This window comes from Clostridium ihumii AP5, assembly GCF_000612845.1.
GTDB classification, from domain to species: Bacteria; Bacillota; Clostridia; order Clostridiales; family Clostridiaceae; genus Clostridium_J; species Clostridium_J ihumii.
Map to the genome: position 1 here is coordinate 57,672 of NZ_CCAT010000004.1, position 57,671 is coordinate 115,342.

Below are 57,671 nucleotides of genomic sequence, written 5' to 3' on the forward strand. Positions count from 1 at the left end.
ATATAATATCTAAAATGAATTTAAACATATATGCCATACCTACATTTATAGTTGAACTTAAAATTGAAATTATTACTGTACACATAAAGAAAAATTTGTTTTTAAATAAATATTTTCTCATAATACCCCCTAATATAAATCTAACTTATTATAAGATGATCATCTAATAACATTATATTCCAATATTAGATTTATGTCTATAATGTTTTTAGATGTTAGTCTTGTAATTATTAAAATTTAGTTCAAAAAAATAAAGGTTACAGAAAACTTAATTTCTACAACCTTCAAATACTTTTTTAATTATTTTATATTGAACTCTTCAATTAAAAAATTTATAAGTTCACTAAATTTATCTCTATTTAACTTGTAATACACTTTAACATCATCTTTGTTTAATGTAACAAGTTCATAAATAAGTAATTGTGACATGTGATGTGAAACTGTTGCTGTAGTTAAATTTAGTCTTTGCGCTATCTCACTCCCATACAATTGCTCATTGTTCAAAAGTCTAACTATATTAAATTTACTTTTATCTCCTAAAATTTTTAATATATTATTATACTTTTCAAGCTCTCCATCACCTTTTCTTTTTTTATAAATAACTTCTTCACTCATAAAACCTATTCCAATTTCCATACAATTTTCATCTATTTTGTATGATATAGAACAATAGTTTATAAACATTGGATAAACTATGACTTTATCAAATTTCTCACAATCTTCAATTATGTTAAAATTATTTATATAATTTATGCCTTGTTTATTTAATTTATCTTCTAATTGATTTTTATATTTTTCTTTTAACTGTTGAACTTTTTTTTCATTACTTTCATAAATGGGAATATATTCTCTTATAATATTACATAATCGTTCTACATATACACTCACAGAGTTTGAAAATAACACCAAATTCCATTTTTGCTCTGATGTACATTCCAAACTTTCTATAAATTTTATTTTAGTTTCACTAGAACTTAATACATCTTCAACTTTTATATTTTTCCCTTGTAACTCTACTAAATCCTTAAACACATTTTCTAATATATTTTCAGTGTTTTTGTTATTTATCTCATCAATTTTTTCTTTCAAACCATTACTTTTAAAATCAATATCTAATATAGCTATCCCTATGGAAAATGGATTCGTTTCATTTTCATACTGCTTAAAAAAGAAATTTAAATCTTCTTCATTTATTTTATGTTGTTTGGATAACTTATCTATAAACCTAAAAACATCTTTATTCTTTTCTATTTGAAAAGTTTTGTTTATATTATTAATTACACTTTCAGTGTTAGCAATTACATGTAAGCTAAACAATAGTTCTCTAAATTCATCATAACTATTATTAAATAATAATTCCATATTTAATCTCCTATAAATACTCTTTTTTATATTATTATAACACCTATAACAGTACTTCTTAACAAGAAAAGCCAAGGATACCCTTGGCTTTAATTTGTTCTATTTCATTTCATATATTTTTTTATGGTTTTGTGTATGAGAAAGTCTATCTTCTCTTTCATGATATTTTCCTGGACCAAATCTCTCATCTAAGCTTAAATATCCTGTTACTCTTGATACACCTTGTATATTAGTGCTGCCACAAGTCGGACATTCAAATTTATCTGGTTTTAAATATGTTCCACATTCTCTACAGTATTTTATATGAAAGTTTATTCCTATATAGCTTATATTACTATTTTCATATGCATATTTTATTATATCTCTAACTATTTCTGGTGATGGATAGTCATCTACTTCTAAATAACTTATATGTCCTGAGTTACATAGTTTATGATATGGTGCTTCTGTTTGTATCTTATCACATATAGATATAGGATATGATACAGGTATATGGAAACTATTAGTGTAGTATTCTTTATCTGTTACACCTTTAATTTCTCCAAACACTTTTTTATCTTGTACTATAAACTTTCCACTTAGTCCTTCAGCTGGAGTTGCATAACATCCCCAGTTTAAACTGGTTTCTTTAGTTAATTTATCTGTAAAGTTTCTTATAAAACCTATTATTTCTATTCCTAACTTTCTTGACTCTTCACACTCACCATGATGTTTTCCAGTAAGTGCTATTAAAGTTTCTGCAAGACCTATAAATCCTATAGCATAACTACCTTGCTTTAGAATCGGCTCTATTGAATCCTCTGGTGATAATCCTTCTGATCCTTTTAATAAACCTTCGCCTGCAACAAAAGGTAAATCTTTTACTCTAAGATGTTTTAATACATTATATCTATGCATTAAAGATTCACTAGCTTGTTCTAACCTTGTTTCAAGTAATGTAAAGAATTTTTTAGTATCTCCTTTTGCAAGTATACCTACTCTTGGAAGATTTATAGTTGTAGGTGCTATATTTCCTCTTCCCTTTGTTCCTGGTTCACCATTGCAATTACTCATAAGATAAGTTCTACACCCCATAGTTGCTGGCATATACCCCTTATCGTAGTATTCCTTATTAAAATCTGCATCTATATTCATAAATGTAGGATTCATTCTTTTACTTGCTACTCTACATGCAAGTTCAAATAAATAATAATATGGATCATTAGGTTCCTTATTTATGCCTTCTTTTACTCTAAATATAATATTAGGGAATATTGGCTGTTCACCTCTACCTAATCCCTTTTCATACTCAATTAAAAACTTTTCACAAATAAGTGCTCCATCTTTATTGTTAGGTATCCCTATATTTATAGAAGAAAATGGAACTTGAGAACCTGCTCTACTATGCATTGTGTTTAAATTATAAACTATTCCTTGCATTGATTGCTCTATAGTTCTATTTAATTTTTTCTCAACGGCATCTTCAATTTTTTCTTCTGCTATTCCTAATTCTCTAAATTCATCTCTTAATTGATTTCTTGTTGGCTCTATAAATACAGCTAAATCGTTGTCAAAATCCGGATGTGACTGTCCACCAAACATATCATTTTGTGTAGACTGAAGTAATATGCATGAAAGCTCTGCTGCTGAATCTATACGCTTCGCTTTTCTTAAATATCCGTATCCAGTGTTGAAACCTCTTTCTAAAACCTCTTTGGTTGGTATATGTAAGCAATTAATTGTAAGGTTGTAGCTATCTAAGTCATGATAATATAAGTCTCCATTTTCATGTGCTTTAGATAAATGTTTAGGCATAGTAGATAAATTAAACCATTTGTTAGATTCACTTGCTATTCTTAATAACTTTGAACTAAAATTATTTCCTACATTGGCATTATCTCTATCTGTTTCTACACCAATTTTTTCTATAGCCTTCATTAAATCTGACTTAATTTCTCTTAGCCTAGTTCTTTCTTTTCTATAATTAGCATAAGCTATACCAATTGGCTTATGACCATTTTCTAATAAAGTTTCCTGTACAATGTTTTGTACTTCTTCTACCGTTATTTCCTCTACATTTAATTTCTCAATTCTTTTTATAATCTTTTGAGTTAGTTCTATTTTTTCACTTTCAAGTAGTTCATATGATATTTCGTCTGCTGATCCTCTAATAGCATTAGTTATTTTTATAGAATCAAACTCAACTTTTCTACCATCTCTTTTAACAACATATAGCATAAACTCCCCCCTAAAAACACGACATATTGCACTCGGTCTATTATACTCTAGGAAAAAAATTATATCAATTAATAAATTATTTCAGAAAGATGATATAAAACTTATTTATCACCTTTTAACATATGATTATTACATTTTTCATTTATTAGCTTAAATTGACACTTCTGCTTTTTTGTATTTCTTAAAAAAATCCAATAAAAATATAGTATATTAAATATTTTAAATTTATACTTTTATAATATTTATATGCGTTTTTCAACTTTTTATTAAAATATATCTTATTCTATTTTGAAAATTTATAGTATAAATTTTTTAAAATAGAAAAAGATATAAATATGACAAATTTTAAATTATATTTTAAGAGGAGGTGAACTGTTGCAACAAATATATAAATTTCTAGTAATTTCTCATACAGGTCTTATTTTGAAAATGTACTACATAGTTTCTATTTAAAGTTTTTAAAGTTTAATAATTTTAAAAATTGGCATAATTCTCTAAGTAGTTTTATAGCAGAAAGCAGATTGAACAAGAAATTAAAAATTTTATAGATTTTTATAGATTTTAGCAACAGAATTTTCATGAAAACAGGTACAGTAAAATGGTTTAATGCAGAAAAAGGATTTGGTTTTTTATCAGTTGAAGGTGAAGAAGATGTTTTTGTACATTTCTCTGCAATTCAAAGTGATGGTTATAAAGCATTGGAAGAAGGTCAAAAAGTAGAATTTGAAGTTGTAGATGGAGAAAGAGGCCCTCAAGCTTCAAATGTTACAAAACTATAATCATTCATAATATGTATTAAATGCAAAATAGGAAGTTTATATTAAACTTCCTATTTTATATTTACTCGTTCTATTTACTATTCTTTTTTGTTTATACATTTCACTATCCGCTTTACTAATTAACACTTCTAAATCTAAATTTTCTTCACTCTTACCTACAATTTCATAAATACCATAACTAAAACTTAAATTATAATTACCTACACATATCTCTCCACATAATACTTCTATCTCTTTTATAATTTCCAAAGTTTTCTTTTTAGAGAACCCATTAAACATTATTAAAAACTCATCACCACCAAGTCTTCCATATATGCTTCTATCATCTAATCTATTCCTTAATATAGCTGCAAATCTTTTTAATATATCATCGCCCACCTTATGCCCATAATTATCATTTATATACTTAAATGAATTAATATCTATAAATACTAACGAACTAATATCATACGTTGTAAATTCATTTTCTAAATAATACTCCATGAGATACTTTAAGTAGCTTCTACTATATATAGACGTCAGACTATCAAATGTAGACTTATTTCTTAACTCGGATTGTATTGTTTGACTTTTTATAACTAACTTAAATTCATTCAATATGTATTTTAATATATGTATATCATCATTTGTAAAGTTTTTATTTGCATTTGTATTATCTAAATTAATAACACCTACTAATTTTTCATCTATATAAATAGGTGCGCACACCACACTAACAATATCACTAGATATTTTATATAGCTCTGAATATTTGTCTCTTATAACCTCTTTTGTCTCTATTATTGCAATATCACTTAATTTATTTTTTCTGTATAAGAATATATTTTCCTTTGGAATTCTCTTTTTTTCTAGTTCCTTACTATAACCACAAACCGAAATAAATTCAAACTCATTTTCATTTTCACAATATTTTAAAAAACTTCCTTTTGATGCTATTGGAACTAAGTTTAAAGCATAATCTAAAATCACTTTAAATGCTTCGCTTTCCTCTTTTACATCTATAATTTTTTCACTTGCTTCATATATAAATTTTCGTACTCTTTTTACTTTCTTTAGTTCTTGTTTAGCTTTTAACACCATGATTAATTGTATTATTATAATAGCTATTAAAATTTCTATTATAAATATTTCTACTTTAGGCACCCCTATTTACCTCCACACTACGTTAAAACTATACTTTAATTTTTTGTCTACCTATCCTAAGTACGTATAGTACTATTTTTACACTTTTTTTATGAAATATTTATTAATATTTCACTTTAACATTATACTACATACATTCACCATTTAAATATCATAATTATTACATTTTATTCATAAATATGTATTTATTTTGTATATGAATTAATTTATTTTTTATGTACTTAACTTTGTAGAATAGTTATTTTCAACATGGCGATACTATATATTATATATGGTTACAATTTATTATATTTAACTTTTTTGTTTTGTATCCATATAATTATATTTTTAAAGAAAGGTGGTGTACCGTTTCTAGATTTGTTTTTACTATATTCTATTAACGGTAAAACTTTGTTTGGATTGATAGTCGATTTAAATGAAACAGATGCTTTTGTTGAGGTTTGTGATGGTATGATAATAAATACTTCAATAAATAATTTGCCTAAACATTCTTCCGTTGGAGATAAAGTTAAACTTCCTTCCTCTTCAAAAGATATTCTCTATAACAATTCTAATTTAATATAAAAAATAAAATCTCTCAATAATATTATTGAGAGATTTTTCTTTTAAAAATCATCTGGCTTTTCAGTTAAAACTTTAAAATTCCAATCGCCTTTTTCATAAGTATTAAAAATGTATAAGTTAACTTTCTTATTTTCTTTTTCTTCTTCAAAAGTTATAGTTGCCTTATACCTATTTGATAAATATCCTTCGGTGTGGATTGACATAATTATATCAAACTTATCTTTGTTTTCATCATTTATAATTTGCACATTTTTTTCTTTGTTAAGTTTATTTTCAAAATTCATTACATCTGTAGATAAAATAAACTTTGCCATTTCTAAATCTTTATCAAGGTCTATACCTATACTTAGTTCATTATCTGTATTACTTCTATACTGACTTATAGCTTTAATTATTGTATCATAATAAACTATTTGAAAATCTATAGGTTTTCTTATATTCCAAAAGTTTTTTATAATGTCGTTATCAAGTCTTTTTGAAATTATGTAACCTTTTTCTCCATCATAAAAATTAGCTCCATCTGAAGGATCTAATCCTGCAATATAACTGAACTTATGTATGTTATCTTCCCCTTCATAGATTTCAAATATATAGTCTGCTTCTAACTTACTCTCTTTATCTACCTCTTTAGCCTTAGATAATATTTTATATATATTATCTATTACACCTGTATCAGTAACCGTAAACTTATAACTTTTATCCCTTGTGCTTTGTATTGATATCTTAGTTATATTACTTTCTTTCATATAACTGAATGGTTTTTCTGCCTTTTTAGAATTACAACCAGTAAGTCCTAAAATGACTAAAAGTAAACTTGCTAAACATATATATTTCTTAAAATTTTTCACTTAATTCCTCCACAATATTAATATATATTCATATATATTAATTAATTAAGAGAGAAGCAACTGCCTCTCTCTTATTAATTTATATTTACAATTATAATACTTGTAGAAAGCTAAATCAAATATTAATTACTTACAAAAGTTTCGAGAATATTTTCTAGTAAAATAGGTGTATTTTCTTTGTAATTTTTGCCTTCTATATAAAATCGTGCAACTACATTGTTTTTTCCTACTTTAAATACATAATCATATTTTTTATAGTTCTTTCCATTCATTTTTTTCATTTCATACTTTGTAAGGTATCCATTGTTATCACCTATTTTTTTACTTTCAGTTTTATATTGTTTTATTCCAATTTTTTCTATAGATTGTTCATTTTCTTTAACTATATCTTTTGTATCCTTGTTATTCCAAACTTCAACATTACCTTTTACAAGTCCGTCAGTTGATATAAATTCACTACAATATGCGATATTCTTATTAGCTACACTAATTTTACTATTTATCCATTCACTAGGTAATCCATAATCTATACAGTTTTCAACCTTGTACATTTTAAATGTAGATATATTATTTTGTGTCAATGTCGTTGCTTTCAATTTATCTTCAAAGTAATTTCCAAAACCAATAATTACAAGCATTAAACCAATCATTATTATAGCTAGTCCAGTTTTCCTTCCATCATTTCCCCTAAAACTCATTAGAAGTTCCTCCTAAAATTATTTATATTACAATATATGTATATAACTAGTAAATTATTAAGCTATTTATAATTTTATTTTCTTTGATTAAATAAAAATGAAGGGTTTTTTTACCCCTCATTATTCATATTTAAATTTATTTTTTTACAGGAACTACTACTGTTGAATTTTTAAAATCATAGAACATTAGCCAATATCCGTAATCTGTATTTTCTTTATTAGGCATCCATGTCACAAATCCAGTTTTTCCGCCATAAGGTTGTTCCTCTTCTGACTTGTTTCCCGGAATTGCATATACTATATATTTCAAATTTCCATCTTTATCATGTTTATGTCCTATCATGCAGTGCTTATATTTAGATATATATGGATAATAGCAAATCATTGGATAGTATATTACTGTGTATTTTTTATAGTCATTCATGCAATACATATCTTCCAATTGATATATTTTTACTTTATACCACTTACAATTTTTTATATCATTATATCCTTCTACTTCTTCAAAATCTTTTACTATTTCCTTGAAGAACTTATTCATAGCATTTTTATTTTCTATTATGTTATCTTCATATTTAAAATCTATTTCAAATTCTTTTTTCTCCTTCTTTTCTTTATCTTTGCATTCATAGCATTCTTCATACTCTAGTTTATCCTTTTCCTCTTTTTTGTGCTCCTTTTCTTTCTTTTCATGTTCATCACATTCTTCATCATTTTTTTTCTTTTCTTTTTTCTCCTTTTTATCCTTATGCTTTTCCTCATCACATTCATTACATTCATCACAATTACAATATTCTTTATCTGATTCTTTACTTTTCTTCTTGTGCCTTAATAAATCCTCCAACTCTTCTTCTGTTAATTCTATTGAACCATTCTTTATATTTTCATAAACATTCTCTATGGATATTTTTTCATCTTGTTGACTTTCTACAACGTCATTTCTATCTTCGATATCCGAATTTTCCAACTCTTTCTCTTCGTTAAAATTTTCATTTAAAGTAGTTTCCTTAACACTTTCTTTTCTTATTTTACTTGCATCTGCCTTTGAATCTTGTATTTTCTGCTCTTCTATTTTTTTATCCTCTATTTTTTTTTCGTACTCATCAAATTTAACTTCGTTAATCTCTCTAACTAAGTTTTGTTCAGTAATTACTTCATATTTTCTCCATTCATTTGATACATCAGGAGTAATAAATCCATTCATTATACATTTTACATTTTTGCCATTCATGGCTATTATTGCTGAACCACTTATACTCTCAACATTGATGCCTACATTTCCTATGTTATTACCATCATATTCACATACAATATCTGCTCTTCCATGTTCATCTATGTTCATCTTGCTCAACTTAATTATATTTTTTATATCTTTCTTGTCACATATAAGAGCCATATAGTAACTGGTATCGCTTTTCTTTAGATTCTGAACATAATATGATAATTTACATTTATTATTTTTCACTTCTATTTTTGTGTATCCTGATGGTGCCTTATCTGATGATAATCCATGACCTTTTTCGTCTTCTTGCAAAATTATAAAAAATCTACTGTAACTTTTTTTAGATGCCACCCTTCGCTACCTCCATTTAATTTATACATTATAATATATGAGGTTGCATGGTAAAAGATGATAAATATATGATTATATGTAATAAAAACTATAAAGTACATATCTTTATGTATTCTATACTATTAGTTCACATTCATTATTAGGATTTCATATTTTCATTTCAAAATTGAATTTTTTTAAATATATTTACATATATACAAGTAGACATTGCTATGCTAATACCCTTACTTTCAAAATATCATATTCTAATACAATAAAAAAAGAGCTACCATTTAATAGTAACTCTATCTTTTTAAATCGTATATACAATCGCTTAACTTTCCAAACTCTTGTATTGTTAAAGTTTCGCCTCTTCTTTTCGGATCTATTTCTGCATATTCAAATGCTTTTTCTAATTTTTCTTTTTCTAATCCAATATTTTTCATTGCATTCCATAAAGTTTTTCTTCTCATATTGAATGAATTTCTAATTACTGAAAAAAATAATTTTTCATCTTTAACTTCGATTCTTGGTTTTTCTAACCTATCTAATCTTATAACAATAGATTCAACCTTAGGTGATGGAATAAAACATTTTGGTGAAACCTTTCTAACAATACTAGTATTACAATAGTATTGAACTAATAATGAAAAAGCACCATAATCTTTTGTACTTGGTTCTGCATCTATTCTTTCAGCAACCTCTTTTTGAATCATTATTGTTAATGATTTAAATTTATATCCACCATTTAATAAATTAGCTATTATAGGTGTTGTTACATAGTATGGCAAATTTGCTACTAATTTAACACTAGGTTCATCACCTATTAACTCATTATAATTTACCTTTAAGGCATCCTTATGTATTAATTCAAAATTTGAAAAATCTTTAAGTTCTTCTGAAAGTATTGGTATTAATCTATCGTCCAACTCTATACTTGTAACTTTTTTTGCCTTATTTAAAAGTTGAACTGTAAGTGTTCCTACTCCTGGTCCTATTTCTATTATGTAGTCCTCTTCACATACATTTGCACCTGCAACTATATCATCTAAAACAGTATCATCTATTAAGAAATTTTGCCCTAAACTTTTAGCAAATTTAAAATTATATTTATTTACTATATCTTTAGTAGTTATATTACTCATTATCCATCTCCTTATCTAGCTTTTCTATAGCTTTAACAAACTCATCTTTAGATATTCCGTAATTATTTAACCTTGTTACAAATTGAGTTGCATTGCAATATCCTATTCCTAACATATTACCTACAAATTCTCTTCTTTCTTTTGAGTTTCCATCACCAGTTAGTTTAAAGAAATACATATCTTGTATATCAAACTCTTTTCTTGGTTCTTTAATCTCACATTTAGCATTTTCTAAAGCTTTTATTATCGCTTCTGGACATGCATTTTCAACTCCAATATCATCACCTTTTGTTCCTTCTTTTTGACTAATATATGCATGTTTAATTCCTGGAACTCTTTTTGCTATTATTTTTCTTATTTTTTCTCCTGCGAAATCAGGATCTGTTAAAACTATAACTCCCTGTCTTTTTTGAGCTTCCTTTATTTTATTTATTACTTTTGCATTTATTCCAAATCCACTAACTGAGATAAGTTCTGCATCTACTGCTCTTTTAACTGCAGTTACATCATCCCTACCCTCTACAACTATTACCTCTTTAATCATATTTCCTCCAATTTTATAAACTTCTCTAAATTTATTCTAGGTATATGAATAAAAATAATTAGTCAATTTAACATAATAGATTTTGTAATACTATAGATTTCCATTTTCAATTAAAATTATTATTTAAAACAAAAATAACTTGATTTTGAATTTGTATTACATAACACTACACAAATTTATTTGTTAAATCGGCTTATTACTTTTTTGAATATGCCTTGTTATAATCCTTTTAATTTTCCTCCATTTATGTGTAAAATGTCAACTATTACTGACTATCTTATATTTAAGTTTTAACCTTTATTTAAATGTTATTCAACATTATACTCTGCATATGTTAAATTATTATTTCTTACAAAGAAAAAATAGGAGCAATGCTCCTATTTTAAAATATAAACCTTAACGTTTCGTCTACCCCAATTCATAGTTTCACCATATGAGTTAAAATATACATCAATTATATTTCCCTTAATAGCTCCACCAGTATCTTGTGCTATGGCATAACCATAACCTTCTATATATACTTTAGTTCCTAATGGTATAACTCTTGGATCAACAGCAATTGTACTGTAACCACCTTCATCACGTACACAAGCTGAACCTGATGCTGTTATTCCATTGTCGTTTCCCCTATCAGATGTATATGCAGTTGATTCCATAACCATCATCTCTGTATAGTAATCATCTGCACCACGTGAAGTTCTTAAAACACCTAGTGTTCCAACATCAATAATCTTCTTTATTGGTTGTTTTTTTACAGATTCTCCAACAACTTTTCGTGAAACTTCTTTTCCGTCTTCATACACAACCTCTGTTGTGATAACTTTTTCTCCTGATTGGCCTTCTTGAACTGTTTTCTCAGTTCCTTCTGGTAAGTCATTATTCTCTCTTTTTTCAATTACATATTCTAATGACTTTACCTCATTCTTAACTTCTTTATCTACTCTTGTTATATCAATTTTCATTCCACTTTGTAGAAGTTCAGATTTTCCTGGTGATACTTTGTCTAAATCATCTAATTTTATATCCTTTGAAGCTAATAAATTATCTATATTATCTTCTGCTGATTTAAACTTTAATACCTTACCATCAACATTCACTTCAACATCTACAGCTTTTTTTATATATATTTTGTCTCCATCTTTAACTTCACTGTCTAATGCTACAGATACCTTGTCAAATGATTCTACTTTTATTTCATTCTTATCTAATATTTTATTTAAATCATTTGATAATGTTGTTATTTGTACTTCCTGGCCATCAATAACTACCGCTATGGTTTTTCTCATATTTACTATAGTAATGCCCACTCCTAGTACTACTACTGTCGTAGCTACTGCTAGAGCTTTTTTCCAAGATTTAAAACTTTGTTTTAATCTGGCTATTTTCTTACTACTCATAAAAATACCTCCCTTAGACAAGAGTACCTCGAAATTATACCTAAGATTTGTCCAAGTGTCAAATTTAAGGTAACTCCGTATTGAATTGATTCTGTAAATATACACGTTGCTTGTAGAAAAATCTATATGCTAACTTCTTGTAAATCTAGACAAATCAATCCTCAAGGGTAGATCCGTAGAAGACCTCTTTTTAATTTTTTTTTGATGATGTTACATTAAATATATTTAGGTTTTGCATAAAATATTCCACTAAAACTACAATTGTTTTAAAATTTTTAAAATTTAAACTTTGTTTTTTCATTGGAAACGCTTCCAAATTTATTTTTAAATGCCCGTTTAAGGAATTATTTATGCATTATTTTGAGCTAAATTGTTTATACTTCAAACTTATTTTTAAGTATGCTTTTTTTTAAAATCTAAACTATTTTTTATTAAAAACACTAATCATTGCATTCACAAAATTAAAGTAATATTCTTACTTTTGGTATTATTAAAACTTTATCATCTTCCTTCTCTATATAGGGTTCCAAACTGAAATTTTAAATAATAGCTTTCTCAAAAAGAAAGCTATTAATCTTATAGTTTATTCTAGTATAATGTCTGGAACCAATTAACAGTTAGCAATTAACAATGATGGTTAACATTATTCTCATTTAATATTTAAATAACTGTCCATTGTCAATTTAAGAATATAAATTGAAACTTAGAATTAAAGTTCTCAATTAAAATATGAATAACTTAAAATTTAAACTTCTATTCCTATATATCAAACAATTTTTTAGTGTTTTGTAACGTTATATTTTCTACATCCTCTTTTGATATTCCTTTAATTTCCATAATTTTTTCTACGACAAAATTTATATAATCCGATTGATTTCTTTTACCTCTATATGGAGTGGGTGCCATATAAGGACAATCCGTCTCCAATAAAATTCTATCCATTTCTATTTCCTTAACAACCTCTTTTATAACTTTTGCATTTTTAAATGTTAGAACTCCACCAATACCTATATAATATCCCATTTTTACACACTCTTTAGCAAATTCTACACTTCCTGAAAAACAATGCACAACCCCTGTTACGTCTTTAAATTCTTTCATTATTTCTAATGTATCTTTGTGTGCATCTCTATCATGTATTATTACTGGCAACTTAAGTTCTCTCGCTAAATTCATTTGCATTCTAAAAGCCTCTTTTTGAATTTCTTTACTAGGATTTTCATCCCAATAATAATCTAATCCAATTTCACCTATTGCTTTTATTTTATTATTCTCATTATAATATTTTTTGAATTCATCCATAAGCTCTTTGTTTACAATTTCACAATCTGATGGATGTATACCAATTGCAGCATATATGAAATCATATTTATTTGCAAGATTTATTGAATCTTTTACTCCATCTAAATCTGCACCACAATTCAGTACCCCTATAACTCCATTTTCTTGTATATTTTTCAAAATAACTTCTCTATCTTCATTAAAACTCTCATCATCATAATGTGCATGTGAATCAAATATCATAAAATTCCCCTCCAACTATATCAATTTCCAATATAATCCTTTAGTTTGTAATCTATTATTAATTTATAATTTAACTGCTACATTTATTTGTTATTTTACTGCTAAAAACAAATAAATTTTAAATTTATACTTTTATATTAAAGTGATCCCAAAATTGGTGACAATATCCCCATTAAACCACCCAATAATGCCCCAAGCCATGTTATTGCCCTTAATTCTTTACTCGCTATTTCAAGTATCAGTTTTTCTGCAAATTGAACATCAAAACTATTGATTTTATCTTCAATTATTTTATCAACTTTAAATTTGTCAATAATTTCTTTTCCATTATTCTTCATAAACTTATTATAAAATTCTATTACTAAATTTGATATTTTTTCTATTCTATTATCAGTAGTATTAACTAATAAAGATGCTACTTCCTTATCTATTATTTTTTCTATGGTATCATTTATAACTTCACTTATAACTTGTGTTGTTTTTTCACTTTCTGAAACTTTATTTACCACTTTATTGATTACACTCATTAATAGACTTTCATAATCTATATTAAATTTATTAAATAATTCAAATAAATCCTTAGATTTTAGTAACTCTCCTTCTAAAGTACTTTCCATTAGATTTTCAATTTCATTTGGTGATACTTGTAATACTATTAAATTCACTAAACTTTCAATACATTCTTCTCTTGTATCTAATGCTATGTTTTCTAAAATTTCTTTAACATTTCTATTCATAAAATTGTCTATTGCTTCATTGACTAAAACAACTATTTCATCAACATTCTCTTCCTTAGTTAATAATTCATCAGCCTTTGACACTATTTTATTATATATAAGATCTCCCTTAATAAACATTGCAATCATAGGACTTAATCCCGCTATAGTCTCATTTGTTATTTCTTTTATCTTTATCTCTGCTTTTTCACTTTTTAACACAGAATTTAAATACTCTGATATTTCATATTTATTTTGACATACATATGTCTTTATAGCCTTTGTAACATTATCCGGAACTACTTCAAATAGTTTTTTATCACTACTTGCAACTGACTCTATTTTATTTGTTATAAAGCCTTTTATTTTTAATTTAATATCATCACTTTTTAAATAATCTTTTCCATAAGTCTTCAAGCTATCTTTTATATTACTATATAAATCTGAATTTGCAATTGCACTAGTTTTCAGATTACATGATTCTTTACAATTTCTATAAACCATGTTAGAAAAATTGCATTTGAATTCCTCTGAGAGTACATTTTTCACTACTAAATTTGTTGATTTTTCTTTAATATTATTTATAAAATTTTCATATTCATTGCCAAATGTATTTTCTAATACATCTTTCACTTTTTTATTTGAAGTCATTAATTTTTCAATTTTATCAAATGTGTAATTTTTAATAGAATTGTTTACACTCTCATTACATAAGGATTCCATTATAGTATTTGTGTCTAATAAATGTTCTCCAACAGCACTTCCTACACTTTTTGCTATTCTCTTCTTTTCCTTTGGTATTAAACCAGGTGTAAATGGAATTTTAACACCTAAAAATTTAACTTCATTATATGGTCTAAATAACATTTTTATTGCTAACCAGTTGGTTAAATATCCTATAATAGCACCTATAATGATACCAATTAAATATTTCATTTCTAAAACCTCCAAAATTTAAAATACAAGTATATAAGCTTTTTTAATTAAATTTTCGGCTTATCTCCCTATAAATATGTATATTTTTCTTATTTATTATACTTGCTAATGATATTTTACTACAATAAGTAAAATATTTTCCATTTATTTATTAATAAAAATTTTAATACATTTTATTTTTAAATATAAGTTTTATATTTACTTAAAAATAATTTTAATCTAGAAAATATTTTTGAATTATTTTATTATAATTTTATTATCCACAAAATTTTTATTTAAATTCTATTTTATTACCATAAATTAAAATAACAATAAATTTTTTATTTTAAAATTATTTGGATTTGACTGAATTTTATATTTTGTTGTACAATTTAGTAGTAATATGCAAACTATTTTACATTTAGGGGGAATTTTTATGAAATTAGAACTTAATATGATTCAAACCTTGGCACTATCAATAGCCGTATTTTATTTGGGCTCATACTTAAAAAAGAAGATATCTGTTTTAGATAAATTCTGTATACCAGCTCCAGTAATTGGCGGTCTTATCTTTGCAATTGTTAATTTAATTTTGAGGCTAACTGGCACAGTAGAGTTAACTCTTGATGTAACTTTACAAAGTCCATTTATGCTTGTGTTCTTCACAACTATAGGATTAGGGGCCAGCTTTAAAATGATTAAACAAGGTGGAAAAGGTGTATTCTTTTTCTCAATTGCTGCTATTTCACTTGTAGTTTTTCAAGATATCTTTGGAGTACTTGTTGCTAAAGCTATAGGTGCTAATCCATTACTTGGTATTATCTCTGGCTCAGTTACAATGACAGGTGGCCACGCTACTGGTGCTACTTGGGGAGCTACTTTCGAAAATGCTTACGGTCTAACTGGTGCTAGTGCAACAGCTATGGCTGCTGCAACTTTTGGTTTAGTTTGTGGTAGTTTACTAGGCGGACCGATTGGTAAAAGACTAATTAAGAAAAATAACTTAACACCAGAGGCTTATGAATATGTAGCATCTACTACTGTAAAAGAAGAAGCTGTAAATTTTAAATCTTTATTCGATACCCTTTCAATTATATTTATTTGCATGGGAATTGGAACAGTTTTAGAATATTACTTTAGCAAATTAGGTGCAACATTGCCACAATACATATATCCTATGGTAGTTGCAGCAATAGTTATAAACTTTGGTGAGAAAACAAAAACATTTAAAATAAATACTACTTGTACTGATATTCTTGGAAACATTGGATTAAACGTATTTTTATCCATGGCATTAGTTAACCTTCAGTTATGGCAACTAAAAGAAACTGCAGGACCATTATTAATTTTATTATTTGTACAAGCTGTGTTAATGGCATTCTTCTCTTACTTTATTACATTTAGATTAATGGGAAAAGATTATGATGCTGCTGTTATATCTTCAGGACATTGCGGATTCGGAATGGGTGCTACCCCTAACGGAATGGCTAACATGGACGCTATAACAACAAAATTTGGAGCTTCTCCAAAAGCATTCTTTGTACTTCCTGTTGTTGGTGCATTCTTTGTTGACATTCTTAACTCCTTAATAATAGGTGGTTTTGTTAGTGTACTTTCACTTATGCATCTTATATAAAATTTAAAGAGACTGAACTAAGTTCAGTCTCTTTTTCTAATTTAACAATGCATTAAATCCTTCCCCAAAGATTTCACAAATATTATTAACAGTTATGAATGCATTTTTGTCAACTTCATATATACGTTTTCGCAATTTAGCAAAGTCTCTTCTACTTACAACAACTACTAATACATTTTTTTCCTCATTAGAAAATCCACCTTTGGCATTGTAAATAGTTGTTCCCTTAGCTAAATCCTTTAAAATGTATTCTTTTATTTCATCATATTTATCACTTATTATAGTAACTTCCTTACACATATTTATTCCATCTATTATAGCATCTATAACAAAACCATTCATTATAACACCAACCATAGCAAATAAAGCAAGTTTAGTTTCAAATGCAAATCCGGCCATTATAGTTACACTCAAGTCACACATTAATACGCCTTTTCCTAAATCTATATGAAAAAACTTATTTAAAATTTTAGCTAATATATCAGTTCCCCCAGTAGATGCATTATGATTAAACACAACTCCCATTCCAGCTCCTGAAATTAATATTCCTACTATCATTTCTAAAAATACTTCATCAGTAAATGGATGTGACATTGGCAAAAATCTTTCAAGTAAAGATATTATTCCTGATATTCCTAAACTAACATAAATAGTTTTTGCTCCAAATCCATTTCCTACAATTATAAATGCAAGTATAAATAAAACTACATTAATAATAATCATAAGCGTTCCTACTGAAAGCATAGGAAAAAACTTATTTATAACAATTCCAAGTCCATTAGCACCCCCAATTGCTAATTTATTGGGCATAAAGAAAAAATACATTCCACCAGCAACCATAAACATTCCTATAGTCATTATTATAAAATCTTTAACTTTATCTTTTAATTGTAGTTCGTTATTAACTTTCTCCATAAAAAAACCCCCTTTAAAATAAAAAATTGTATATTTATCAAATTAATTAAGCTGAAAAGGTTACTATATAGCCATTTCCGAACTTGCATTTTAAGTATATATTATTATCAGAAAATAATCAATTTTCTATTTTTTAATATTTTTATTACCATTTTTTCTTTTTTTGAATATATATTTTTTTACTTTTTCATCCTCAAAACTCTATATTTAAGTTACATAACCTTACGTAACCTTATTTTTTTATTCATGCAAATTAAAATTTATTCATTTTTTGAATGTTTTATAATTTAATATTGCATTTTTATTCATGCACTGTATTTGTTTATTTATTTTCCAATCTAAAATAAATAAACATTTTCCATTTACAATTTAATAAATAATAAAAAATTATGGTATATTATTTATATAAATATTTTTATAAAGGTGGTTAAATTATGTTTGATACACATATTCATACAACATTTTCTACTGATTCTCAAATGGGTATTAATGATGCTATAAGAAAATCAAAAGATTTAAATATAGGATTAATAATTACTGATCATATAGATTTAAATTATTATGATAAAACTAAATTTAGATTTGATATTGATGATTACTTTAAATCTTATTCTAAATACATAAGCAATAATTTTTTATTAGGCATAGAATTAGGCATGGACTTCAATTATGAAAAAAAGAATGCTGAAATTTACAATAACTATGACTTTGATATGATAATAGGCTCCCAACACTCTGTAAACGGCTTAGATATATATGAAGGTTCTTTATATAATAATAAAACTAAAGATGAGGTCTTCACTGATTACTTTAAGGATATACTAAAATCTGTACATACACATAACTATATAAACACGTTAGCTCATATTGATTATATTTGCAGATATAATCCTTATGATGATAAAGAAATATATGTTAATGAGTATTATGATTATTTAAAAGAAATATTTAATTTCTGTATTGAAAATGATATAGCTATAGAAGTAAATACTCGAAGATTTAATAATAAAAGTTGTTTACCAAACCTAAAAAACATTTATAAATTATATAAAGAAGTTGGTGGAACTTTTGTTACAATTGGTTCTGATAGTCATAACATTGATTCTATTGGAAGTAACTTTGACATTGCATCAGATTTTTGTAATGCATTGAATTTAAAACCTGTTTATTTTAAAAATAGAAAAATACAATATCTATAATTATAGATATTGTATTTTTTATTTATAATATTATTGTTCAATTCCATAATATTTTTCATAATATCCTTGTGGATAATGACAAAGTGGGCATACTTTTGGTGCTTCTTCTCCCTCATAAATATATCCACAATTTCTACATCTCCAAACCTCTTTTTCATCTCTTTTATATAATTTTCCTGATTTCATTAAATCGTATAGGTTTGTATATCTTTCATCATGTTTTTTCTCAACCTCAATTATTTTTTTAAATGCTGCCGCTACCTCTGGGTAACCTTCCTCTGTAGCTATTCTTTCAAATTCTGGGTAAGCATGAGTCCACTCATCATGTTCTCCTGCTGCTGCATATTTTAAGTTATCCATAGTTTTTCCTATAGCTACTGGATATTTTCCATCAACATCAACTTGTGCATCTTCACCTAATCCATTATTTAACAAATCAAAAAAGACTTTAGCATGAGCTTTTTCATTTTGAGCTGTTTCAGTAAAAATATGTTCTATGTACTCGTATTTTTCCTGTTTTGCTACATCTGCATAAAAAGTATATCTATTCCTTGCTTGAGATTCCCCAGCAAAAGCTCTCATTAAATTTGTTTCTGTTTTACTTCCCTTCAAACTTTTCATAAACTAAATCTCCTTCTAAATATATTTTAATAAAAAATTTCTCTTTAAAATTTAGTATTCCTAAAACTATAATATAAATTCTAATAAATGAAAAAAGTAAGATAAACTCACATAGAATTTATCTTACTTAAATAAGTTTAATCTATTTAACTATACTTCCACTTGGTAATTCACCTGGATTTACAGTATATAATTTGCTATCATCATCATTAGCTGCACATAAAATCATACCTTGAGAAAGTTCTCCTCTTAATGTTACAGGTTTTAAATTGGCAACTAAAACAACATTTTTTCCAACTAATTCTTCTGGTTTATAATGCATTGCTATTCCAGAAACAACCTGACGAATTTCTCCACCTAAATCTACTTTTAGTTTTAAAAGTTTTTTAGCTTTTTTTATTGGTTCGCATTCTAATACTTTAACAACTCTTAAATCAACCTTGTCAAAGTCATCAATTGTTATTTCTTCTTTAATAGGTTCCATTTTAACTGGATTTGCTGCTTTTTTAGCTTCTTCTGCTATTTTTTCAAGCTCAGCTATCTTTGCTTCAACATCTATTCTTGGGAATATAACATCACCTTTGCACACTTTAGTTCCTGGTTCAGTTCCATTGAACTCGCTTAAACTTTCCCAAGTTATATTTTTATCATTTAATTGTGCATTTATTTTTTCACTTGTAGTTGGCAAGAATGCTGAAACTAAAACAGATACTATTCTTAAAGATTCTGCTAAGTTATATAAAACTGTAGCAAGTCTTGGCTTCTTATCTTCCTCTTTTCCAAGTACCCAAGGTGTTGTTTCATCTATATATTTATTTGTTCTTCTTATTAATGTCCATATATTATCTAATGCTGCTGGTGCATTAAACTTATCTATAGCTTCCTCTACAAGTTTAGGTGTTTTAAGTGCTAAACTTATTAATTCATCATCTATAGCTTCTTTAACTTGTGGTGCTGGTATAACTCCATCAAAATATTTTTCTATCATTGTAACTGTTCTTGAAAGTAAATTTCCAAGATCATTTGCAAGGTCTGAATTTGTTTTCTTTATAAATATTTCATTATTAAATAATCCATCTGAACCAAATGGTATTTCATGTAATAAGTAATATCTTACTGCATCAACACCAAAGTGATTAACTAGAACTACTGGATCTACAACATTTCCTTTTGATTTAGACATTTTACCACCATCAACAAGTAGCCATCCATGTCCAAATACTTGTTTAGGAAGTGGTAAATCTAATGCCATTAACATTATAGGCCAATAAATTGTGTGGAATCTTAATATATCTTTTCCAATTAAATGTACATCTGCTGGCCAATATTTTTCTAAAAGCTCTGTGTTATCACTGTTATATCCTAGTGCAGTTATATAATTTGAAAGTGCGTCTATCCAAACATATATAACATGACCTGGATCAAACTCTACAGGAATTCCCCATGTAAATGATGTTCTTGATATACATAGGTCCTGAAGACCTGGTCTTAAGAAGTTATTAAGCATTTCATTTTTTCTTGATTCTGGTTGAATAAAATCAGGGTGTTTTTCAATATATTCTATTAATCTGTCTGCATAGTTAGACATTTTAAAGAAATATGCTTCTTCTTTAGCTTTCTCAACTGGTCTTCCACAATCAGGACATTTTCCATCAACTAATTGAGTTTCTGTCCAGAATGATTCACATGGAGTACAATATAATCCTTCATATGAACTTTTGTATATATCACCTTGATCATATAATTTTTTAAATATTTTTTGCACTGCACTTTTATGATAATCTTCAGTTGTTCTTATGAATTTATCGTATTTAATATCCATTAAACTCCAAAGTTCCTTTATTCCTGCAACAACTTCATCTATGTATTCTATTGGTTGTATACCCTTTTCTTCTGCTATTCTTTGAAGCTTTTGACCATGTTCATCTGTTCCTGTTAAGAACATTACATCATGTCCTGTTAATCTTTTAAATCTTGCTATTGCATCTGCTGCAACTGTAGTATATGTATTTCCTATATGAAGTTTCGCAGATGGATAGTATATAGGTGTTGTTATATAAAATGGTTTTTTTGTCATTTTTACTTCCTCCAAACTTTAATGTTATTTTAATTATTACACTTTTTATTAAGTAAATTCTTTAAATAAAAAAGTCTCTATACAAAGTTTACTTTGTATAGAGACGTATTATACGTGTTACCACTCTAATTTATACTTGTTTCACAACAAGTACCTTAATAAGTGACTCAACTTTTAAAGTATTTATCACCTTGCAATATATCGGTTGCTCCCGTATCTTCCTAACTAATACATAGCTCAGAAAATATGCTCCAAGACCATCTTCATAATGATTTATACCACTAGCTTTCACCTAACCTAGCTCTCTTTTAGATACTCCTTCACTATTACTCTTCTTTTCACAGCATTTCATTTATTATTTATTATTATCATATGTTAAATAAAATATTCTGTCAATATAAAACTAATTTTAAATCAATTTAAATAATTGCTAAAATAATTAAAATTGCTCCAGAACCAATAAAATATGATGTAATAGAGTCATTTTTATAAAAATATTTTGCTTCCTCATTCAGTTTATCTTCTTCATATTTTCTAGAACCTATATTAAAATATTTTCTAGTCATTCTATCACTTACAATCCTCTTTTGACCTGATGATTTTATTACTAATCCTAATAAAAAGTTTACAGTTGCTAAATATAGCATGCAAGTTTTAATAAACATAATATCTGTAAATCTGCTTTTTATCAGTGCTATGACTAATATAAGAGCTATATTAATACCAAGTAAAATTATAAGCTTTTTTATTTTATCCAATAACTTCATAACTTAGCCCCCCAAAGTTAATTGTAATATTTATTATAATTTTAATCCAATATTTTACTTTTTCAATATTCTTTTGTAATTATTTACATATTGTTAATTATTTACCACAAAATAAAAGCAAGATTAAACTTATAAAATAATTCAACCTCACCTTTTCATAAAATATACATTTAATTATAACACTTCTATAATCTATATCTTTTCCCTTTAATATAATACATTACTTCTTCTACTATGTTTGTTATATGGTCTCCAGCTCTTTCTAAGTGCTTATTAACCAGTATTCCTTGAAGATATTTATTTATTTTTTCCTTATCCTCTGTTTTTTGTATATATCCTATAAATAGCTCTAAATTTCTTCTATATATATCATCTATTTCATCATCTAAATTAACAACAACCTTAGCTTCCTCTAAACTATCATTTTTGTATGCATTCATAATTTTAGCTAGCATGCTTTTTAATATTTCAATTGCTTTTATAAATGATTTATTTAAAATTTTAAGTTCTTCAGTTTGATTTTCACTAAATGCTAAAATATAATTAGAAATATTTTTAGTGTAATCTGCAATTCTTTCTACTTCTGTAGAAATTTTTATAATAGTAATAATAGTTCTTAAATCTATTGCCACAGGACCCTGTTTTGCTATTATTATTACTGCTTCATTGTTTATTTCGTCATTTAATTCATTTATTTCATGATCTTTTTTTATTGTATCTAATGCTAATTCTTTATCATTATTTTCTAATGATTTTATAACATTACTATACATATTTATAGTTTTATCACACATTAAATCTAGCTTTTCTTCCAATTCTTTTAATTCATTTTCAAAATTTTTTCTTAAACTAGCATTCATAAATTTATCCTCCCTTTAAACTTTACTTTTAGCCGAATCTTCCTGTTATATAATCTTCTGTTCTCATGTCTTGTGGGTTAGAAAATATAATGTCTGTTTTATCAAATTCAACTACTTTTCCATTTAGAAAGAATGCAGTTTTATCTGATATACGAGCTGCTTGTTGCATATTATGAGTTACTATTACTATAGTATAATTTTCCTTTAATGATAGTATTAATTCTTCAATCTTCATTGTTGATATTGGGTCTAATGCTGATGTTGGTTCATCCATAAGTATTACTTCTGGTTTCATAGCTATTGTTCTTGCAATACATAGTCTTTGTTGTTGTCCTCCAGACATTCCTGCTGCTGGAGATTTTAATCTATCCTTTACTTCATCCCAAAGTGCTGCAGCTTTTAAACTTTCTTCTACTATTTTATCTAACTTTTTTCTATCCTTTAAACCATGTATTTTAGGTCCATATGCAACATTATCATATATACTCATTGGAAATGGATTAGGTTTTTGAAATACCATTCCAACTTTAGTTCTTAGTTTTATTACATCATCATCTTTATTTATATCATTGTCATCAATAAAAATTTCACCTGTTATCTTAACTCCATCTATTAAATCATTCATTCTATTTAAAGTTCTTAGAAATGTTGATTTACCACATCCAGAAGGTCCTATTAATGCAGTTACTTCATTTTCTTTAATATCCATATCTATATTAAACAATGCTTGCTTTTCACCATAAAATAAATTTAAATTTTTTACTGAAATTTTTTTATTTTCCATTTCATCACCTTCTCCTAGTAATTTCCCTTAGTAAATTTTCTTCCTATAAATCTTGAAAGTAAATTTAATATCAATATTATAACTATTAGAACTATACCTATTCCTGCTGCTAATTCTATGTTTCCTTGTTCTTTAGTTACTAAGTATGCATGAACAGTTAATGTTCTAGCACTATTCATAACACTTTTAGGAAGTGCAACTGCTGTTCCTGCTGTTAAAAGTATTGCTGCTGACTCTCCTATTATTCTACCGATTGACAATATTACACCTGATAATATTCCTGGCATTGCACTTGGAATTATAACTTTATAAAGTGTCTGAAACCTAGTTCCACCCAATGCTAAAGATGCTTCTTTATAACTTTCTGGCACTGTTTTTAATGCTTCTTCTGTTGTTCTAATTATTACTGGTAATATCATAATGGCAAGTGTTAAACTAGCCGCCAAAATTGAATATCCCATTTTTAACATAATTACAAAGAATATAGAGCCAAATAATCCATATATAATTGATGGAATTCCTGCTAATATTTCAGTAGAAAATCTTATAAATTTAACTATTGAACCTTGTTTTGCATATTCTTGCAAATAAATTGCAGCTAAAATTCCTATAGGTGTTCCTATAATCAATGCTAATAGAACTGTGTATAATGTCGTAATTGTCATTGGTAATATTCCACTTGTTCCAGTTGCTGAGTAACCTCCAAATAAGAAGTCAAAACTTATAACTTTCATACCTTTTATTAAAATAAATCCAAGTATTATCACTAAAATTAGTAATGTTATGGCTGCAGAAACCCACAATAAAGCATTTAGCAATATTCCCTTCACTTTTCTCATACTTATTTACCTACCTTTGAAGATAATTTTAAAATTATAAGATTTATAATCATAATAAATATAAATAATACTATTCCTGTAGCAAACAACATTTCTTGATGTACTCCAAATGCATATCCCATTTCCAATGCTATATTAGTAGTTAATGGTCTTACACTATCTGTTAATGCTTTAGGAATCATTACACTATTTCCTGCTACTAAAATTACTGCCATTGTTTCTCCAATAGCTCTTCCAACACCCAATGCTATGGCTGCTAGGATTCCTGATTTTGCTGATGGTAGTACAATTTTAAATATAGTTTCAATTTTTGATGCACCTAATGCTAAAGAAGCTTCTTTATAACTTTTAGGAACTGCTCTTATTGATGTTTCTGCAACAGTCACTATAGTTGGTAACATCATTACTGCTAAAACTATTATCACAGCCAACAATGTTTGGCCTTTTGGTAGATTAAATAACTTTTGTATGCCTGGTACTAAAACTGCTAATCCAAATATTCCATAAAGTACTGATGGAATTCCAGCTAAAAGTTGAACTGCTGTTGATATAATAGCTCCTATTTTTTTTGATGCTATTTCTGATATAAATAAAGCTGTAAAAATGCCTATTGGTGCACCTATTATTAAAGCTCCTATCGTTCCATATATTGATGCTAAAATCATAGGGAATATTCCATATTTATTGCTACTTGGAACCCATACTGTCCCTAAAATAAAATCCTTAAATGAATATCCTTTAGATATAAATGGCTGTAGACCCTTATAAAATATAAATCCTATTATTAAAAGTAAACTTATAACTGCAACTAATGCACATGTAAAAAATATTTTTTGTGTCAAACTCTCTATAAAATATTTTCTTTTGTTACTATTATTCTCTATTTTTAAATTCAAATTTTTCACCTCTTTTAATATAAGTCTTATTTAGTATATCCCTTACTTCATATCTCTATTATATAAATTTACTGTTAAGCTTATATTTAGTCCAAGTTAAACTATTGTTCACTTTATGTTAAGAATAATTAACACAAAAATAAGAGAAGATGTTTTATTTCTTCTCTTATCTACTTTAAGGGAGATCTATTTAAAATTATTGTATATACCTTAATCTACTTTTATTGATCCATTTTTATCTACTATGTTTTGACCTTCTTCACTTAGTATAAAATCTATGAATTTTTTTCCTTGTTCTGATATTTTTCCCTCATTATAAACAAGTAAAAATGGTCTTGATAATTTATATTCTTTTGATTTTACTTTCTCAGGTGTAGCCTCCGCACCATCAACTTTTTGTACTGTAATTAAATCATCTAATTGTTCAAAAGAAACATATCCAATTGCATTATCATTATTTTGAACTGTTGTTTTAATATTTCCACTTCCATCTGCTATTGTTGCATCTTGAATTAATTCTTCTGATTTAAATCCTAAGATTTCTTGGAATGCATCTCTAGTTCCTGAACCATCTTCTCTTGATACAACTACTATAGTTTTATCTTCCCCACCGACTTCTTTCCAATTTTTTATTTTTCCTGTATATATATCTTTTATTTGAGCTGATGTAAGTTCCTTTACTTTATTGTTTTTATTTGTTATAACTGCAATTCCATCATAAGCAATTGTTTGTTCTTTAAGATTTGCACTTTTTTCTTCTGATTTCAAATCACGAGAAGACATCCCTATCTCTGTTATTCCATTTATTGCATTTTGTATTCCTGATGATGATCCTACTGCTTGTATTTCTATGTTAACTCCCTCATTTTTGCTTTTATAAGTTTCTGCTTCTTTTTCCATTAAAGGTGATATTGATGTAGATCCGGATATTTTTATTGATACATCTTTTCCACTTCCACTTGTACTATCAGAATTATTTGATGACCCACATCCTACTAAAGTTAATGATGATATTAACATTGCTGTTACAATTCCTAGTAATTTTTTTTTCATTTAAACTACCTCCACACGATTATATATTTAATATTATTTTCTCTCTTTAATTTAATTTTAATTCATCAATGTTAAAGGTAGATTAAGTTAATGTTTAATCTATGTTTAAGTTATGTAAAAATAATTTAACATTTACTTAAAAAAAGTAAATGAATCAAACTAAATCATATAGATTTAGTTTGATTCCTAATTTAATACATCAATGGAATATAAATCATCAAACTTACTATTATATCAATACCAATAGCTGGAGCTATGCTAAGTGCCATTATATTGCTATCTATATCTTTAGAATAATATCTATATGAATAGATAGCTATTATTATAGATATTATTCCTAGCATTAAAAGTCCATTTTTCATTGATATATATTTTGTTATATCTTTACCTATTATATCATTATAAAATGTACCTTTTATCTCAATAGCCCTAATAACAAACATAATTATATACGAAAATACATACAATATTTTCTTAAACCTATCACTAAATTTAAACTCAAGAATGGAAAAAATAGAAACTATTGCGAGTGGAATTAACATCCACTTTAATCCTGTTAGCATTATAAAAAATATAGATGTTAATATTTTTTCTATAGCAGTTATACTAGCATCTTTCCTATTTTCATTTGTATATCCAGAATTTTTCTTAATAAATTCATTATCTTTAGAAATCAATTTCAATCCTGATTCACTTTTATTATATGAATCAACAAAGACACAATAATCATCTGAACTAGCTGGATATACTGATATGTTTCTTGTATTAGTAATAACATCCTTTACAGTTATTAGTCCCGTCTTATCTCCTAATTTAACCATATTGTCAAACTGACTCACTATAATTTGATTTTGTGTTTTCCCTTTATAATTTGTTATATTTGCATCTGAAATTATCATGTTATTATCTATATTTTGAATTAATTTTATATCTTCCATTTCATCTATATTTATGTCATATTCATTTTCTAAATTTCCAGTTTTAGGTTTAATTATTGTTAAAAATTCTCCTTTTTTAATTTGATTAATTTCTATGTTTTTTCCTATTGGAATTTCTAAACATTCATCCTCCATTTGACCATTTTTAAAAACATATCTACACATTGAATATAGATTCTCATCTTTTACAAGTATAAATGGATTTACAATTTGGCAAAAATCATCAGAAGTTCTTTGTATCTCATTTGATAAATACGTAATTTCACCGTTTTTTAAGATAGCATATTGAAATTTTCCATCTTTTTTTTGATATCCTAGAATAAATGAATCTTTATACTTTGAAACACATTGATAACTACACTTAATATCTGTTTTTATTGTACTATTCTTACCTGATTTTAAGTCCCTTACCTCAATATAGTTGTCAAAAAATAAACCATATGAATTTTCTGATATTTTAACAAGATCTTTAACATTTTCAACTTTGCTATTTGATATTATATTAAACTCTTCATCAAACTTTAATATATTTACAATTTTACCATTTTCATTTGATATACTATAACTTACAAAAATATTTTTTCCATTTTCAAATAAATTAATATTCATTGGTTCTTGATTTAATTTAGCTATCTCTATATCTTTTTTTATATTTCCTTTAAAATCAGTTCTAATTAAATTTAAAATCTTGCCATCCTGATATGCAATTATAACTTCATCATTGCTTTTAATAATATCTGGTCCTACAGTAATATTAGCAATTTTTAGTTGAATAGCATTGCTCCACTCTTTGCTATTATTTAATCCCATGGCTTTTAATTCTATTTTATAATGAAATGTAAAGATTACTAAAACTAATAATGATGCAACTAATAATATTCTCTTTTTTTTCATATCTTTCTCCTCTTATACCATTCTAATTCATTAGCACTGATTGAATTGTTCAATCCATCACCCATAAGATTGAATGATAATGAAATTAGAATTAACACAGCCATTGGTATTAAAATCGTATATGGATAAAATATAGCTAGACCTCTATTAAGTGCCATTAATTTTCCTAGTGTTAAATTAACACCTAAGCCCATAAAGCTAAAACTTGATTCTATTAAAATTGTATTTGGTATTTCTAGTGTTAAGATTACTATTATTGTACTAATCATATTTCTAAAAAAATGTCTTGTTACTATTCTAGAAACACTTGCCCCTAAAGACTTTGCTGCTAATATATACTCTTGCTCCCTAATTTCCAACAATTGCCCTCTAGTAGATGTTATTATATTACAACACCCATTTATAGCTAATGCCATAATTAATGATTCCTCATTTTGTCCTAACACTATATACAATAATACTATCCAAACTAAAACATGTATGCTGATCATAATTTCTACTATTCTCATGATTATACAATCTACTAACCCCCCATAATAGCTGCAAATACCTCCAAATATGAATCCTATACTAATATCAAAAAATATAACTTTTAAACAAATTCTAAATGTATTTTTTGCTGCAACCCATAACATAATATATAAATCATTGTAAGTTTGACTAATTCCAAACCAATGCTCTTTACTTGGAAACATATTATCACTTCTTTTAAATGCATCCGTTATTTCCCATTTCGAAAAATTAGGACAAATAGCTATTGCCATAATAATTATTATTAGCATTATAAAACCTATTTTGAACTTCTTATTATTTAAAATTCTTTTTTTTATATTAGAATTATAATAAGCAACTTCTTCAATATATTCATTATTTGTATTTACAAACTTAAACTTATTTGATTTAATTTCAATCATCATATCCCCCTTTTCATATTTTTACTACCCCTAAACTCTAACAATATAGATTGCATACATATAAAGATTATCTATATTTCATTATACTAAATATACCCTTTTTTTTTATTAATTACCAATTTTTAAATATTAACATTTTTTTAACTAAATATTATATTTATTTTTATTGTCAACTCATTCAATCAATTGTATAAAAACATTTATATAAAACCTTTTGTTAATTTGATTTTTTATACTATATTTTTTTGTTATAATTAATATTATTATTATTTTACATTTTTGTATATATATTCTTTGTTTGTTGTGATTATCATTAATATGTATACCGATATAACTTTTATAATAAAAAGGGGGCTTTTATGTTAAATAAAATTGAAGCAAAAAACGTTTTGAAAATTGCATTACCAGCTGTTGGAGAAATGGTCTTATGCACTATGATTGGAGTTTTAGACACATTAATGATTGGTAGATATGGTGGTCAACTATCTGTCAGTACTGTGGGAATCTCATGGGAAATATTAAATGCATTTGCCAATATTCTTGTTATAATGGGTATCTGTGTTGCTATTACTTCCATAGTTTCAAGACTATATGGTGCAAATAAAATTGATTTAGCTGAAGAATACGCAACCATTGGATTTGGCATAGGTGCAATAATAATTTTTACTACAATAATATTTATATTTTTATTTGCAGGAAATTTATTATCACTGGCTGGATGTGATACTAAAGTTTTGCTAACTGCAAAAAAATTTATAAGAATAGTATGTTTAGGTCTAACTTTTAATATGTTTACTAACATTTTTTCTGCAATTCAAAGAGCCTATGGAAATACTAAAGTTCCATTAATTACATATGTCATTATTATTATATTGAACTTTACTTTAGATTATAGTTTAATTTTTGGTAAGTTTGGATTACCTGAATTAGGTGTCATAGGTGCTGCAATAGCAACTATCATAGCACAATTTTGTGGCTTTTTATTTGCATTAACTTATAGTATAAAAAAATCAAAAATCAAAATTAGAGTTAAATACTTTAAAAATTTTACTGGTCATAAATTTAAAGAAATTTTAAGACTATCAATTCCTGCTTCACTTCAAGAAGGTGCTTTTAGCATAAGCAGACTTTGCACTTCTTTTATGATTATGAGACTTGGAACGCTTGCTTTCTCTGCTAATACTATTACTGGTAGTTTAGAATCTCTTTCTTATATGCCTGGATATGGATTTGCTGTTGCCTGTACTTCTATGGTTGGAAATAGATTTGGTGCTGAAGATTATGATGAGGCAAAAAAATATGCTTATAATTGTAATATCTTAGGACTTATTTCAATGATTTCAGTAGCATCATTATTTGTTTTAATACCTAAATTATTAATTATGCTTTTTATATCTCCTTCCGAAACTGAAGTTATAAACTTAGGTGCTAAATGTTTAATGGTTGCCTCACTTCAACAACCTGGCATGGCAATTTCAATGATTTATGGTGGTGCTTTAAAAGGTATCGGTGATACAAAGACCCCATTTAAAGTTTCTTTATTTACTGGATGGTGCATCCGTTTACCATTAACATTTTATTTTATATATATAAAAAAAGTGTCTGTTTTATATTTTTGGTGGATTTGTGTAATTCAATGGATAATTGATGCTCTTCTTATATTTATAGCATATAAACGTAGATTTAACACACTTCCTAAAAGCAGGTGTAAAAATCCTTAAAATAATATTATATAGAGTTCCAAGTTCAAATTTAAAGTAATGTCTTTCTCAAATGATATTATTAAGCTTACAGTTTATTTTTATATTTGGAACCAAGTAAGAGTTAAGAGTGAAAAGTGAAAAGTTATAGTTGATATTACTCACTTCGTTCCTAATATCTAAAAATGGAAATGCTTAAAAACTACGTTTTTATGTTGTTTTCAACTAATTTGCTCTGCAAATTTGATAAAAAATCATTCTTTAAAATTGGAAATCCAATTTTTACATTCATTTTCAACTTCCAATTTTCAATTTTCAATTAAATTAATTAGAATTCTCAACTGAAACATGAATAACTTAAAGTTTAAACTTGTATTCCTATATCAATAAGCAAGAATTATTTCAATAATTCTTGCTTATTGATGAAAAAAGATTTTTCCATTTTAAAATCTAACTCCTAATTTCAATACCCACACTGAACTTTCAATTAAATTAAGAACCTTGCTACATTAACTGCAATAAGTACTGCACACATATCAACAAGTAATGCTACCCATAAAGTATGTCTTATCTTTTTTATTTTTACAGCGCCAAAATAAACTGCTAATGTATAAAATATTGTTTCCGTTGATCCCATTATTATTGATGCACATATTCCAACAAATGTATCTGGTCCATATTGTTTCACTACATCAGTAAATACTCCAACTGCTCCACTTCCTGATAAAGGTTTCATCATAACTAATGGTACAACTTCTGGTGGCACTCCAACTTTATCTACCCCTGGCTTTATTATAGATATTAAAAAATCCATTGCTCCAGAAGCCCTAAAAACATTTATTGCTATAAGCATTGCTAAGAGGTACGGAAAAATTCTAAGGCATATTCCAAGGCCTTCTTTTGCTCCCTCTATAAAACATTCATATACTTTTACATTTTTCACGACACCATAAGTTACAATTAAAATTATTATTATCGGTATTATTGCTTTTATTATATATTCAAACATAATATCACCACCTTAAAAATACCTTTGCAATATTTTACACAATATAATTCCTATAATAGATGCTATAAATGTTGTTATTATAGCTGGAATTATTATCAGTCCAGGGTTTGAGGAACCTGCCGCCGCCCTAATTGATATAACCGTACTTGGTACTAATTGAACACATGCTGCATTTAAAATTAAAAATAGTATCATATCATTAGTAGCAGTACCTTTTTCATTATTGAGCCTGTCCATTTCTTCCATTGCTTTTATCCCAAAAGGTGTAGCAGCATTTCCAAGCCCAAACATATTAGCTGTTATATTCATAACAATTGCTCCCATAGCCTTCTCATCTTTTCCTGCTTCCTTAAAAATTCTTTTTAATATAGGCATAAGTAATTTTGATAATTTCCCTGTCAAACCACTCTTCTCAGCTATTTTCATAACCCCACACCACAAGCACATCATTCCAACAAGCCCTATAATAAGTTCTACTGTTGATGTTGTTGTAGAAATTATTGCATTTGATATTATTTCTCCACTACCATTAAAAAGTCCAAATATAATGCCAATAGCTAAAATTAAAAACCATACTATATTTATCATTTTTTATTTTCTCCTCTCATAGTTTCCATTTATTTAAAGTATAAATTCTAATTTCTTTGCCACATTAAATATATATGTAATATTTCTTATAAAATTTCATTTTAGAATTATTTTAACTTGAAATTATATAAACTCAATGCTAACATTTTAATAAGCATATAAAAAAGATACTATTAAAAACTTATATATTATCTTTTTTTTAAATGCATTAAGACTTAAATTTATTTAGTTTAATTAAATTAAACTAGCTTTTAAAGGAGATTTTTTATGAAAGAAAATAATTTAGAACTTGCTCAAAAAGACATTGATGCTGCATTATCTACTATTGAAAAATTAGAACAAGGAATTAGACAAAATGCTATTTCTGAAGACTTTGTAAAAAAGAATTTTGTAGAATTATCTAAAAAACTTCAAGACATAGAAAGTTTATTAAAAGAAGAAGGACTAATTTAAAGTCTTATAAAAATTTTCATTTAATTTATGAATATAAAATAATAAAAAATAGGCTTTATTTTAATAAAGCCTATTTTTTATACATATTCTACATTTCTTAATGCTAACCCCTTTGCCTTAGCAATTGGACCTGCTTCTTCTCTCTTTTTCTTATCCAATATTTTATTAACATTTTCTGATTTTAAATTTTTAGTTCCAACTTCAATTAATGTTCCAACAATAATTCTAACCATGTTCCATAAAAATCCGTCTCCATTGATTTCTATCTCTATATAATCATTATTTTCTATAAAATTTATATAATTAATTGTTCTTACTGTAGATTTCTTTTTTGATTTTAATGTAGTAAAGCTTTGAAAATCATGTGTTCCTATAAAACATTTAGATGCTTGTTTCATCTTATCTATATCTAATTTTTCTTCTATTTGATAAACATATTTTCTATTAAATACATTTCTTACTCTATTATTATTTATCTTATACACATAAGTTTTACTTTTAGCATTATATCTAGAATGAAATCTTTCATCAACTTCTTCTACTGATTTAACTACAATATCCTCTGGCAAAAATTCATATAGATAATCCATAATCATGTCTTCACTAAACATTGATGTTGTATGAAAATTAGCTACATAGTTTTCAGCATGAACACCTGCATCTGTTCTTCCACATCCAATTACATCTATTTTTTCACCACACATTTTAGATAGAACACCTTCTAATTTTCCTTGAATAGTCCATTCATTATCACCAAGTTTTTGCCAACCCTTATATCTACTTCCATCATACTCTATAACTAATTTTAAATTTCTCATGCAAATATACTCTCCTATATCTAATTTTATTTTCATTACATTATATCACTTTTTACTTAAATTAAATCTTTAATTTATAATATATAAAAAGAGGTCTATAGAAATATTCCATAGACCTCTATTATTTTTAATTAATTAACTTCACTAGCATCAAATTTAGGTTGAGTAAATCCTCTTCCAAAAACTTCTTTAGTATCTGTTATTGTTAAGAATGCTTTATCATCAATTTCTTTAACAACGTTTTGAAGTATTATAAGTTCTTTTTGATCACAAACTATAAATAATATTTGTTTTGATACTTTTGTGTACATTCCTGTACCATTTAAGCCTGTAACTCCTCTATTTAAAACTTTCATTAATTCTAATGAAATTTCTTCTGCTTTATCAGATATAATATGTACTGATTTTGATGCATTACCACCACTTACTATTCTATCTACAACTGTTGAAATTATAAATACAGATATAATTGCATATAATCCTTTTTCTATACCAAATATCATAATACCACATATGATTATACATGTGTCTAATGTAGCCATAACCTTTGCTAATGGTAATTTTTCGTTAAAATGTCTAATTATTATAGCTGCTAAATCTGTACCTCCAGTACTTGCTGGTACTCTTAACACTATACCTATTCCTGATCCTAAAATCACTGCTCCAAATATACTTACTAATATCATTTCAACATTATCAAATTTAGGTAAGAATTCAGTATACCAAAGTGCAACTGATAAATATAATGTTGCAAAAAGCGATTTACCTGCAAATGACTTTCCTTTTAATTTTATAGCTAATATGAATAGTGGTATATTAACTATTATGTTTGTAACTGACATTGGTATGTGGAATAAATAATCTATTACTATTCCTAATCCTGATATCCCCCCAATAACTAAGCTATTAGGCTTGAAAAACATATTTAATGCTGCTGCTAATAGTGTTGTCCCTAACATTATTTGTAAATAACTTAGGACTACGTGTTTTTTTGAATCTTTTCCCATAACTACTTCCTCCTTATACTCATCCTTTTGTAATAAAATTTACATATTATTTCTCATTATATTAACTTATTAGTTATATTAGTTTATATATTAACTATAAGTTTATTTATTATTTAAATCCTTGTATTTTAAGGGATTTTATTGCTTAAACCTCTAAAGCCCTCATATGTTATAACATATTTGATAACCATTGTAAACATTGACATTGAACTTTATTTTGTTTGGAAATATTCTAAATCTTTCAACTCGTTTGCATAATTTTTTTAATGAATTGCCGTTAGTTTAATATTTCATTTAATACTCAATATTATTCATATATCTTGCCTGTTCCCTCTTATTCTACTAAATCCAATGAGGTTTTTCTAAAAATTTTCACTCTATAATGAAGGATAGTTCATTATTAATTACATAAATTTATTTTTTATTGTTATCCCATATTTTTTTTATATTTTTAACATTTAACTCTATTTTGCTATTTTTATTAATTATTGATTTGCTTAGTTTTTTAATATAAAATTATGTATTATTTTTATATAGAAAATTTATGTAAGTTTTTTATTATAAAGTACTATTTTTTATTTATTAACGTTATAATGTATACATAATAAGTAAATTTAAATTAAGGAGTTTATTATGGAGTTTATATCTATTTTTAAAAATATAATTACTTTCATATTTTTAATTAATATATTTTTAGCAGTAATTGTAATTTTATTTGAAAAAAGGGATCCTACCAGTACTTGGACATGGTTAATGATTATGTTCTTTGTTCCTATTTTAGGGTTTATTCTATATTTATTTATTGGTCAAGATTTACGAAAACAAAAGTTTTTTTACTTTAAAAAGGAAGAAGAAGAGGACTTTTTATCTTCTGTTCAAGCACAGCACAATATTTTAACTAATGAGTACTTAGTACAAAATAATGAATTTTTATATGAGTATAGAGATTTTATTCACCTAAACTTAGCAACTGCTAATTCATTATTCACACATAATAATGATGTAGAAATACTCAATAATGGTTCTCAAAAGTTTCCAAAGCTTGTTAAAACATTAAAAAGTGCTACTAAATTTATTCACATTCAATATTATATTTTTAGAGATGATGACATTGGAAATGAAATTTTAAATATATTAATAGATAAAGCTAAATCTGGTGTAGAGGTAAAACTTCTATATGATGGAATGGGATGTTTAAGACTCCCTAAAACCTTTTTTAAACCACTTCAAGATGTTGGTGGAAAAGTAGTGTGTTTTTTCCCACCCTTTGTACCCTATATTAATCTTAGAGTTAATTATAGAAACCATAGGAAAATATGTGTTGTTGATGGAATCTATGGTTTTATTGGTGGATTAAATATTGGTGATGAATATTTAGGAAAAGATAAAAATTTTGGATTTTGGCGTGATATACATTTGCTAGTGCTAGGTGATGCTGTTAATTCTTTAGAAACTAGATTTTTATTAGATTGGAGATTTGCATCTAAAGAAGATTTAGGAATGCTTCCAAAATACTTTCCCCCTAAAGATAATGTAGGTAAAAAACCTATTCAAATAGTTTCTAGCGGTCCTGATTCGCAATGGTCTGCTATTAGAAACTGTTATTTAAAAATGATTAATAAGGCTGAAAAAAGTATTTATATTGAAACCCCTTATTTGATCCCTGATGATAGTATTATGACTGCACTTAAACTTGCATCTTTATCAGGAATTGATGTAAGAATAATCATACCTTGTAAGCCAGATCATATGTTTGTGTATTGGGCTACAAAATCTTATGCATGGGAACTCATGGAGGCTGGCGTGAAGTGTTATACTTACAATAATGGCTTTATACACAGCAAAATCCTTGCTATAGATGGAACTGTATGTTCTGTTGGTACTGCTAACTTAGATATGAGAAGTTTTAAACTTAACTTTGAAGTTAATGCAATGATTTACGATAAAGAAACTACTGAGAAATTGGAAAATATTTTTTTAGATGATATAAAAGAAAGCACTTTCCTTACAGAGGAACATCGTAAACAAAGACCATTTGTTATAAAAATGAAAGAAGCTATTTCACGGTTGTTATCACCAGTATTATAATAGAAAGGACACACTATATAGTGCGTCCTTTCTATTATGCATATATATATGGAGTGAACATTACAAGTGTAAGAATAGTATCAATCATTAATCCAATACCAAAATTCACTATAAACGAACTATCCTCATCATATCTATATCTATTTATACCTATTAAATAACTTATTAGAGATATTACTATACATACTAATATACCTAAACTAGGTATTGCTATTAAGTTAGGCAATATTATCCCTTTTTTATATATCAACTTATATATTTCTATTGTTTTTAGAACAGCGGCAATAACTCCAGATCCCATAAATAATATAATTTTCCCTTTTAATCTAAATTTATAATCAAAAAAGGAAATTACTGCTCCTAGAAATAATGCAGGTATAACCCATTTTGTAGCAATTATTAATATATATGATAGTGAATATGCTAACTGCTCTATAGTATGATTGAATGCTAACTTTGACTCAAATTTCATTGGTTGATTGTTTTTCTCTTTAAACTCATCATTGTCACGTGCTAGATTTATATTATAATTATAGTTTTTATCAAAACTTGCATACACTATAGTATCATCATTTATATATGGGAAAATACACATTTCTCTTAATCTACTTACATTCTCAAATGATTTAACTTCACCATTTTTAATGATATAATCAACTATTGTTTCCTGTCTATATCCATCTTTCTTTTCTATAGGTATTGTTCCTATAAATCTTGCTCCCTCTTCAGAGTATGCACCAATATTATTATGCACTTCTTTATATTCATTTACCTGAAGCTTAGAGACTTTAGGTTTTTCATTACCATTTAATTTAAATTTTATCATCTTTGTTCCTGTATATTGCCCTTTAGTGCTTTCCTCCATCATAACATATCCATATTCCCCATCACTAGAACATGCTAAGTTTCCATAATTAACCGTCAATATATTAGATGTCTTAAATATATCCTTACCGTCTTTAAATCTTCCATTTTCAACAAATACACTTCTAAAATTACACTTATCCTCAATAAATGCTATCATATATTTATTCTTCAATTTACATGAAACAATATTAGATGTATTTTTAGAGTTCATTTTTTCTGCATTTATATCATTTTCTTTTTCCGTATTTCTAATAATTAATTTGTTTTCATTTGATAGTATAACTAGATTATCATCTAATTGAACTATATTTGTTACACCATCTTCAAATTTTTCTTCTATTTTTTCAAAATTTTTATCTAAGTATATCTTTCCCATATATGGTTGACCATTCTGGGTTGAATTATATAAAAATAAATATCCATTAGATGTCTTAGTTAATGCTGTATTTAATATAAATTCTTCATTAATTTCATAAAACTTTTCTAATATTTTCTTTCCTAAATTATCAGTTACTGAAATTTTAAACTTATTTAAATTATCATAACCTATTATAATTCTATCTTCTTCTTTTATAACTTTAGGAGCATTATTTATTGTACCATTTCCTATAATAACCTCCTTGCTCCACTTGTTTGATGGCGGTTGATTATATATTTTTTTGTTTTGCTTATAGTTAAAACATACTATTCCTAAAAAGAGTATTGCTATTACTAATAAACTTATATATCTTGATTTTTTACTCTTCATTTTCTTCCCCCTTGATTTAATTATTACCTATAAATCACCATCTTTCTCATATCACAATTTAAATTTTCATAAGTTACTATGCTAAATAATCTTTACACTTAACTTATTGTTAATAAAAATAGTAGTACCTTCTCATATATTGTTCAGACAATGTATATATAACTTCTACGTCATATCCTTGGTTAATTTTCTTAAAATTCTGTATATTTATTTTTAATTATACTCTTCCTTTCCTTTTTTTTCAATTATATGATATTATATATTTAATTATTTTTTAAGAAATGAGTGATTTAACGTGAAACATACTGGTAAAGTTATAAATATAGATAAAAATAAAGTTTTTATAGTAACAAAAGATAAAGAATTCCTGACAGTTAAAAAAAATAAAATTGAACCTATAGTTGGTCAGATTTATACTGGTGAAGCAAAAAATCCTGTATCCTCTACTCTTAAATATATTATTTTTGCTATTTCTATTTTAATATTATTCTCTGCATATACACTTTTTCAAAGTTTTTCTCCCAAAGCAACAATAATAGCAGAAATGACAGATTTTAATGGAAAAGTAAAATTTGAAATAAATAAAAATAATAAAATAATAAATGTATCATCTAGAAATACTACTGGACTTGAAATTATAGATACAACAAATGTAGTAGGAAATTATTTAAATGATGGTCTTATAATTTTATTTGATAATGCAATATCTGAAAAAAAATTATCTATTCCCGATGGACATAATTTTGGTCAAATAAATATATTCATATCAAATAATAAATTTAATGATGATGTAAATCTTAATGAATTTATAGAACATAGTGAAAAAAATAAATTTATTGTTCAAATAAATAAAAATACCGGTGAATTTTAAAATAATAAAGAGAATGACATTTGTCATTCTCTTTATTATTTTATGAATCTAGGAATCTCAAAAATTAATTTTGCATTTGGTGATTCATCAATTATAGTTTTAAAATTAAATGCTTGTTTATATGCCCATGCTATATCTGTTGCATATTGCTTCCATCCATTAGGGTATTCATTAATTGCCCATCTCATTTTATATAGTGTATCTTTATCTTCAAACTTACCATCTTTAGATGCATGAATATATCCTTTTCCTATCCATTCAGCTCCACCTATAATAGCTTTATCAGGAGTTGTCCATCCTTGTTCATAGGCATACTTTGCCCCTCCATTTAATGGATCACTATCAATTGCACCAATTCCATACATATTGTACACCTTAACAATCTTTCCATCTGGTGTTTTATAATCTACACCATTAGCTAATTGAGATGTTCCATATCCAGTTTCTAATGCACAATGTGCATTTAAGTATATTGGATTTATATTATATTTCTTACCTGCTTCTATAAACACATTACCTTTATCTTTTATAATTCCCTTGTAATTTATATGTCTATTTAAAGCATCAACTGAAATTCCATCAATATACTTTAAACTTAAAAATTGATATATCTGAGTGCTATCATAAGATAATGACTCTGCATCGGCAAAGGCTTTAACATTAGCAAGACTTGCACTTGATGTAAATGGATTTAATCTATTAAACATTGGCTTTCTTTCACTTTGTGTTTGTACAAATTGTTCTAATGTAAAATTGTAATCCCTATATTTTACGTTACTTCCAGATGGTACATTAATACTTGTACTTGTTTTAGCTGTAGTAAAATCTATAACATAATTATTCTCAAGATTGCTTTGAATAGAATTACTTATTGATTTACTTACAACCAAACTATAAATAGTATTAGGCTTGTACCCTTCTTGTGGTGGATTCACGTTTATAACTTTATTGGTAGCATCATAATTAACATTAACTGCTTGAACTTGCGCTCTAGCATTTGTTACTTTAACATAGTTGCTTAAGTTATTTATTGTTGTTTGATTTAGTGAATCATTAAGATATATGCTCCAAACTTTGTTTAATGGTATATTTTCTTTATGTTCAAATACCTTTGGATCTGTAGCAGCACTAACTCTTGATGTGAATATAAATCCAGTAAACATAATTATCATGCAAAAAAGTAGTGCATATGACTTTTTACGTTTATTCATATTTCCCCTCCCAAATAAATCTAATTATTAGTATTTTATATTTTAATGTGCTTGTCCTATTTTGACTCTTAAAATATTTCTATATGATTTTTACCTTCATTAAAATAATCGAATATAATAGCAAAATCCATATACTTATTTATCTATAAATTATACATTAATATATAATTATTTTATATATTAATTTATTATTTTCATTTTATATTTTTAAATGTAATGTTTTGTATATAATATATATAGGATTTTATGTCTAAATTTTAAGTTATTCATGTTTTAATGAAAAACTTTCATGATAAGTTTTAATATAGATTTTTAAATTGACAGTGAATAAAATATTTTAAGGAAGGTGCTTATGGAAAACAATTCATTTAAAACATTAAGATTAAACAAATATATAAGTGAAAGTGGATTTTGCTCAAGAAGAGAGGCTGATCGATTAATTGACCAAGGACTTGTTTTTATAAACGGGGTTAAAGCTGAGGTTGGATCAAAAGTTGCAGTAAATGATATCGTAAAAGTAAAAAATAACATTGTAAAACCTAAATCTAACAAAGTTTATATCGCATTAAATAAACCCGTTGGAATAACCTGTACTACTGATCAAAGTATAAAAGGTAATATTGTTGATTTTATAAATTATCCTGAAAGAATTTTTCATATCGGAAGACTTGATAAACCATCACAGGGTTTAATATTTCTAACTAATGATGGTGATATAGTAAATAAAATTCTTAGGGCTGGAAATAATCATGAAAAAGAATATCTAGTTACTGTTGATAAACCAATAACTAATGAATTTATCTCTAAAATGTCAAATGGAGTTCCAATTCTAGATACAGTAACTAAAAAATGTTTTGTGAAAAAAGAAAGCAAGTTTGTTTTTAGAATAATTTTAACCCAAGGTTTAAACAGACAAATTAGACGTATGTGTCAATTTTTTGATTATGAAGTTAAAAAGTTAGAACGAATAAGGATTATGAATGTTACACTTGAGAATTTGCCTTTAGGTAAATGGAGATATTTAACTGAAAAAGAGATATATGAAATAAACTCTTTAGTAGAAAGTTCAGTAAAAACAGAGGAGGCCTCTATAATAAAGTAAAGTTATCCACATTATCAACATATAGCTTGTTTATAACTTGTTAATTTGATGTTGAAAACAGAGAGATTGTTTTTTAATCTTTCTGTTTTTTAACTTTTTGTTTATAATTCATATTTTATACTTATATATTCTCCTATTAATTTATAATTTTTTAAATTTTAAATTAGCCATTATCAACATTATACACATAGAATATGTTGTTATTTTGTTTATATCTACTGAATTTATTAATTATTTTGCTAAAAAAAACATTTATTTAATGTTTTTTATTGAGTTATTAACATTATTAACAGTTATGTTGATACATTGTTGATAACTTTTTTAATTTTATTGTATAGAAACTTAACAATTACATAATAATATTTATAAATAATTAAATTTTTTGAATATTCACTTTTTATTTTTCTTATGCTATACTTTCTTTACAAGTATACACGCTACAGTACTTTGCTAACATAAATCTAAAAGCATTGGGGGCGATTTTATGACTAGTAATGTAATTTATGTTAATTTTAAATCAAAAAAAAGAATAAAGAAAAGAAATAAACTAATAGTATTTTTCCATAAAATAAAATCATCTTTTAAAGAGAATACACGTACTGACACTGATATTGTTGAAAAAGTTAAAACTGAAGCATATAATTATAGACATCCTTTATAGTACACTTATGTGTACTTTTTTTTAGTAAAAATTTATATAAAAAACGTTAAGTATAAATTTACTTAATATTAAAATACTAAGTAATTATGTATTATTAAAATATTTAACTTTAGGAGGAAAAAATGAGAGTTGGATTAGGTTATGATGTTCATAAATTAGTTGAAAATAGAGATTTAATTTTAGGAGGAGTACATATTCCTTATGAAAAAGGGCTTTTAGGTCATTCTGATGCTGATGTCCTTATTCATGCTATAATGGATAGTTTAATTGGAGCTGCTGCATTAGGTGATATAGGAAAGCATTTTCCTGATACAGATGATAAATACAAAGGTATTTCTAGCATAAAACTATTAGAACATGTTAAGACTTTATTAGATTTAAATAATTATGCTATTGGTAATATAGATGCTACAATAATAGCTCAAAAACCTAAAATGGCACCTTATATTAATGACATGATAACAAATATATGCAAAGCACTTAATATTAATAAAAGCCAAATAAATATTAAGGCAACTACTGAAGAAGGTCTTGGATTTACTGGAAACGGTGAAGGCATTTCATCTCAAAGCATTTGTCTTCTTGTTTCAAAAAAATAATAATAAAAGAATAAAAGAACACTTTAAAAGTGTTCTTTTGCTATTTTCATTGTTGTTTTTCTTCATTAATTTCTTCTTTTCTTTCTGTGTTTCCAAGCATTACTGCAGATAATCTAACTAATGTTCTAATTTCCTCGTCAGTTAGCTTTTCCCTCAAATTCATATTTTCCATTTTTTCATTTACTAAATTTAATGCAGTATCTTCTTTTACTGTGTTAGGAATTGCTTTAAAATTATCTTCTACATATTTAACACAATTCATAATCATTCTTAATATTTCTTTTGTTTTTTCATCTGCTACTCCTGAGTTTTCTAGCATCTCCAATATTTTATAGCTATAACTTAATACTTTGTCACTACTAGTAATTTTCTTTTTCTCTAAAATAGCTAATATTATTCCCAATGCAACAACAATAGCTAATATTATTATAGTCCTTATTAAAGCATCCATACATTTTCCTCCTTAAAATACTACTTACTATCTATATATTCCTCTTTATTATTTATTGGAACTGCTTTAATAAGTTAAATTTATACAACTATATTAATTTAAAAATAAAAAACTCTACAATAAAAAAATTGTAGAGTTTTTATATGTATTACATTTTTATATCATTTAAGAAATTATCATATCCTTCTTTTAAATTTTCCCAGGTTTCTCCACTTACTAAATCATCATACATTTTTTTAATTTTTCCTGTTATGGTTTCATCATCTGATATCTTAACTGTAGTTACTTTACTATCTGTATCCTTTACCATTTTATCTATATCAGATTTTACTTTTGCTTTATCTGCACCATCATTGTATTTAACCCCAACTACTGCAGTATTATCATGAACTACTACTGAAACTTCTTTTATACCATCTACTTTAGCTAATTTATCTGCTAATGATTTAGATCTTTCTAATTCATCACCTTTTTGAGCTTCACCTGGTGTATTGTTTGTTGCACTATTATTTGCATTGTTTTTACTATTATTTGTTGTATTGTTTGTTGTGTTGTTTTTTGTATTATCGTTTGTATTGTTACCTCCACAACCAACTAATGGCATTGTTAATAATGTTGCTGCTAATATTCCTGCTAAAAATTTTTGGCTTTTTCTTTTCATATTTAAAACCTCCTTAATTTCTGTACTATCATATAGTCTATACACTTTTTCTAATTTTATTTAACATAAAAAATAGCAAATTAGAATAATACTAGTATCTTCTAATTTGCCTTTACTATAGGAACACAAGTTCAAAGCTTAAATAGCATTTTTATCAAGTGATATTATTAAACTCATATTTTATTCTATTATCATGTTGAACCCAGTTAAAAAGTAAGAGTGAAAATTTTATAAAACAACGGTTACTTCTAAAAAAATATCTCTATTGATAAAGTATTTTCCATTTTTAAATTTAAGCTCAAATTCACTTACTGTAGTTATTTTTTCTGCTTTTTCTACGTGAAAAACATATCCATATTCATTTTTATTTTTAAAAAATATTTTTGAATACTTTGCAACTTTTAATTCATTACCTTGATTATCATATATCACCTTTGGAATATCTGTATTTAACATCGTCTTCTCTCCCTTTACGCTTAAAATTCTTTTATCCTTGTAGATGATATATAATATTAAGTTTTAACTAAGTTTATGATTATTTATGTATTAAATTTCCCTTTAATTCTTATAATATATTTTTAATATTTTCATGACAATGCACTAATTCAGTATATCTCTTTTCTTTTAAATATAAATCAGCCAATTCTATATATGCTTTAATTTGTTCATCCTTATATTCATTACTGTTTGTTAATTTAATTATTTCAATTAATTTCTTTTCTACTTTTTCAGGCATTTTCATTTTTTCATAAATTTCTTTTTCTCTTTTATATCCTTTTAATATAAAGCTATAATCATTATTTTCTTTTGCTTTTTCAATTCCTAGTTCTATAATCATTAATGCTTCATCATAAAGTTCTTTAAGCACATATATTGAAGCTTTTTCAATTAGTGTATGCGATAAGTTTTTTCTATCATGACTCATTCTTATATGCTGTGATTTATTATAAAAATCTAATGCTTCTTTAATATCCCCACTGACAATATATATATCAGCTAAATCATTATATATTTCCGCTCTTACCTCATAACTCATTTCTAAGGATTCCATAGAATTGTATATTTCTACTGCTTCACATACTTTTCCTATCTTTTTATAACATTTAGCCTCAAATTGTTTAGCATAAACATATTCTTCTCTCTTTTCTTCCTCAAAAGCCATATCCCCAAATTTTTTGATTAATTCTAAAGCTTTTTCCATATTTGAATTTTTTTCATAGCATAAAGCCAAATTTAATATATTTTCCTTTACTTCATTCTTATCATTAAATTCTTCTGCTGTAATCTTTGCCTTATTAAAATATACTATTGCCTCACTATAATTAAATAAATTATACTTACATAACCCTAGTTTTTTATAAATATAAAGATTATCTTTTTTAAAAACAAAATTTCTTAAAATATCAAATGAATAAAAGTAATTTTCAAAAGCACCTATATAATCACTTTCTTCATAATTTTTATCTCCTATTCTCATATATACATTTAATTTTATAATATTCAACCTATATTGGTTGGATATTTCTAATAATTGTTCTAACTCCTTATAGCTAAGTCTTTCTTCTAATTTAGCTTTACAGTACTTTTCAGCTTCCTCTTCTTTTGATCTTAAAAAATATCCATCATCTATTTCTAATTCATAACCTCTTTGACTTAGAATATTTTTAAACTGTTCTGTTAAAATTTTTGCTGCTTCTTCAGTAATATGTCTCTTACCATTTTCTAAAAGTCCTATATATCCTCTAGTTAAATTTTTAGTTGCTAAATTTTGTTGTCTAATCATATACTTTTTTCTTAATTGAACAATTTTTTCACTTCCACTTAAAAATTCCATCTTCTGCTTTCACCCTCTATAATTTTTCCTTTTTAAAATCGTTTAATATAATTATAAATATACATATTAATATTTAATTTTCATTTATAACTTAGTTTTTTATTCTTATTATAATTTTAGCATATAAAAATTTTTTTTAAATTAAAAAGTTATAAAGTTAAAAATAATTATAATATTTTTAAAATATTATAATTATTTTTATTTTAAATAATAATTTCATAACAATTGTTTTATTAGTCTATAATATATTTCTTAAATTTGATATATAAATTTAAAAGTAAAAAAACAAGCCCTTGTTTAAAAGCTTGTTTTTTATGTTTACCATTTTTAAACTTATTAACCTTATTTTATATTTCTGCTTCCCGGCTTAACATATGGTATATTTTCTTTGCATAGTGGACATTCTTCTGTATCATAGCTCTCTACTTCTAATTTTATAGCACTATATAAAGGCAATTTTAATTCAGATGCTTCGCCTCTTCTATCTACTATACAGCACACCCCAACAACTTCTGCACCTAATGTCTCTAACAATCTACAAACTTCCATTGTTGATTTTCCTGTAGTTACAACATCTTCTGATATTATAACCTTAGTTCCTTTTTCTATTTCGAATCTAGATAAAGTCATCTCTCCATCTTTTCTTTCTGTAAATATTCCTGGTTTTCCAAGTTGTCTTGCTACCTCATATGCAACAATAACGCCTCCCATTGCAGGTCCAACTACTATATCAAAATCTAAATCCTTTATTTTATCCACTACTACACTTAAAACTTTTTCTGCTTTATCTGGATGTTGAAGCAATCTTGCACATTGACAATATCTATTGCTATGTCTTCCTGATGATAATAAAAAATGACCTTCTAAAAGTGCGCCTACCTCTTTTAATGTATTTATAACCATGTTTTCCATATTAAATTCTCCGCCTTCCTACGTTCTATTATTAAATTTTAACTAAAACTTTTATAATAATTTATTTTTAAATGCTATATGATTCCTGTTATATCTTTTATATTTTTTATATTTCTATCTTCTAAAAATTTTTCTATTCCATTTATTATGTCTAAACAGATATCTGATTTTATAAAATTTGCTGTTCCAATTTGAATTGCTGTTGCACCAGCCATTATAAATTCAATTGCATCTTGCCAAGTTCTTATGCCACCAAGTCCTATTATTGGTACATCAGTAACTTTACTAACTTCATTAACCATTCTTAACGCTATAGGTTTTATTGCTGGTCCTGATAATCCTGCGTATACATTATTAAACACAGGTTTCATATTATATATATCAATAGCCATTCCCTTAAAAGTGTTTACAAGTGACAATGCATCTGCACCTGCTTCTACACACTTAATTGCCATATCTTTTATATCCTCTGCATTTGGTGATAGCTTTACTATAAGTGGTTTTTTACATACATTCTTAACCTTCCTAACTGCATCATAGGCAACCTCAGATTTTATTCCTAATGCCATTCCACCTTGTTTTACATTAGGACAAGATATGTTAAGTTCTATTAAATCAACATCTGTATTGTTTAATTTCTCTATTCCTTTAATATAGTCCTCTATAGTTGCTCCACCCAAATTTGCAATAATTGTGGTATTCAATTCCTTCATCTTTTTTAATTCTATATTTATAAAATTATCAACACCTGGATTTTGAAGTCCAACACTATTTAACATTCCAGATGCTGTTTCTATCATTCTAATTCCATCATTTCCATCCTTAGGATTTATAGTTAGCCCCTTAGAACTAATTCCTCCTAGTTTGGAAACATCCCATAATTCCCTATATTCTTGTCCAAATCCAAACGTACCTGACGCTGCTATTACTGGATTTTTAAGTTCTACTCCACATATATTAACACCTAGCATATTTTCAACTCCTTGATTATCAATTTAAGTGCTTTTTCTAAAGTTCTATGTCATCACCTAAAAATACTGGCCCATCTTTACATGTTCTTTTATTACCTTTTTTTGTTTTACATGTACACACTAAACATGCTCCTATTCCACAAGCCATTTTTTTCTCTTCAGACACATAAATTTTTGTGTTAGAATCTCTACACATTTTTATAGCTTTATGCATCATAACTTCTGGTCCACAACATAAAACTAAGTCATAATCTTTAGGATTAAATATATCAGTAATATATCCTTTATGTCCTACATTTCCACTTTCTGTGGCTATATTAATACTTTTTACTTCTTTATCTAAATCTTTTAATCCATAAATTTCGTCTCTAAATCCTACAAATATATCTATATTTTCATTATCTAAAGATTTTGCTAGGTAATTCATTGGTGCAATTCCTATACCACCAGCTAATATTGCAACTTTTCCTTTATTTGCTTCGCTTATATCAAATCCATTTCCTAATGGTCCCATAAGATTTATCTCATCATTTTCTTTAATATTTTTTAATAGCTCTGTTCCTTGTCCTACTACTGCATATAAAAATTCTATTATTGTTCCTTCTTCATTAATATTGTGTATACTTATGGGTCTACCTAGTATTGGTTCATTTGTCCAGGACCTTAACATATAAAATTGTCCTGGATTTGCGCTAAAATTTCCTTCTACTTCTAACTTATATATTCCCTCACAAATCTTTTTGTTGCTTAAAACTTTATTTATAGTGTATTCCTTTTTAGTACTCATCTTTACCAACCCTTTTCTATGCTAGAATATTTGCCTTTTTAATTACTTTTCTAATTCTTTAATAGCATTTAATATTTCATCCCTCATTCTTATAGTTTCCTGTCTAGCATATTTACTAAAGTTTTCTTCTCCATCTTCAAACTTTTTATATGCAAGCATTATTCCCCTAGATGAATTTACCACTCCGCCATTTCCATTAGTTAAATATAATGCAACATCCTTTGCAGTACCCCCTTGTGCGCCATATCCTGGTATTAAAAAGAATGTTTTATTTAAGCTTTTTCTAAGTTCAATTCCTTCTTCTACGTGAGTGCATCCAAAAACTCCACCTATAGAACTATATCCACATGCACCAATGCATTCTTCTCCCAACTCTTGAATCATTTTTCCTACCTTCATATAAACTTTTTCATTTTCATTAGTTTCTATATACTGTATGTCTTTTGCCCCTTCATTAGATGTTCTTACAAGTACAAAAGCTCCCTTTTCTTTATTTTTTATATATGGTAGATATGGCTTTATACTATCAAGTCCCATATATGGGTTAAGTGTTACAAAGTCTACTTCAAATTCACCTTCTAAATGTGCCATTGCATACATTTCTGCTGTTTTTGAAATATCTCCTCTTTTTATATCCCCTATAACTATACCGCCTTTTTTTCTTATGTATTCTATAGTGTTTTTGTATGCAATAAGTCCTATTACACCAAAAGCTTCATAATATGCTATCTGTGGTTTATAACATGCTGCTACATCAAAAGTAGCATCTATTATTTCCTTATTAAATTCAAATATTCCCTCTGAAAGTGATGAATATTTATTTAAAAAACTTTGTGGTATATATCTTAAATCTGTATCTAATCCTACACATACATGTCCTTTTTCTTCTACAATTTTAAATAATTTATCTATAATCATAATTTTTCCCTCTCATTTGCATTAAATATTATATTTTGAACTTGAATATACTTCTTTTCCACCCTTTATAGTTTTTACAACCTTTCCATAAACATGTTGTCCATTTAAAGGTGTATTTTTACCTTTAGATTTAAATTCATCTACATTTATTTCATACTTTTTATTTAAATCTACTAATACTAAATCTCCATCATATCCAATTTCTATAGTTCCTTTTTTTACATCTAATATTTCACTAGGATTTTTACTCATAATTTCACTAAGTTTACTTAAACTTAGTCCATTTTCCTTTACTAATTTGGTGTAACAAAGACTAAATGCAGTTTCTATTCCTGATATTCCTGGTGCACCATTTTCTTTATCCTCTTCTGTGTGGGGAGCATGATCTGTAGCAATTACATCAACATATCCTTTTTTTATTGCTTCTATTAAAAATAGTACATCTTCTTCTTTTCTTATAGGTGGATTAACTCTGTATTTTACACTATCATTTAAAAATAAATGATGTGGTGCAACTTCACAGGTAACCTTAACCCCCTCATTTTTATATCTAATTATATATCTCATAGCTTCAATTGTACTTACATGTGCTATATGAATTTTACAACCTGTGATCTTAGCAAATTCTAGATTCCTAAGTGTCATTATATTTTCTGCTATTCTCATATCATATTTAGATAAACTATGTTCCTCACAGTGACACATAACAATTAAATCTTTCTGTTTTGATAATTTCATTGCCTCTAACATTGCATTTCCATCCATTACATCTTTTCCGTCTTCTGATATAATTTTTATGGAATTATCTATATCCTCTAAATGACTTATCTCTTTTCCATCAAAATTTCTTGTTATAGATAAAACCTGATGAACATCTACTAATCCCACTTTACTAGCCTTTTCTTTTACATAATTTACAACATCCATTGAGCTACATACAGGATTTGTATTAGCCATAAGGTTTACCATTGTGAATCCACCCCTTACGGCTGCCTTAGAACCTGATTCTATATCTTCTTTATAGGTGAATCCAGGATCTCTAAAATGAACATGTAAATCTACAAAAGATGGCATAAGGGTTAACCCCTTAGCATCTATTGTTTTGCAATCTTTGTTTAGATTTTTTCCAACTTCTGATATAATCCCATCATTTATATAAACATCTCCAAAGTAACTTCCACACCAATCCACTACATTTGCACTCTTTATTAATAATTCCATAAACTTACACCCCCTCTATAGTGAAGTTATATCCTTAACTTCTACTATTTCGTCACAGTATTTACATCTATATTCTTCTGTTTTTTCATCAACTAAATAGTGGACATGTTTTAAATCCTTTTCTACAGATGTTATACACCTTGGATTTTTGCACTTAATAACATTTTCAACCTTTTCAGGCAACTGTAAATCTATCTTCTCTGATATTTTTTCTTCCTTAATTATATCTATTGTAATATCCCTATCTATAAGACCTAAAACTGTATAATCAAGTTCTATTACATTTTCTATTTTTATAATATCTTTCTTTCCAAGTTTTTTACTATCAGCATTCATTATTAATGCAACTCTATACTCTGCTTTATCAAGACCTAGATAATTAAATATTTTTATTCCTTTTCCTGCTTTGATATGATCTATAACTAATCCTTCTTTTATACTATTTATAGTTAACATTTAAACCACTCCTTTAACTAAGCTAATCCTAAAAGTTTACATATAAGAGCCATTCTAACAAACATGCCATACTTAGCTTGTTTAAAATATATAGCTCTTTCATCACTATCTACTTCATATGCAATTTCATTAACTCTTGGTAGTGGGTGAAGAACAATCATATCTTTTCTACCTTTGCTCATTTTTTCGTTATCTAATATATAAGAGTCTTTTAATCTTATATAATCTTCTTCATTAAAGAATCTTTCTTTTTGAACTCTTGTCATATAAAGAATATCTAACTCTCCTATAACTTCTTCCATTCTTTCTACTTGTTTAAACTCTATGTTCTTTTCTTTTAACATTCTTATAATATATTCTGGTACCTTTAATTCTTCTGGTGATATTAATATGAATTTATTTCCTTCATATCTTGATAATGCTTTTATAAGTGAGTGTACAGTTCTTCCAAACTTTAAATCTCCACAACAACCTATTGTCATGTTAGATAATTTCTCCTTTGTTCTTCTTATAGTTAAAAGATCTGTAAGTGTTTGTGTTGGATGCTGATGACCTCCGTCACCTGCATTTACGATAGGCATATCTGTACTTTCTTTAGCAACTAATGCTGATCCTTCTTTAGGATGTCTAATTACAGCTATATCTGCATAACATGAAACTGTTCTTATTGTATCTGATAGACTTTCACCTTTTGCAACTGAACTTGAGTTGGCTTCTGAAAATCCTATTATATTTCCACCAAGTCTTAACATAGCTGCCTCAAAACTAAACCTTGTTCTTGTGCTAGGTTCATAAAATAATGTTGCTAGTAGCTTTCCATCACAGATTTTTGAGTATTTTGAAGGTTCTTCTATAATTTTATCTGCTAGTAAAAATATTTCTTCTAATTCTTCTAATGTAAAATCCATTGGTTCTATTAAATTTCTTCCTTTTAACATAAACGACATCTCCTTTTTACCTCACGGGGTTAATTTAAAGGTTATTTGATAATAAAAAAAATGCTTTCCTTAAAGGAAAGCATTTTTAATTACAACCATATAACTATAGCTATACTTATAGCTACACTTATATACCTATACTAATATTCTTCCCTTTCTGACCTCTCTGGATCAACCTTAAAAGGATAATTAAAACATATCAAATTTTATCTTATATTTATATTATATAAAGTCTCCTTTATTGTCAATACATTTTCAGATTTTTTCCATAAAATTCATGTTAATTATTATATTAATATATATGGATATATAGATTATAATATGGTATAATTTTAAAAAACAAATTTCCAAGAACTTTATAATATTATTTTTAATTTATATGAAATAATATTAATACAAATTTTATTTATTTTAAATATATTAATATTGAAATAAATAATTACTAAAGAATAAATTTATAGGAGGTTTTTTATGAATATATCATTTGATGAAAAAACTAAAAATGCTCTATTAAACAAAATTGAAGATAATAAATCTTTTAGACTAATGATTAAAGGTTTTGGTTGAGGCGGCCCTACACTTGGTGCTGTTCTGGATGAACAAAATGAAGATGATATATCTGAAAATATTAATGGTGTTAAATTTATAGTTAATAAAGATGAATCATATATATTTGATGATTGTAAAATAGTATATAAAAAAACATTTTTTGGTGAAACATTTAATGTTATCTCAAACTCATTGCCTACCGTAAGTTGTTAATGGCAAATACACTCTAATTTAAGAATTAGAGTGTATTTTTTATTAACTTCTAAATTTTATTTACTTTTTAATCTGTATACTCATTTACTATTCTTCTTATTAATTTTTTTATAGAGCTTGCTTCTGCAACCAATGTCATAACAACTAAAAAGATGATTATCCTTTCATATTCGTCTTCTTTAAATTCCTGATCTTTAAAGTATGATGATATTTTAATTTTATCATCAATTTTTTCATTGATTAATAAGTTACTTAAACTGTCCTTTTGCATATCAGAAAACACTTTATAAGTATCTTCCCATGATAATATATCATCTTCTCTATTATTAATTTCGTTAAATGCAAGTCTAAATACTTTTCTTATTTCTTCTGTACTTAAAATAGGTCTCATATAGCTCAATAAAACTAGTTGAACTATATGCAATTTAGTATAGCCTCTTTTTTTTCCATCTTCCGGCTTTGATATTACTTCACTCTTAATATAATTTTGTAAAATATTATTTGTAAAGTTGTCATCATCAAATTTATCATTTAAATAATCTTTTACTTGGGACAAGAATAAATCATACTGTGGTAACTCTTCATATAATATTATATTTTTATCTGATACTTCTTCTGCAAGTTTTGAAATTTTTTTCAAAACCTCATCTATAATTTTTATATCAACTTCAGCTTTACTTTTTTCATTATCTAGTTCTTTATTCAATTTATCACCTCATATCTTATAATAAAATGACTTAATTTAGAATTTATATTATAGAATATATCCATATTATCTTAATTAGGATGTGTTTATTTTTTCTTAAGTACATAATTTTCACATTAATCATATTATAAGTTATAATTAAACTTATTACAAATTATTTTTAACCATTATAATATGTATTTAATGGAATATAATATCTTTTTTTACATTTATATTGTTACAATTTACTACAAAAAGAATTTTAGGAAATAAAATATTTCATATTGATTTTTTTTACGTATCACTAATTCTATTTTAACTAAGTTATCCACTTTAATAAACAATTTACTAACAAAATATGTTGATAAACTTCCTTTTATATAAGCCATTTATGAAATATTGCTATTTTGCATGTTGATAACTAAATAGACTTATCCACATTATTCACATATTGCCTGTTGATAACTTGTTATATATTTGTGGAAATAAATGAATTTCATTTTAATTATTATTGTATAAATTTGTTGATATATATACTATTAAAAGATTATACGTCAAATATAATAATTCTGTATATTTTTTCTAATCTCAATTTATTACATTTTTTTCAAGTTATATTTTTTTATCATTTCTTTACATATATATATTAAATACTATTATAGTTTTGTAATATTACATTATTTTATCCATAGTCTATTATATTACTTTATATTTTTTATAATAAATTCCATATTATTTTTTTCTAATTTTTCTTAATTTTTATTTTAAATTATTTTTCGACATTTTGTTTTATAATATACAAGTACTTACAATTATTTTTTTTTTATATTTTTTTCTATTTTTTTATTATATTTCATGTGTAAAACAGTGTTTTTTTATTGATAACTGGCTATTTATATAGGGTTATCAGTATTGTAAATATATGTATTAGAGTTTCAAATATTATATTGACATTTATTCAATAAGGTAGTATATTAACTATAGATGGAAGTTAGTAGAAATTTTGTAACTTAATAATAATATATTGTCGATAAATTTTTGCTAAATATACATAAAATTAAAGTAAAATCAGTTTTTTTGTCGAATATTTTATGGTGGGAGGAATATATAATATGAAATCAACTGGAGTAGTAAGAAGAGTAGATGAATTAGGAAGAATAGTTATACCTGTGGAGTTAAGAAGAACTTTAAATATAGGTGAAAAAGACGCTTTAGAAATATATGTTGACGGAGAGCAAATAATATTAAAAAAATATGAGCCTGCTTGCATATTCTGTGGCGATGCTAGAGATGTTATAAACTATAAATCAAAAAATATCTGTAAAAATTGTTTAAACACATTAAAAGCGGAAACATTATAATATATATAAAGAAAAAGCAAACAATCTTTAAATTGTTTGCTTTTTTTTTGTTAACAATTTTGTTACATGATTTGTAATAATTTTTTAACCTTCTTGACATATTTTATGTAGTAAACTATATACTATAGATGTAGTTAAAAAATAAAATAAGCCATTGAAATCAATGACTTATTTAATATAAAAATTAATATATTATTCTTCTTCCACCTATAAAATCTGATCTAGTTAATGGAGATACTTTTATAGATTCACCTGATTGTGGTGAGTGTATATAGCTGTTACCACCAACATATATACCAACATGATCAGGACCACCACCAAAGAATACTAAATCTCCTGGTGCTAATTGACCTCTACTTACAGGTACACCTTGTCCTATTTGAGTGTATGTTGTTCTTGTTATATCATATCCAAATTGTCTATAAACGTATTGTGTAAATCCAGAACAATCAAATCCTGCTGGAGTAGTTCCACCCCAAACATATGGAATTCCTATAAATTGATAAGCATAATCTACAATCGCTTGTCCTGTAGCACTTGCCGCTGGAGGTGCTATTGTGTTATTAGATCCACCGCCATTGCTTGAACCATTAGATGAAGATGATCCGCTACCACTAGTATAATCATCACCTCTTGATGGTCTTTCTTGTGCTGCAGCTGCTGCAGCTGCTTGTTCTGCTTCATATGAAGCCTTAGATGATTTTAATCCATCTAATTCAGCTGATAATTTTTGTTTTTCTTTATCTGCTGCTGCATATTTAGCTTTATAGTTTCCTTTTTCACTTTCTAATTTAGCCATTCTTGAATCATTATCTGACTTTAATCCTTGAAGCTCTTGCTTTTTAGATTCTAATTTGTTCTTTTGTTCTTCTAATGATGTCTTTTTAGTTGTTAACTCTGTCATAAGTTGTTTGTCATAGCTTATGATTTGTTTTATATTCTCAAGTCTAGAAACTAATTCTGAAAATCCATCAGAGTTAAGAATAACTTCTACATATGTGTCCATACCGTTCATATACATAGATCTCATTCTTTGTCTAAATAAATCTTCTTCATCCTTCATGTCATTTTCTGTTTTAACAACATTCTCAGATGTAGTTTTGATTTCGCCCTCTGTCTTTGTTATTTTATTGTTAGTTTCTTCTATTTCTACCATTAAAGTTGATATATCGTTATCTAGTTTTTGAATTTCAGCATTTACTGCATCTAGTTTTTCTTGAGCACTTTTATATTCGTTTGCCTTTTGATTTATTTGTTCATCATAAGGACTCGCATTTACTGTAAAGCCCATGCTTGATGTTGCAATAACCATTGCTGTAGCTATCGCTACTATTTTTCTATTCAAACTTAATCCCTCCCCCTTGAAATTTCTTTTTAATTATACCACTAAAGTATATATTAACTCAACATTTCTAAGTAGCTTTATTAAAATTTGTTACAAAAACTTTACTAAAATCATTAATTATATGGTATAATAAACCTCTTAAACATTTCTTTGGAACATTGTTTTACTTTATTTACTACTTTATATATCTATTGAATATTTATATATTTCAGATTTTGTCATTTTTCTATCCTTTGATACTTTTTTTATAGCATCTTTTTTTGTTAATCCTTCAGTTATATATTTTTTTATATGTTCTTCTATTGTTAAGTTAGACCACTTTTCCATTTCTTCTTCTTCTATAGCAGCCTCACTTTTTCCTTCTAATACTAAAACATATTCACCTCTTGGATTATTTTCAGAATAATATTCAATTGCTTCGCTTAACTTTAACCTTATTATTTCTTCATGCAATTTTGTTAGTTCTCTACATATACTTATATTTCTCTCTCCAAACGATTCATATAAAAATTCTAATGTATTTTTTAATCTATGTGGTGCCTCATAAAATATTAAACTTTCTTTTCTCTCCAATAATTCCTCTATAACTGGTCTTCTTTCTTTGTTTTCTCTTGGTAAAAAACCTCTAAATATAAATTTAGTTGTATCAAGTCCAGAATATACAAGTGCAGTCGTTATTGCTGTTGCACCTGGCAACACTTCAAATGATAAACCTTCTTCAATGCATTTTTTAACTATAACTGCTCCTGGGTCTGAAACACCTGGAGTTCCTGCATCACTTATAATAGCTATATTTTTATCTTCTTTTAATTCCTTTATTATATCTTCACTTTTACCATTTTCATTATGC

55 protein-coding genes and 1 other annotated feature (2 of these 56 cut by a window edge) are annotated in these 57,671 nt (G+C 26.2%); of the genes, 12 read left to right on the top strand and 43 right to left on the bottom strand.

The window, feature by feature from the left end:
- From BN346_RS00815 to nrdD, 3 genes are all read right to left on the bottom strand, one after another.
- A protein-coding gene (locus BN346_RS00815) for an ABC transporter ATP-binding protein (protein WP_051539820.1) crosses the window boundary here: on the bottom strand, positions 1 to 121 show its beginning. It extends 1,571 nt beyond the left edge of the window; 121 of the gene's 1,692 nt are visible here — the first part of the coding sequence; it begins with the start codon at positions 119 to 121; the stop codon falls past the left edge of the window.
- Positions 122 to 300: 179 nt separating this feature from the next.
- Positions 301 to 1,362 (bottom strand): ArsR/SmtB family transcription factor, encoded by a 1,062-nt coding sequence (locus BN346_RS00820; protein WP_034438304.1) that lies wholly within the window; start codon positions 1,360 to 1,362, stop codon positions 301 to 303.
- A gap of 99 nt (positions 1,363 to 1,461) precedes the next feature.
- Positions 1,462 to 3,579: an anaerobic ribonucleoside-triphosphate reductase gene (gene nrdD, locus BN346_RS00825; protein WP_034438306.1), complete on the bottom strand. Its 2,118-nt coding sequence runs from the start codon at positions 3,577 to 3,579 to the stop codon at positions 1,462 to 1,464.
- 578 nt (positions 3,580 to 4,157) lie between these two features.
- On the opposite strand from nrdD, the gene BN346_RS00830 reads away from it, so the two are divergent.
- Positions 4,158 to 4,358, top strand: a complete 201-nt coding sequence (locus BN346_RS00830; RefSeq protein ID WP_034438308.1) for a cold-shock protein — start codon at positions 4,158 to 4,160, stop codon at positions 4,356 to 4,358.
- Between the two features lie 36 nt (positions 4,359 to 4,394).
- Here BN346_RS00830 and BN346_RS00835 read toward each other — a convergent pair whose 3' ends face one another.
- Positions 4,395 to 5,501: a sensor domain-containing diguanylate cyclase gene (locus tag BN346_RS00835; RefSeq protein ID WP_034438310.1), complete on the bottom strand. Its 1,107-nt coding sequence runs from the start codon at positions 5,499 to 5,501 to the stop codon at positions 4,395 to 4,397.
- A 390-nt stretch (positions 5,502 to 5,891) separates the two neighbouring features.
- On the opposite strand from BN346_RS00835, the gene BN346_RS21865 reads away from it, so the two are divergent.
- Entirely contained in the window at positions 5,892 to 6,065 is a 174-nt protein-coding gene (locus BN346_RS21865; RefSeq protein ID WP_187372116.1) for a hypothetical protein, read from the top strand.
- Between the two features lie 41 nt (positions 6,066 to 6,106).
- Here the strand turns inward: BN346_RS21865 and BN346_RS00845 are convergent, their stop codons facing one another.
- The 8 genes from BN346_RS00845 to BN346_RS00880 form a co-directional block, all read right to left on the bottom strand.
- A complete protein-coding gene (locus BN346_RS00845; RefSeq protein ID WP_034438315.1) occupies positions 6,107 to 6,913 on the bottom strand; it encodes a YhfM domain-containing protein in 807 nt (268 codons plus the stop codon).
- Positions 6,914 to 7,035: 122 nt separating this feature from the next.
- Positions 7,036 to 7,611, bottom strand: a complete 576-nt coding sequence (locus BN346_RS00850; protein WP_034438316.1) for a hypothetical protein — start codon at positions 7,609 to 7,611, stop codon at positions 7,036 to 7,038.
- A gap of 136 nt (positions 7,612 to 7,747) precedes the next feature.
- On the bottom strand, positions 7,748 to 9,184 hold the full coding sequence (locus tag BN346_RS00855; RefSeq protein WP_034438318.1) for a DUF7922 domain-containing protein: 1,437 nt from the start codon (positions 9,182 to 9,184) through the stop codon (positions 7,748 to 7,750).
- A 284-nt stretch (positions 9,185 to 9,468) separates the two neighbouring features.
- Positions 9,469 to 10,308, bottom strand: a complete 840-nt coding sequence (gene rsmA / locus BN346_RS00860; protein WP_034438320.1) for a 16S rRNA (adenine(1518)-N(6)/adenine(1519)-N(6))-dimethyltransferase RsmA — start codon at positions 10,306 to 10,308, stop codon at positions 9,469 to 9,471.
- A complete protein-coding gene (rnmV, locus tag BN346_RS00865) occupies positions 10,301 to 10,852 on the bottom strand; it encodes a ribonuclease M5 (protein ID WP_034438321.1) in 552 nt (183 codons plus the stop codon). The genes rsmA and rnmV overlap by 8 nt, the downstream gene beginning before the upstream one ends.
- 377 nt (positions 10,853 to 11,229) lie before the next feature.
- Positions 11,230 to 12,249, bottom strand: coding sequence for a 3D domain-containing protein (locus tag BN346_RS00870; protein ID WP_034438323.1), 1,020 nt, complete (start codon positions 12,247 to 12,249; stop codon positions 11,230 to 11,232).
- Positions 12,250 to 13,008: 759 nt separating this feature from the next.
- Positions 13,009 to 13,773 carry a TatD family hydrolase gene (locus tag BN346_RS00875; RefSeq protein WP_034438325.1) on the bottom strand — a complete coding sequence of 255 codons (765 nt, stop codon included), beginning with the start codon at positions 13,771 to 13,773 and terminating at the stop codon, positions 13,009 to 13,011.
- A 137-nt stretch (positions 13,774 to 13,910) separates the two neighbouring features.
- A complete protein-coding gene (locus BN346_RS00880) occupies positions 13,911 to 15,425 on the bottom strand; it encodes a DUF445 family protein (RefSeq protein ID WP_034438327.1) in 1,515 nt (504 codons plus the stop codon).
- 415 nt (positions 15,426 to 15,840) lie between these two features.
- On the opposite strand from BN346_RS00880, the gene gltS reads away from it, so the two are divergent.
- Entirely contained in the window at positions 15,841 to 17,040 is a 1,200-nt protein-coding gene (gene gltS, locus BN346_RS00885; RefSeq protein WP_034438329.1) for a sodium/glutamate symporter, read from the top strand.
- Positions 17,041 to 17,076: 36 nt separating this feature from the next.
- On the opposite strand, the gene BN346_RS00890 is transcribed toward gltS, so the two are convergent.
- Complete coding sequence (locus BN346_RS00890) at positions 17,077 to 17,955, bottom strand: YitT family protein (protein ID WP_034438331.1); 879 nt, start codon at positions 17,953 to 17,955, stop codon at positions 17,077 to 17,079.
- A 431-nt stretch (positions 17,956 to 18,386) separates the two neighbouring features.
- On the opposite strand from BN346_RS00890, the gene BN346_RS00895 reads away from it, so the two are divergent.
- A complete protein-coding gene (locus BN346_RS00895) occupies positions 18,387 to 19,154 on the top strand; it encodes a histidinol phosphate phosphatase (protein ID WP_051539826.1) in 768 nt (255 codons plus the stop codon).
- 30 nt (positions 19,155 to 19,184) lie between these two features.
- Here the strand turns inward: BN346_RS00895 and rbr are convergent, their stop codons facing one another.
- The 10 genes from rbr to BN346_RS00945 all read right to left on the bottom strand — a co-directional run bounded on the left by rbr (position 19,185) and on the right by BN346_RS00945 (position 29,797).
- Positions 19,185 to 19,775: a rubrerythrin gene (rbr, locus tag BN346_RS00900; protein WP_034438336.1), complete on the bottom strand. Its 591-nt coding sequence runs from the start codon at positions 19,773 to 19,775 to the stop codon at positions 19,185 to 19,187.
- Positions 19,776 to 19,917: 142 nt separating this feature from the next.
- The gene (gene metG / locus BN346_RS00905; protein WP_034438337.1) at positions 19,918 to 21,852 is read right to left on the bottom strand and encodes a methionine--tRNA ligase; all 1,935 of its coding nucleotides are present in this window, start codon (positions 21,850 to 21,852) and stop codon (positions 19,918 to 19,920) included.
- A 96-nt stretch (positions 21,853 to 21,948) separates the two neighbouring features.
- Positions 21,949 to 22,203: a binding site (T-box leader), on the bottom strand.
- Positions 22,204 to 22,271: 68 nt separating this feature from the next.
- Complete coding sequence (locus tag BN346_RS00910; RefSeq protein ID WP_034438340.1) at positions 22,272 to 22,619, bottom strand: hypothetical protein; 348 nt, start codon at positions 22,617 to 22,619, stop codon at positions 22,272 to 22,274.
- Between the two features lie 185 nt (positions 22,620 to 22,804).
- Entirely contained in the window at positions 22,805 to 23,479 is a 675-nt protein-coding gene (gene phoU / locus BN346_RS00915; RefSeq protein ID WP_034438343.1) for a phosphate signaling complex protein PhoU, read from the bottom strand.
- Positions 23,480 to 23,507: 28 nt separating this feature from the next.
- Entirely contained in the window at positions 23,508 to 24,263 is a 756-nt protein-coding gene (pstB, locus tag BN346_RS00920; protein ID WP_034438345.1) for a phosphate ABC transporter ATP-binding protein PstB, read from the bottom strand.
- 14 nt (positions 24,264 to 24,277) lie between these two features.
- Complete coding sequence (gene pstA / locus BN346_RS00925) at positions 24,278 to 25,102, bottom strand: phosphate ABC transporter permease PstA (protein WP_034438346.1); 825 nt, start codon at positions 25,100 to 25,102, stop codon at positions 24,278 to 24,280.
- A 2-nt stretch (positions 25,103 to 25,104) separates the two neighbouring features.
- The gene (pstC, locus tag BN346_RS00930; protein WP_203226286.1) at positions 25,105 to 25,998 is read right to left on the bottom strand and encodes a phosphate ABC transporter permease subunit PstC; all 894 of its coding nucleotides are present in this window, start codon (positions 25,996 to 25,998) and stop codon (positions 25,105 to 25,107) included.
- Positions 25,999 to 26,208: 210 nt separating this feature from the next.
- The gene (locus BN346_RS00935; protein WP_034438349.1) at positions 26,209 to 27,051 is read right to left on the bottom strand and encodes a phosphate ABC transporter substrate-binding protein; all 843 of its coding nucleotides are present in this window, start codon (positions 27,049 to 27,051) and stop codon (positions 26,209 to 26,211) included.
- Positions 27,052 to 27,242: 191 nt separating this feature from the next.
- Positions 27,243 to 28,883, bottom strand: a complete 1,641-nt coding sequence (locus BN346_RS00940; protein WP_034438350.1) for a hypothetical protein — start codon at positions 28,881 to 28,883, stop codon at positions 27,243 to 27,245.
- Positions 28,880 to 29,797, bottom strand: coding sequence for an ABC transporter permease (locus tag BN346_RS00945; RefSeq protein ID WP_051539829.1), 918 nt, complete (start codon positions 29,795 to 29,797; stop codon positions 28,880 to 28,882). Before BN346_RS00945 ends, BN346_RS00940 begins: the two co-directional genes overlap by 4 nt.
- A 359-nt stretch (positions 29,798 to 30,156) precedes the next feature.
- On the opposite strand from BN346_RS00945, the gene BN346_RS00950 reads away from it, so the two are divergent.
- The gene (locus BN346_RS00950; RefSeq protein ID WP_034438352.1) at positions 30,157 to 31,518 is read left to right on the top strand and encodes an MATE family efflux transporter; all 1,362 of its coding nucleotides are present in this window, start codon (positions 30,157 to 30,159) and stop codon (positions 31,516 to 31,518) included.
- A gap of 466 nt (positions 31,519 to 31,984) precedes the next feature.
- Here the strand turns inward: BN346_RS00950 and BN346_RS00955 are convergent, their stop codons facing one another.
- Both BN346_RS00955 and BN346_RS00960 read right to left on the bottom strand, forming a co-directional pair.
- The gene (locus tag BN346_RS00955; RefSeq protein WP_034438353.1) at positions 31,985 to 32,506 is read right to left on the bottom strand and encodes a spore maturation protein; all 522 of its coding nucleotides are present in this window, start codon (positions 32,504 to 32,506) and stop codon (positions 31,985 to 31,987) included.
- 12 nt (positions 32,507 to 32,518) lie between these two features.
- A complete protein-coding gene (locus BN346_RS00960; RefSeq protein WP_034438355.1) occupies positions 32,519 to 33,094 on the bottom strand; it encodes a nucleoside recognition domain-containing protein in 576 nt (191 codons plus the stop codon).
- 267 nt (positions 33,095 to 33,361) lie between these two features.
- Between BN346_RS00960 and BN346_RS00965 the strand changes: the two genes are divergently transcribed.
- A complete protein-coding gene (locus BN346_RS00965) occupies positions 33,362 to 33,547 on the top strand; it encodes a hypothetical protein (protein ID WP_034438357.1) in 186 nt (61 codons plus the stop codon).
- A gap of 77 nt (positions 33,548 to 33,624) precedes the next feature.
- Here the strand turns inward: BN346_RS00965 and truA are convergent, their stop codons facing one another.
- Positions 33,625 to 34,365, bottom strand: a complete 741-nt coding sequence (gene truA / locus BN346_RS00970; protein WP_034438467.1) for a tRNA pseudouridine(38-40) synthase TruA — start codon at positions 34,363 to 34,365, stop codon at positions 33,625 to 33,627.
- A 131-nt stretch (positions 34,366 to 34,496) separates the two neighbouring features.
- The gene (locus tag BN346_RS00975; RefSeq protein WP_034438359.1) at positions 34,497 to 35,372 is read right to left on the bottom strand and encodes a YitT family protein; all 876 of its coding nucleotides are present in this window, start codon (positions 35,370 to 35,372) and stop codon (positions 34,497 to 34,499) included.
- A 633-nt stretch (positions 35,373 to 36,005) separates the two neighbouring features.
- On the opposite strand from BN346_RS00975, the gene cls reads away from it, so the two are divergent.
- Positions 36,006 to 37,460, top strand: coding sequence for a cardiolipin synthase (cls, locus tag BN346_RS00980; protein WP_034438362.1), 1,455 nt, complete (start codon positions 36,006 to 36,008; stop codon positions 37,458 to 37,460).
- 34 nt (positions 37,461 to 37,494) lie between these two features.
- Here the strand turns inward: cls and BN346_RS00985 are convergent, their stop codons facing one another.
- The gene (locus BN346_RS00985; RefSeq protein ID WP_034438365.1) at positions 37,495 to 39,075 is read right to left on the bottom strand and encodes a hypothetical protein; all 1,581 of its coding nucleotides are present in this window, start codon (positions 39,073 to 39,075) and stop codon (positions 37,495 to 37,497) included.
- Between the two features lie 295 nt (positions 39,076 to 39,370).
- Here BN346_RS00985 and BN346_RS00990 point away from each other — a divergent pair, with 295 nt between their 5' ends.
- Positions 39,371 to 39,946, top strand: a complete 576-nt coding sequence (locus tag BN346_RS00990) for a hypothetical protein (RefSeq protein WP_034438367.1) — start codon at positions 39,371 to 39,373, stop codon at positions 39,944 to 39,946.
- A gap of 35 nt (positions 39,947 to 39,981) precedes the next feature.
- On the opposite strand, the gene BN346_RS00995 is transcribed toward BN346_RS00990, so the two are convergent.
- Positions 39,982 to 41,157 carry an N-acetylglucosaminidase gene (locus tag BN346_RS00995; RefSeq protein WP_051539832.1) on the bottom strand — a complete coding sequence of 392 codons (1,176 nt, stop codon included), beginning with the start codon at positions 41,155 to 41,157 and terminating at the stop codon, positions 39,982 to 39,984.
- A 352-nt stretch (positions 41,158 to 41,509) separates the two neighbouring features.
- Between BN346_RS00995 and rluF the strand changes: the two genes are divergently transcribed.
- The 3 genes from rluF (at position 41,510) to ispF (ending at position 43,519) form a co-directional block, all read left to right on the top strand.
- Positions 41,510 to 42,259: a 23S rRNA pseudouridine(2604) synthase RluF gene (gene rluF, locus BN346_RS01000; RefSeq protein ID WP_034438370.1), complete on the top strand. Its 750-nt coding sequence runs from the start codon at positions 41,510 to 41,512 to the stop codon at positions 42,257 to 42,259.
- 484 nt (positions 42,260 to 42,743) lie between these two features.
- Complete coding sequence (locus tag BN346_RS21425; protein WP_158644427.1) at positions 42,744 to 42,920, top strand: hypothetical protein; 177 nt, start codon at positions 42,744 to 42,746, stop codon at positions 42,918 to 42,920.
- A gap of 122 nt (positions 42,921 to 43,042) precedes the next feature.
- On the top strand, positions 43,043 to 43,519 hold the full coding sequence (gene ispF / locus BN346_RS01005; RefSeq protein WP_034438372.1) for a 2-C-methyl-D-erythritol 2,4-cyclodiphosphate synthase: 477 nt from the start codon (positions 43,043 to 43,045) through the stop codon (positions 43,517 to 43,519).
- Positions 43,520 to 43,565: 46 nt separating this feature from the next.
- Here ispF and BN346_RS01010 read toward each other — a convergent pair whose 3' ends face one another.
- From BN346_RS01010 to BN346_RS01065, 12 genes are all read right to left on the bottom strand, one after another.
- Positions 43,566 to 43,970, bottom strand: coding sequence for a protein-tyrosine phosphatase family protein (locus tag BN346_RS01010; protein WP_034438374.1), 405 nt, complete (start codon positions 43,968 to 43,970; stop codon positions 43,566 to 43,568).
- Positions 43,971 to 44,118: 148 nt separating this feature from the next.
- Positions 44,119 to 44,631, bottom strand: coding sequence for a YhcN/YlaJ family sporulation lipoprotein (locus tag BN346_RS01015; RefSeq protein WP_034438375.1), 513 nt, complete (start codon positions 44,629 to 44,631; stop codon positions 44,119 to 44,121).
- 228 nt (positions 44,632 to 44,859) lie between these two features.
- Positions 44,860 to 45,087, bottom strand: a complete 228-nt coding sequence (locus BN346_RS01020) for a hypothetical protein (RefSeq protein ID WP_034438377.1) — start codon at positions 45,085 to 45,087, stop codon at positions 44,860 to 44,862.
- A gap of 109 nt (positions 45,088 to 45,196) precedes the next feature.
- The gene (locus tag BN346_RS01025; protein ID WP_034438380.1) at positions 45,197 to 46,465 is read right to left on the bottom strand and encodes a soluble NSF attachment family protein; all 1,269 of its coding nucleotides are present in this window, start codon (positions 46,463 to 46,465) and stop codon (positions 45,197 to 45,199) included.
- A 342-nt stretch (positions 46,466 to 46,807) separates the two neighbouring features.
- Entirely contained in the window at positions 46,808 to 47,377 is a 570-nt protein-coding gene (gene pyrE, locus BN346_RS01030; protein ID WP_034438382.1) for an orotate phosphoribosyltransferase, read from the bottom strand.
- Positions 47,378 to 47,451: 74 nt separating this feature from the next.
- A complete protein-coding gene (locus BN346_RS01035) occupies positions 47,452 to 48,348 on the bottom strand; it encodes a dihydroorotate dehydrogenase (RefSeq protein WP_034438385.1) in 897 nt (298 codons plus the stop codon).
- Positions 48,349 to 48,385: 37 nt separating this feature from the next.
- Positions 48,386 to 49,135 carry a dihydroorotate dehydrogenase electron transfer subunit gene (locus tag BN346_RS01040; RefSeq protein ID WP_034438387.1) on the bottom strand — a complete coding sequence of 250 codons (750 nt, stop codon included), beginning with the start codon at positions 49,133 to 49,135 and terminating at the stop codon, positions 48,386 to 48,388.
- 42 nt (positions 49,136 to 49,177) lie between these two features.
- Positions 49,178 to 50,053, bottom strand: coding sequence for an orotidine-5'-phosphate decarboxylase (gene pyrF, locus BN346_RS01045; RefSeq protein WP_034438389.1), 876 nt, complete (start codon positions 50,051 to 50,053; stop codon positions 49,178 to 49,180).
- Positions 50,054 to 50,074: 21 nt separating this feature from the next.
- Positions 50,075 to 51,274 carry a dihydroorotase gene (locus tag BN346_RS01050; RefSeq protein WP_034438392.1) on the bottom strand — a complete coding sequence of 400 codons (1,200 nt, stop codon included), beginning with the start codon at positions 51,272 to 51,274 and terminating at the stop codon, positions 50,075 to 50,077.
- 15 nt (positions 51,275 to 51,289) lie between these two features.
- Positions 51,290 to 51,730, bottom strand: a complete 441-nt coding sequence (locus BN346_RS01055) for an aspartate carbamoyltransferase regulatory subunit (protein ID WP_034438394.1) — start codon at positions 51,728 to 51,730, stop codon at positions 51,290 to 51,292.
- Between the two features lie 17 nt (positions 51,731 to 51,747).
- A complete protein-coding gene (gene pyrB / locus BN346_RS01060) occupies positions 51,748 to 52,668 on the bottom strand; it encodes an aspartate carbamoyltransferase (protein WP_034438397.1) in 921 nt (306 codons plus the stop codon).
- 829 nt (positions 52,669 to 53,497) lie between these two features.
- Positions 53,498 to 54,091 (bottom strand): DUF1836 domain-containing protein, encoded by a 594-nt coding sequence (locus BN346_RS01065; protein ID WP_034438472.1) that lies wholly within the window; start codon positions 54,089 to 54,091, stop codon positions 53,498 to 53,500.
- Positions 54,092 to 55,227: 1,136 nt separating this feature from the next.
- On the opposite strand from BN346_RS01065, the gene BN346_RS01070 reads away from it, so the two are divergent.
- Complete coding sequence (locus BN346_RS01070; RefSeq protein WP_034438399.1) at positions 55,228 to 55,476, top strand: AbrB/MazE/SpoVT family DNA-binding domain-containing protein; 249 nt, start codon at positions 55,228 to 55,230, stop codon at positions 55,474 to 55,476.
- 184 nt (positions 55,477 to 55,660) lie between these two features.
- Here the strand turns inward: BN346_RS01070 and BN346_RS01075 are convergent, their stop codons facing one another.
- On the bottom strand, positions 55,661 to 56,821 hold the full coding sequence (locus BN346_RS01075; RefSeq protein WP_034438401.1) for a C40 family peptidase: 1,161 nt from the start codon (positions 56,819 to 56,821) through the stop codon (positions 55,661 to 55,663).
- Positions 56,822 to 57,001: 180 nt separating this feature from the next.
- Positions 57,002 to 57,671, bottom strand: the 3' portion of a protein-coding gene (gene rsmI, locus BN346_RS01080; RefSeq protein ID WP_034438404.1) for a 16S rRNA (cytidine(1402)-2'-O)-methyltransferase. Its footprint extends 173 nt past the window's final position; only the last 670 of its 843 coding nucleotides appear in the window; its start codon lies beyond the right edge, outside the window — the gene reads right to left on this strand; it ends in the stop codon at positions 57,002 to 57,004.

What these genes read in the sequence shown, in the direction of transcription:
- BN346_RS00820 (WP_034438304.1), bottom strand. Translation starts at nt 1,362, where the DNA reads ATGGAATTATTATTTAATAATAGTTATGATGAATTTAGAGAACTATTG.
- nrdD (WP_034438306.1), bottom strand. Translation starts at nt 3,579, where the DNA reads ATGCTATATGTTGTTAAAAGAGATGGTAGAAAAGTTGAGTTTGATTCT.
- BN346_RS00830 (WP_034438308.1), top strand. Translation starts at nt 4,158, where the DNA reads ATGAAAACAGGTACAGTAAAATGGTTTAATGCAGAAAAAGGATTTGGT.
- BN346_RS00850 (WP_034438316.1), bottom strand. Translation starts at nt 7,611, where the DNA reads ATGAGTTTTAGGGGAAATGATGGAAGGAAAACTGGACTAGCTATAATA.
- rsmA (WP_034438320.1), bottom strand. Translation starts at nt 10,308, where the DNA reads ATGAGTAATATAACTACTAAAGATATAGTAAATAAATATAATTTTAAA.
- rnmV (WP_034438321.1), bottom strand. Translation starts at nt 10,852, where the DNA reads ATGATTAAAGAGGTAATAGTTGTAGAGGGTAGGGATGATGTAACTGCA.
- BN346_RS00870 (WP_034438323.1), bottom strand. Translation starts at nt 12,249, where the DNA reads ATGAGTAGTAAGAAAATAGCCAGATTAAAACAAAGTTTTAAATCTTGG.
- BN346_RS00875 (WP_034438325.1), bottom strand. Translation starts at nt 13,773, where the DNA reads ATGATATTTGATTCACATGCACATTATGATGATGAGAGTTTTAATGAA.
- BN346_RS00880 (WP_034438327.1), bottom strand. Translation starts at nt 15,425, where the DNA reads ATGAAATATTTAATTGGTATCATTATAGGTGCTATTATAGGATATTTA.
- gltS (WP_034438329.1), top strand. Translation starts at nt 15,841, where the DNA reads ATGAAATTAGAACTTAATATGATTCAAACCTTGGCACTATCAATAGCC.
- BN346_RS00890 (WP_034438331.1), bottom strand. Translation starts at nt 17,955, where the DNA reads ATGGAGAAAGTTAATAACGAACTACAATTAAAAGATAAAGTTAAAGAT.
- rbr (WP_034438336.1), bottom strand. Translation starts at nt 19,775, where the DNA reads ATGAAAAGTTTGAAGGGAAGTAAAACAGAAACAAATTTAATGAGAGCT.
- metG (WP_034438337.1), bottom strand. Translation starts at nt 21,852, where the DNA reads ATGACAAAAAAACCATTTTATATAACAACACCTATATACTATCCATCT.
- BN346_RS00910 (WP_034438340.1), bottom strand. Translation starts at nt 22,619, where the DNA reads ATGAAGTTATTGGATAAAATAAAAAAGCTTATAATTTTACTTGGTATT.
- phoU (WP_034438343.1), bottom strand. Translation starts at nt 23,479, where the DNA reads ATGAATGCTAGTTTAAGAAAAAATTTTGAAAATGAATTAAAAGAATTG.
- pstB (WP_034438345.1), bottom strand. Translation starts at nt 24,263, where the DNA reads ATGGAAAATAAAAAAATTTCAGTAAAAAATTTAAATTTATTTTATGGT.
- pstA (WP_034438346.1), bottom strand. Translation starts at nt 25,102, where the DNA reads ATGAGAAAAGTGAAGGGAATATTGCTAAATGCTTTATTGTGGGTTTCT.
- BN346_RS00935 (WP_034438349.1), bottom strand. Translation starts at nt 27,051, where the DNA reads ATGAAAAAAAAATTACTAGGAATTGTAACAGCAATGTTAATATCATCA.
- BN346_RS00940 (WP_034438350.1), bottom strand. Translation starts at nt 28,883, where the DNA reads ATGAAAAAAAAGAGAATATTATTAGTTGCATCATTATTAGTTTTAGTA.
- BN346_RS00945 (WP_051539829.1), bottom strand. Translation starts at nt 29,797, where the DNA reads ATGATTGAAATTAAATCAAATAAGTTTAAGTTTGTAAATACAAATAAT.
- BN346_RS00950 (WP_034438352.1), top strand. Translation starts at nt 30,157, where the DNA reads ATGTTAAATAAAATTGAAGCAAAAAACGTTTTGAAAATTGCATTACCA.
- BN346_RS00955 (WP_034438353.1), bottom strand. Translation starts at nt 32,506, where the DNA reads ATGTTTGAATATATAATAAAAGCAATAATACCGATAATAATAATTTTA.
- BN346_RS00960 (WP_034438355.1), bottom strand. Translation starts at nt 33,094, where the DNA reads ATGATAAATATAGTATGGTTTTTAATTTTAGCTATTGGCATTATATTT.
- BN346_RS00965 (WP_034438357.1), top strand. Translation starts at nt 33,362, where the DNA reads ATGAAAGAAAATAATTTAGAACTTGCTCAAAAAGACATTGATGCTGCA.
- truA (WP_034438467.1), bottom strand. Translation starts at nt 34,365, where the DNA reads ATGAGAAATTTAAAATTAGTTATAGAGTATGATGGAAGTAGATATAAG.
- BN346_RS00975 (WP_034438359.1), bottom strand. Translation starts at nt 35,372, where the DNA reads ATGGGAAAAGATTCAAAAAAACACGTAGTCCTAAGTTATTTACAAATA.
- cls (WP_034438362.1), top strand. Translation starts at nt 36,006, where the DNA reads ATGGAGTTTATATCTATTTTTAAAAATATAATTACTTTCATATTTTTA.
- BN346_RS00985 (WP_034438365.1), bottom strand. Translation starts at nt 39,075, where the DNA reads ATGAAGAGTAAAAAATCAAGATATATAAGTTTATTAGTAATAGCAATA.
- BN346_RS00995 (WP_051539832.1), bottom strand. Translation starts at nt 41,157, where the DNA reads ATGAATAAACGTAAAAAGTCATATGCACTACTTTTTTGCATGATAATT.
- rluF (WP_034438370.1), top strand. Translation starts at nt 41,510, where the DNA reads ATGGAAAACAATTCATTTAAAACATTAAGATTAAACAAATATATAAGT.
- BN346_RS21425 (WP_158644427.1), top strand. Translation starts at nt 42,744, where the DNA reads ATGACTAGTAATGTAATTTATGTTAATTTTAAATCAAAAAAAAGAATA.
- ispF (WP_034438372.1), top strand. Translation starts at nt 43,043, where the DNA reads ATGAGAGTTGGATTAGGTTATGATGTTCATAAATTAGTTGAAAATAGA.
- BN346_RS01010 (WP_034438374.1), bottom strand. Translation starts at nt 43,970, where the DNA reads ATGGATGCTTTAATAAGGACTATAATAATATTAGCTATTGTTGTTGCA.
- BN346_RS01015 (WP_034438375.1), bottom strand. Translation starts at nt 44,631, where the DNA reads ATGAAAAGAAAAAGCCAAAAATTTTTAGCAGGAATATTAGCAGCAACA.
- BN346_RS01020 (WP_034438377.1), bottom strand. Translation starts at nt 45,087, where the DNA reads ATGTTAAATACAGATATTCCAAAGGTGATATATGATAATCAAGGTAAT.
- BN346_RS01025 (WP_034438380.1), bottom strand. Translation starts at nt 46,465, where the DNA reads ATGGAATTTTTAAGTGGAAGTGAAAAAATTGTTCAATTAAGAAAAAAG.
- pyrE (WP_034438382.1), bottom strand. Translation starts at nt 47,377, where the DNA reads ATGGAAAACATGGTTATAAATACATTAAAAGAGGTAGGCGCACTTTTA.
- BN346_RS01035 (WP_034438385.1), bottom strand. Translation starts at nt 48,348, where the DNA reads ATGCTAGGTGTTAATATATGTGGAGTAGAACTTAAAAATCCAGTAATA.
- BN346_RS01040 (WP_034438387.1), bottom strand. Translation starts at nt 49,135, where the DNA reads ATGAGTACTAAAAAGGAATACACTATAAATAAAGTTTTAAGCAACAAA.
- pyrF (WP_034438389.1), bottom strand. Translation starts at nt 50,053, where the DNA reads ATGATTATAGATAAATTATTTAAAATTGTAGAAGAAAAAGGACATGTA.
- BN346_RS01050 (WP_034438392.1), bottom strand. Translation starts at nt 51,274, where the DNA reads ATGGAATTATTAATAAAGAGTGCAAATGTAGTGGATTGGTGTGGAAGT.
- BN346_RS01055 (WP_034438394.1), bottom strand. Translation starts at nt 51,730, where the DNA reads ATGTTAACTATAAATAGTATAAAAGAAGGATTAGTTATAGATCATATC.
- pyrB (WP_034438397.1), bottom strand. Translation starts at nt 52,668, where the DNA reads ATGTTAAAAGGAAGAAATTTAATAGAACCAATGGATTTTACATTAGAA.
- BN346_RS01070 (WP_034438399.1), top strand. Translation starts at nt 55,228, where the DNA reads ATGAAATCAACTGGAGTAGTAAGAAGAGTAGATGAATTAGGAAGAATA.